This window comes from Nostoc sp. DedQUE02 (assembly GCF_034531035.1).
In the GTDB taxonomy this organism is placed as follows: Bacteria; Cyanobacteriota; Cyanobacteriia; order Cyanobacteriales; family Nostocaceae; genus Nostoc.
In genome coordinates this window covers 1-57,671 of record NZ_JAVRBY020000010.1, presented here as the reverse complement: position 1 = coordinate 57,671, position 57,671 = coordinate 1, and the positions used below count along the sequence as shown (strand labels likewise).

Sequence of the window (57,671 nt, the reverse complement as noted above, 5' to 3'; positions counted from 1 at the left end):
TCTGTAGTTATTAATTTGGTTGAAAATTGATTGTTCTAGAGCAGCAGTGTTGATGCTAAATGCTACCATCTGAAGAGCATTATTTGATACTTGTGAAGATATTGACGTAAAAGTTGAATTAGTTACAGGAGTAGCGATCGCTCCGCTACTTAGAACAATCCACTAAAACCTCTGGATGACTAGCTTTGGTTAAGGGTTTCCAATTCTTCCTGTACCACGCGCAATACCCGTGCAATATATTCTGCACGCCACTGTTCCCGCTCCTTAGTTACTTTGGCATCCGGCTCGTAAGCTTCAATTTCAGTAGTCGACAAAATCCCTTTAACCTCTAGCAACCTTTCAATGGTGTCCAGCCGCTCGTGCAGCACGGACACCTCGCCAGTTAAAGCCATGACGATCGCTAACAATTTATCAGTTTGCGAATTTTCCAAGTAAACAGGTCGTCTACCCTTGGCTATTTTTGTCATTTTAATACCAATTCTCCAAAAATCAGACCACACATACAAAATAAGGAAACCCAGAGAATATCTGACTTCCTCAATTACGAATTACGAACTTGTACTGAGCGTAGCCGAAGTATTACGAATTCTTACTTAGTTGCAGTAACTACAAACCAATTGCCTTGGATACCTGAATTACCTTTTTGAGTTGAACCATTAGTTACTTTTGCTTTCCATGCCCCATTTGGGACAAATTTCTCAAATACCTTATCTGCTGCAAAACCAGCTTCAGTAACTAGTGATATTAGATCCAAATCGCGTACAGCACTCCAGAATGGTTCGTTGTTGTTAGCGGTTTCCCAATCATAAATAAACTGTGTATAAACATCCATGTGGCGATAAAGAGGTGCTTCTACATGGATCATCATGCCACCAGGAGCCAGTAGACGATAAGACTCTTGCATAACTTTACGCACAGATGGCGGGGGAATTTCATGCAGCAAAATATGAGAAACCACTAAATCAAATGATTCATCGGGGAAGTTAGTGTGTTCGGCATTTTGCTGAGAAAAGTGTACCCGTTTGCCCAAGTCTTCTGCTCTTGCATGAGCGTAACGCAGCATAGATGCACCCACATCTATGGCATGGACTTCTGCATCTGGGAAAGCATCTACATAAGGTAATGTACTATTGCCGACAGAGCATCCCATATCGAGGATTTTTCTGGGTCGAAAGTCGGGATACTCTGGCAGGAGATAGTTTTGGACTATAGATAGTCCCATATCATCGTTGAGTGGCCCCAACCAACCTAGTCCATAAACGTAAGCGCCGCGATCGTAGGTTGCACCAGCAGCGACATCATCAGCAGTGAATTCACTATGATATCCTCCGGGCATACAATGAATGTCTACAGCCTTTTGATGAATCGGGATTTGAAAATTTGGGTCGAGGGTTAAAGTACCCAGTTCACCGCCTTTATCCTTAGCACGCTCAATCAATTCTGGTAGTTGTCTGTCAACGTTGGCATTTACAGCATCCCATAACATTTCTTGGTTGATGCGCTTGAGGGCACTAGTCCAGCGATAATAGGGTTCGTGCTGCATTACTTCCCGAATTTCATAACGATTTTGGGGAGGACGCTGATGTTCTTGTTCAAACTTCGGCTTGCCTAGTTTTTCATAAACTACTTTATTACCAGGAGACATATTTCTGAAAATGTGCGTTTTCAGACTTTGCACAAAGTTTTGACGTGCCAACTCGTCGTGAGTGGGTCGCGGTAACATCGAGTGTTGGAATTGTTGAACCATTATTGCTTTTTTCCCAAACTTTTACGTAGATTTAAGCTGGATATAATAATTTGGCTACCGTTTGTACATCCTTGTCACCGCGTCCAGAGCAGTTAATTACAATCCGAGGACTGCCGGTTAGTTGGGGACAGAGGGTTTCGAGGTAGGCGATCGCATGGGCTGTTTCTAATGCTGGGATAATCCCTTCCAATTTCGATAATCGCTGGAATGCCGCCAAAGCTTCGGCATCCGTCACGCTATAGTATTCAGCGCGACCAATATCTTTCATATAACTATGTTCTGGGCCAACACCGGGATAATCTAACCCCGCACTAATTGAGTGTGCCTCAATGATTTGCCCATCTTCATCTTGCAGCAGGTAGCTCATTGCTCCGTGCAATACACCAACTCGTCCTTTTGTCAATGTTGCGGCGTGTTTTTCGGTATTGACACCTTCACCGGCTGCCTCAATCCCAATGAAGCGTACAGAAGATTCATTAATAAACTCATAAAATAGTCCCATCGCATTGGAACCACCACCCACACAAGCCAAGAGAATATCAGGCAATCCACCCCACTTTTGGATTGCTTGGGCGCGAGTTTCTTCGCCGATGATTGCATGGAAATCACGTACCATCATCGGGTAAGGATGAGGCCCTGCTACCGAACCCAGAATGTAGTGAGTTGTTTCTACATTTGTCACCCAATCGCGGATTGCTTCAGAAGTAGCATCCTTCAAAGTTCCGGTTCCCGCCTCCACCGGACGCACTTCTGCCCCCATCAGCCGCATTCTAAACACATTTAAAGCTTGGCGTTCCATGTCCTGAACGCCCATGTAAATTATGCATTCCAGCCCAAAACGAGCGCAAACTGTAGCTGTAGCGACTCCATGTTGTCCAGCACCAGTTTCGGCAATAATCCGTTGCTTACCCATGCGTTTCGCCAACAATACTTGACCAACAGCATTATTGATTTTGTGAGCGCCAGTGTGATTTAAATCTTCACGTTTCAAGTAAATTTGTGGCCCAGTGCGATCGGGTCTAGCATAATGAGCAGTCAGGCGTTCAGCAAAATACAATGGTGTCGCACGTCCTACATAATCTTGTAACAACTGCTGTAGTTCTGCTTGAAAACCAGGGTCATTACGGTATTGCTGGTAAGCTGTTTCTAGTTCAGCAAGCGCAGGCATGAGGGTTTCAGGTACATACTTACCGCCAAAGCGTCCGAAGCGGCCTAACGTATCTGGAACCTGAGCAGTTGAACTTGGAGATAGGGGGGTGGTAGTCACAGGCTGTTTTTAATGACGGGAATGACTTAATTATTATAGAAAAGTCTGAAGCATATCTGGGGAATGGGGAATTGGGAATGGGAGAATAATAGTCCTAAAGACTTAGCTTGGTGAAGCTTTTCTTATTCTCATGCAGAAGATGAGAACGAGAGTAATGGCATTGTCAGTCAAAACAATGGCATTGTCAGCCGAAACAATGGCATTGTCAGCCGAAACAATCGCATTGTCAGTCGAAACAATGGCATTGTCAGTCGAAACAATGGCATTGTCAGTCGAAACAATCGCATTGTCAGTCGAAACAATCGCATTGTCATATCATGTTCGCCAAATTATCCATAATAAAAGAACCCCACCCTGCCAAAGCTGTGCTTTGTCTCCCCTCCCGAAGAGCGGGGAGGGGTTGGGGGTGGGGTTCTTCGGGTTTAATAAGCAATCAGACGGACATGATATCAGTCAAAACAATGGCATTGCAGGTCAAGAAACTTGTGAATACACTGTAGTTTTCTTTCCGCGTCGGGAATGGAATTAGGTTTCGCCCTCTTCTTTTCCAGATGACGCGAAAAGTCAGGAAGAGATTAACCCAAAGCGGACTTTAATTCACTTTCCGCTTGTGCCAATGCATCTGGTAATTTACTTGCATCGCGTCCGCCGGCTTGGGCTAAGTTCGGTCTTCCACCGCCACCCCCGCCGCAAATTTTAGCGATCGCACCCACAAATTTACCAGCTTGCAAACCTTTTTTGTTCACTTCTGGACTAAAAGCTGCAACTATACTCACTTTTCCTTCTTCTGGAACAGAACCGAGTACCACTGCACCGTTACCGATTTTTTGCAACAAGCGTTCGGCTGCGGTTTTCAATGATTCTGGATCGACATCTTCTAATTGGGCGACAATAATTTTAGAATCGCCTACAGTTTGGGCTGTTTGTAGCAAACTGTCAGATTTTGCGATCGCTAGCTGTACCTTTAAGGTTTCTAATTCCTTCTGGCTATTTCTCAGTTCGCTTTGCAGACTTGTGATTCTGTCTGGTAATTCTTCGGGTTTAACTTTAAAGCGATCGCTCAAATCTTTAACTACTTTATCTCGCAGGTTGAGATAATCTAGGATTGCTGGCCCCGAAACAGCTTCAATCCGCCGCACCCCAGAAGCCACGCCAGCTTCCGAGATAATCTTGAAGACACCAATTTCAGCAGTATTACTTACGTGAGTTCCACCGCATAGTTCCATTGATACGCTAGGGAAGTCAATCACGCGCACTTCCTCACCGTATTTTTCGCCGAACATGGCAACAGCACCCCTAGCTTTCGCCTCGGCTATTGGTAATACTTCCACTTTCGCAGCATGAGCCTCAGCAATCCAAGTGTTCACCTGTTCCTCAACTTGTTGGACTTCCTCTGCTGTCAACGCGCGGGGACAGTTGAAGTCGAAGCGCAACCTATCAAAGGAAACCAGGGAACCTGCTTGAGATATGCCATCATCAACAATTTTTTTCAATGCCGCTTGCAATAGGTGCGTTGCGGTATGGTTAGCTTGGGCACGACGGCGACAAGCCGGATCGATTTGAGCGGTGACGCGATCGCCTACGCGCAGTGTACCGCGTTCGATGCGTCCGAAGTGAACAAAGAAATCAGATTCTTTCTTCACGTCTTCTACGCGAACTACGATACCATCACCGGAGATATAACCGCGATCGCCGATTTGTCCCCCAGATTCAGCATAAAATGGCGTTTTGTCAAGGACAATTTGTACTTGTGTCCCTGCTTCTGCTTCTTCTTGAGAAACACCTTCTACCAAAATTGCTTCGACTTTCGCCGTCGCCGTCGGTTGAGTGTAGCCTAAGAATTCGGTGACTTGGATGTGTTCTGCTAGTTTGTCGAGGGAACCTTGTACAGTTAAATCGATGGTTTCATGTGCTGCTTTGGCACGTTCCACCTGCTTTTGCATTTCGGCATCAAATCCCGCGTCATCGACTGTCAGATTATTTTCCTCAGCAACTTCTTGAGTCAGTTCGAGGGGAAATCCGTAGGTATCGTAAAGAGTAAAAGCACTTTCACCGCTAATTTGAGTTTCCCCTTGCTGTTGTACCTCTTGGATGATTTCTTCTAGCAGTTTTTCGCCTCTATCCAAAGTTCTGAGGAAATTAGACTCTTCCCTTTGCAACTCAGCTTTAATTGCTTCTTCCCGTTGGCGCACATTGGGGTAAGCTGATTCGGAAAGAGCGATCGCAGTTTCAGCAACTTGGGTAGTAAATTCGCCAGAAATCCCAATTAATCGCCCATGACGCACCACTCGCCGAATTAACCGCCGCAGCACATAACCGCGTCCGACATTGGAAGCGCGAATTTCATCAGCAATCATGTGGATGACAGCGCGAATATGATCGCCAATTACTTTTAGGGAAGTTTTGGTTTTTTCATCACTGCTGTGATAATCAATGCCAGCAATTTTCCCTGCTGTTTGGATAATTGGGAAAATCAGGTCAGTTTCGTAGTTATTGGGCACTTTTTGGAGAATTTGCGCCATTCTATCCAAACCCATACCAGTGTCGATGTTTTTGTTTTGTAGCGGCGTTAAATTCCCAGAAGCATCCCGGTTATATTGCATAAACACGAGGTTGTAAAACTCGATGAACCGGGAATCGTCTTCTAAATCTATATTTTCGTCACCCCGTTCTGGGTGAAAGTCATAATAAATTTCGGAACAAGGGCCACAAGGGCCAGTCGGGCCGGACACCCAAAAGTTATCGTCTTCGCCCAAACGTTTAATTCTCGCTATCGGCACACCGATTTGATCGCGCCAAATTCCAAAAGCTTCATCATCATCTTTAAAAACGCTGACGACAAGATTTTCAGGGGAGAAGCCAAAGACTTGTGTGGAGATTTCCCAACCCCAAGCGATCGCTTGTTCTTTAAAATAATCACCAAAGCTGAAATTACCCAGCATCTCAAAAAAGGTGTGATGCCGTTTGGTGCGTCCAACATTCTCAATATCGTTGGTGCGGATACACTTTTGCGAAGTCGTAGCCCGTTTAAATTCTGGTGTGCGCTGCCCCAAGAATATTGGCTTAAATGGTAGCATCCCCGCGATCGTCAGCAGCACGGTTGGGTCTTCTGGCACGAGGGAGGCACTTGGGAGAATTTGGTGTTCCCGTTGGGCAAAGAAGTCGAGAAATATGTTGCGAATTTCGTTACCGCTTAGGTACTGGGGATTTGAAGACATAGGTGTTTTTAACTTTAGACTTTAGACTTTCGACTTAGGGGTAGCGGCACTAGGTAAGTGTATTTTCATAAATAGCTTTATATATTCTTGCATTTTGTTTCATATTACTGCCAGCGACTTATGCCACCTGGTGAGCAAAATGCAGTGATTAGGAAGCTTTTACACCATAACCTGACTGTGGCAGGATGCGCGTAGGCGTTTTGATTGTTTAGATTAATCCTTAAGAAATACTTTAAAATTCCCATACAGAGGTAACAAATGGCACTACAACTGAAAGTATCAAATATTGCTTGTGAGGGATGTGCAGAAATAATTACTGAATCTATCCACGTTATGGAACCTGATGCCAAGGTGGATGTCGATGTTAACGCGAAAACTGTCACGGTGGAATCAGCAGCTTCTGAAGAGTCAATCAAACAGGTTATTGTTGCTGCTGGTTATACTGTTGAAGGTTATTAATCGGGTTCTAGCTCTTCACAGAAGTTGAAACTATATCTCAGGGAATGCTGAGAAACAAAGTTTTTTATATTTATTCCGCCTTTTATACGGGCGGAATCGAACTAAATTACCCACATTAGGGGCAGGTTTTAACATCAAGTTTTTTATTTAGCTTTGTTTTCGAGATTTATGATGTTACAGCAAATAAAAAAAGATGTGAATTAAGTAAATAAACAAACACAGATAAAGCGTAGGCAGAGATATTTTCTTTACCCTGCTAACGCTTACTGAAACTTGGGTTAATACTTCACTTAAATTGTGGATTTTTACCCAAAAAATTCTGCATGTATTTGTAGGCGATGTTAGTCCCAAAAAGCTACTGTCCATAGCAGGAAGTAGTTTTACTGTCTATTGTTTTGTATTTTTTTGGCAATTCAACTTCTTATATTGATACTTGAGAAAAGCCTAATTCCTAAAGAAAAAGGCTGAACTAGTTTATGGGAAATTACATTTTTAATTCAAGGATAAAATTATGGATTTTGTAATTCAATGAAAAAAATTTATATTTTCTTTGTTTTTCTACTTAAGAATAAATTTGATGTCCAATGTTAAAGTTATTAGAAACTATTGATTTGGGTAATTTCATCATGGAAATAGCACTTAAGAAACGACAGCAATATATTTTAAAAATCGAAAAAATATTCAGTATTTCTACTGTTTTAAAAATAAACTCTAAAGAAGACATTAGTTGTCAGAAGTGAATGTTTCATAGTCTGTAGTAGTAAATATAAAACCTTAGAAAGCCTTAAAAGGAGATGGTAGTTGGAAAATGAGTGTAGAATAAGTGTTCAAAAACCATAATATTAATAAATAAAATTATGCCTAAGAAATATAATTTTTTAGGCAGAAAAAGCAATTATGTTTACTAGGTTAATCTTAAAATTTAAATAGGATAAAAACTAAAACAATGATTATTTCTATTCTGGTCTTTGGAAAAAATAACTTTATCGCTACACTTCCAGATCAGATTCGTTATGCGACTGCTTTTAGTGTAGAAGTTATAGACAATCTCCATCAGGCAGTGTCGCGAATTAAAATGACGCCTCCCGATATAATATTGGTACAGGCTAGCCTAGATGGCAGTATGGAACTGTGCAATTGGTTGAAAGACCAGACAAAATTATCGTGGATATACTGTATTCTTTTCGAGGATCGTTCCCAGCAGCTTGCTGATCGAAATAAAGGTTGGCATAGGGAATTAGAAATGAGTGCTGCGGCACTAAAGCAAGGAGCCGATGCATATATTTGGCATCTTATTGAAGAAAAATCAGACTATAGCTTGGCAGAGTTGACTGCTAATCATGGACTAATACTTGCTCAATTGACAGTTGGCTTGCGGAAAGCACAAAAATACCGAGATTTGATTCGCACAAATGATATGTTATCTGCGATCGCCTTAGCCGATTCGTTGACAGAATTAAATAATCGTCGTGCTTTAGAATGGGACTTACCCCGGCAAATTCAAAGAGCGAGAACTCAAAAAACTTCCCTGAGTTTGATTATTCTGGATGTAGATCATTTCAAGAAAGTTAACGATACTCATGGGCATTTAGTAGGCGATCGCATTTTGCAAATATTATGTCAGCGTTTGCGCCACAATCTGCGCTGTCAAGATACAGCATTCCGCTATGGTGGCGAAGAATTTGTAATTCTTTTAGCTAACACTACCGATGATGAAACACTATTAGTAGCCCGTCGTCTCAATCGCTTAGTCAGCGACGAACCATTTGCCCTCAACAATAAACTGACAATTAATATCACCATTAGTTTGGGTACAGCCTCTCTACAAGCTGAGGATGACGAAAAAGGAGAGAGTCTGCTGCATCGTGCCGATCAATGTCTGTTACAGGCTAAAAATTCTGGGCGTAATCGGGTGATTAACTCCAGCTACCTATCTCATCATGGCTCACATTTGAAAGTTGTTTCTTCGTGAGAGTGAGTATGCATGCGCCATTGGGTATGAATTAGCTTTTGAAATTAGCCCGAAAATTACGTGAGTTCGACGAACCTCACCCTGCCTTCAACAACCCGAAAACCCACGTAGTAGGACATACTATCACGAGCGTTTCTATCACGAGCCCCTGAGCGGCATTTCCAGACGCTACTAAACCATGAACCACCACGCAGTACCCGAATGTAATTATTATTCTCAGTTATCCAAACACTACCGTCAGATGTAGCTCCTTCATAATTTTTGTGCCACTCATCCTGGCACCATTCCCATAAAGTACCATGCATATCAAGTAAACCAAAAGGGTTGGCTGGAAAATTTCCAACCTCTGTTGTTTGCTCACGATATTCACCCTTTAATCCAAAACTATAAGCATAGTTACCGTTGTAATTCGCTAAATCTGTTGAAATCGTTTCGCCAAAATAAAATGGGGTGGTTGTTCCTGCACGACAGGCATATTCCCATTCTGCTTCAGTAGGTAAACGATAGGTTTTGCCAGTCTTTTTAGATAGTCGAGCGCAAAACTCAATTGCATTATCCCAAGAAACTTGTTCAACAGGTCGATTAGCACCTTTAAAATTAGATGGTTCGGGATTTAAATCAATATTAACCTTGGGTAAGGTAGCAATGGCTTTCCATTGACTCTGAGTTACTGGAAATTTACCCATAAAAAAGGGTTGAATAGTGACGGGATGTTGTGGACTTTCAGAGTCAGATCGTCCTGATTCATTATCTGGGGAACCCATCAAAAACTTTCCGCTTGGAATTGCAACCATGTCCATAACTACGTTATTACCCAGGTTTTCTGTAAAAAACTCGGCGCGTCCACGACTACGGTTAATTTCATAGGTTTTTTTTCCCATACCCAAAAATCCTGCTGATTTGCGGGTTAGGGTAGCGATGTCAAACTCAAAAGCCTGTGTTTGAATATTTGGAAGAGATAATTCCCTTTCTCGTTGTTCTTGTAATTCTGCTTGTTGTCTTTGATATTCGGCTGTTTCTTGCTCTAGGCGTAATTTTTCTGCTTGTTGCTGGCGCTCATATTCTACTTGTTTTGGGTCTAGCACTCGTTGTTCAATTGGTTGTATATCTTCATCTCGAAGATTCAAGATATTTTGTAAGCGTTTTAAACCATTGCGATCTTTGTTACTGAGTGGATATTGTTTTATCTGAGATAAAGCTTGCTTATAATCCTGCAATTTTTGCTGATGCTGGCGATAAGGTTCCAAAACCTCAAACTCAATTGCATCAGCCTCATCAGCAGATAACCTCAAACTATTCCGCAACTTATTGAGATAAATACGAGTGACTCTAGAAATCTCTCCTTCATCCTCATGGGCAATCTTATCAAATTCCTTGCGATATTTCAGGCTAGGGTCATCCTTGGGCGACTTTGCCAGAAAAATCCGATAACCGTCCTTAAAAGGATAAAATTCTGGTGTCATAGCGGGGGATGCTTCTTGCACTTTGCTTTTCGCATACCTATGCAACTCATCTACCGCAATTAAGCCATCCCCGTCTATATCAGCTGCACCTTTCTCAATTCCTTCTACCAGATAGTGAGTGTAAATCGAAAGCTCCAATCCATCGGACTCAAAAGCATATTGTGTGGAAGTGGAAGCAGTGAGAATCGCCCTTCCTTCGCCTCCTAAATGCTGTTGCAAGTCAATAATACCAGTATCTTTGGGAGTCCAACCCTTAGCAAAAGCACCACTAAAGCAGCAATCTAAAATTACTACCAGTCGCCTGGAATTGCTCTGGTTCATCCAACTATGTACATTTGTGGCTGCCACGGCTGAAGTGGGGATTAATTTTCCCTGATTTTTCCGCGTGATGGAAGTCGATAAGTAAAAATCACCACTTTCAACTCTCACACCATGACCAGAAAAGTATAAAAGCAGCAAGTCATCTTTCTGACGATGGGCATACAAGTTATAAATAGCATCTTCCATCTCCTGCCGTTGCGGATTTTTCAGCATCGTGACATCCGCCTCGGCAAAATCACCCATTTCTGGGTTTACCAAAACTCGCCGCATCGCCTCGACATCTTTAACAGCATTTGGTAGCGGTGCTAATCCTAGCTCATATTCACTAATCCCTATTAGCAGTGCGACTTTTGCCATTTAGCTGTTTGACTTATTGTTCAAAAAATCTTGTGCTTTCTGTAGCGCAAATTCAAACTCTTCTCGACCGCTAGCTTCGATGTTGAGTTCTCTGCCGTCAGGGGCTTTCACCCCAATTTTAATTGGTTTGTTGCCGAAGCGATCGCTCAAAAATTTAAACAAACTCTTGATATTAGAAGCTTTAACTTGTGCTTTTAACAATCCCCATACAAAGCCGCTGATACTCTTTGTACCTTTGGGTGCGTTTTCCACTGCAACTAAATCTGCATCTTCTATCCCATCTACTTCTCTTAACTGAGGTAATAAATTTTCTACTTCCGTTTGCAACTCCTCATCGTCTAAACCCAGTTCAGCTAAAGAAATTGTCACCTGGACGTTAGATATTGCTGCCATGATCAATTGCTTAAGTATTTTTTGGGTCTTTTTTAATGATTGTATCGGTTATTTTGGCTAGTTTCGTAAATATTCGGGGGGCGATGCCTACAGCAAAGACTTCACCTGATGCTCATTTTGCACCATAACGCACCTTACAGAACTAAAATATCTGAAGCTGGGGATATGGAATTGCGATCACTATATGCTTTTATATATTCTGATGCTAGTGCGATCGCTGCATAAAATCGACAGGGTAATTTTTGTCGCAATCAAACAACGTCCAGCTTGACTCCAATCTTGCAACTCTAGTGCTTAAATTTATAGCTTGCGGTTTCTCTCCTAAAACTATGCTTTAAAATTTATCTAAATTCATTAAAGCCTTAACTTATGCTTCTTACCGAACTTATACCGCTACTTAAAGAATTATCCCACACTGATAAACTTTTACTAATGCATTTACTGGCAACCGAATTGTTAAAGGAATCAAGTTTAGTCCCATTGGATGCTGAGGACAAAGTAGCTAGTCTTGGCTTATATGATTCTTTTGAAGCTGCTGCTGTTTTAGCGAAGGCATTAGCAGAAGAAAAAGCGGCAACACATGGTTGATAAAGTTAGATTTGCATTTACTGAGGTAAATCTAGAACTTGGTGCCATGAATTTATTTTTAGCGTTTGATGTGTGCTTCTATGGTTCTGAATTAGCGTTTGAAATTAGCTCTAAAATAGTCTGATGGAAATAGTGAAACCCAACATTATATTAGGTTAACGTTGGGTTTGACAGAATTTAACTAGCTTGATTAGGCGGTATTTGTTCAGGTGGCGTTTCTGCTGGGGGAGCGAGTACCGCATCCGGTGCAATTTCTTCTACAGGAATCGGTTGCTTATCCTCAATTTCAAAATCTGGTTGTGCTGCTTCCACCAATTCAGGAGATGGGGGATGTGGGGGAATCGCTTCCGGTACACTCTCGGTTTTTGCTTCGGTGTCAGTAGTAATCTCCTCTGCTGGTGGTTCTGGTATGACAATAGTTTTGTCGATAATCTCAATAGCAGGTTTCTCTGACAGTACAGAGGTAATATCTTCAGGTTTGGGGGTTGTAGGTGTTTTTTTGTTCACAGTCTGTTGCACCTTGTCTTTCGCGCCACTGAAGGTATTACCAAGACCTTTTTGCAACTGTCCCAGCCGTTCCTGAAGGGACAACTTATTCACCTGTTCTTGAATGCCAGTTTTTACTGTCTCAGCACTTGGTACTTGAGTTTGTTGTACCTGCGGGGTCAATTGCCGACGTAATGATAGAGTTTGCCAGCCAAACCAGACCAAAAGAGCCACACTAGCCACATGACCGAGCAACAAACCCCCAGTAATGCGTGGTGCAAACACCCATAAAACTAAGGCGTAGAACAGCCCTACACCACTCCAGATAAAGTCATTCTTGCGGTGGATTTCTGGGAAAAAGAAAGCTGCTATGTAAATGGCTAAACTACCAAGACCGACCACCAAAGCTAGGACATATGCCAGCATTATTTGGTTACTCCTTACTACGTCCTTTAATTATTTCAATTTTGCAAATTTTGCCAGTCAATTGTTGATTTAGATACAATTTAAAATTAATTATCCCTGTTAGTTGTGGATTTTTGTCATTTATTCAAGTCTTAAGGTCTTCTTTAGGAGAGAAGGGAAAATATCGGACTACCCTTAAAGTAAAAGGATCTGCAAGAGTTAGCCAGAAATTTTTTATGACACTACAAAGCTTTGGTGTGATTGGATTAGCCGTTATGGGTGAGAATATCGCTCTAAACGTGGAGCGCAATGGCTTCCCAATTGCAGTTTACAACCGCTCCCGCGAAAAAACGGATGCGTTTATGGCGCAGCGTGCTACAGGACGGAACGTCAAAGCCGCCTTTACCTTGGAAGAATTCGTTGCCTTACTGGAACGTCCCCGCAAAATTCTAGTAATGGTGCAAGCTGGTAAGCCAGTGGATGCGGTAATTGCTCAACTCAAACCCTTGTTAGAGGAAGGCGATATCATTATCGACGGTGGCAACTCTTGGTTTGAAGATACGGAACGACGCACTCAGGAATTAGAACCCGCAGGGCTTCGGTATCTTGGTATGGGTGTCAGTGGCGGTGAAGAAGGAGCGCTAAATGGGCCTTCACTGATGCCTGGAGGTACAACAAGCTCTTACGAGTATCTATCACCAATTTTCAACAAAATTGCTGCCCAAGTCGATGATGGCCCTTGTGTAACCTACATTGGCCCTGGTGGTTCTGGCCATTATGTCAAAATGGTACACAACGGTATTGAGTATGGCGATATGCAGCTAATTGCTGAAGCCTACGACTTGCTGAAAAATGTCGCTGGATTAGACCATAATCAGCTACATGAGGTGTTTGCTGAATGGAACACCACCGATGAACTCGATTCATTTTTGATTGAGATTACGAAGAATATTTTCCCATATATTGACCCAGAAACAAAAAAACCCCTGGTGGATTTGATTGTTGACGCAGCAGGTCAAAAGGGAACTGGACGCTGGACTGTACAAACTGCATTGGAATTGGGAGTTGCTATTCCCACAATTACGGCAGCAGTTAATGCCCGGATTATATCTTCGATTAAAGAGGAACGGGTTGCAGCATCTAAAGCTCTTACAGGCCCCAGTGGCAAGTATGACGGGCAAACCAAGGACTTTATCAATAAAGTACGTGATGCTCTCTATTGCTCAAAAATCTGTTCTTATGCTCAAGGGATGGCGTTGCTATCCACAGCTTCAAAAACATATAACTGGAATTTGGATCTGGGCGAAATGGCGCGGATTTGGAAAGGTGGTTGTATTATTCGCGCTCGCTTTTTGAATAAGATTAAAAAGGCTTTTAGCGAAAATCCAGCTTTGCCTAACTTGCTGTTAGCTCCCGAATTTAAGCAGACAATTCTCGATAGACAAACTGCTTGGCGGGAAGTAATTGCAACAGCAGCAACACTAGGAATTCCAGTCCCCGCATTTAGCGCATCCTTGGATTATTTTGACAGCTATCGCCGCGATCGCCTACCTCAAAACTTGACTCAAGCACAACGCGACTACTTCGGCGCACATACCTACCTGCGTCTTGATAAGCCCGGAACTTTTCACACTGAATGGGTTCCTATTGCTGAAGCTAAGAAGTAAATTTTCACACATCTACACTAGGTTATTGTGAAAAGTTAAAAAGTTTCAGAATACAGTTTTAGAAGTGGCTCTGAGTTTCAGAGCCACTTTTTTTTAACGTAGACACAAAGCGACAAATCGCAGAGGGGCAGAGAACGCAGTTTTCTATTTTTTATTGATTTTAAGGGTTATTATTCCCAAGATATTTGGCTTTTAATTCTTCTAATTCTTCATCTATTTTACTTTTACTAGAAGGCTGAGGTGTGGCGTTTGTTGGCTGTATTTTATTTGGTTGAGGTTTATTACCACCCATAAATTGGGTTTTCATTTCTTCTAATTCTTTCTCAATTTGACTAGGAGATTTTGATACAAAAGCAGGAGAAGAATTTGGTGGCGATTGAGGGGTCGGTTTTGGTGCAATCGCTGGCTTTGATGTTGCTGGTGAGTATTTATTTAAGTCTTTGAGAACTTCTTCTACAGTTTGATAACGCCGAATTGGAATACTTTCTAACATTTTGTTGAGAATGCGGCTCAACTCATTACTGACGGGGGTTTGCAAGTATTGCTGCCATACCCAAGTATCGTTATTCGTATCATAAGAATCGAAGGGCGATCGCACTGTTAATAAATTAATACAAGTTGCACCCAAGCTATAAATATCGCTGGCGAAAATAGCTTTACCTCTCATTTGTTCAGGTGCTACATATTCTGGACTACCAATACTAGTACCAGTTTTATTTAAGGCAGCGCCAGTGGCAGATTTAGCAGCACCAAAATCTACTAGTACTAGTTTGCGATCGCTCTCGCGTAAAATAATATTTTCTGGCTTAATATCGCGGTGAATTACGTGTTTGGCGTGACAAAATTGTAAAACTGATAATAAATCGTTTAATAGTTGCCAAATTTCTATTTCACTAAAAGCACCTCTGTGTGCCAATTCCTGAGCTAAGTTTTGCCCGTCGATAAATTCTTGTACAAGATACTGCCGAGCTTCTTGGGTAAAATATGCCAGTAGTTCGGGAATTTGGGGATGTTTACCCAATTCATCTAACTGCACCGCTTCTTGGTTAAATAACTCTACGGCTTTGGCAAGAGTGTTAGTGCCTTGAGATTGAGGATAAAATTGCTTAATTACGCAGCGTGGTTTTGAGGGTTTATCCTCATCCACAGCTAAGAAAGTTTTGCCAAAACCACCTTGTCCGATTGGTTTGATAGCACGATAACGTTCTTTGAGGAGTAATTTTGCACCGCAAGTCACGCAAAAATTGACATGATTGGGATTTTCCGGCTTGGGACAATGAGGGTTAAGGCAGTAGCTCATACAGGCGATCGCTCTTATATCTCTTTATTTTCTCCTGTCCCAGGCAAAAGGGTGTAATCAACAGATTTTGGATTTTAAATTTTGGATTTTGGAGTTGTGTAAAATCTAAAATTGGCTCAGTCAAGAGCGATCGCACTGCTAACTACCCTATACCTTCCATAACTGGATGGAAGTAGAAGGCGAACCCCAAGACTGTATAAGCAGCTAATAACAAAGTTCCTTCCAGCCAATTGGACTTACCATCGGAACTAATACTGTTGGCAATCAACACTGACACAACTACAGCGACTAATTCAAAGGGTTTGAAATCTAAATCCATTGGTTGCCCCAATACCCGCCCTGCTATAACTAACACGGGTGCAACAAATAAGGCAATCTGCATACTCGATCCCACAGCTACCGAAAGGGAAAGATCCATCTTATCTTTCATCGCCACGGTGACTGCTGTGGCGTGTTCAGCCGCATTACCAACGATGGGAACCAATATCACCCCTGTAAACAGTGCCGTTAAACCTAGCTGAGATGTGGCTATTTCCAGAGAATCGACCAACATTTCTGACTCAAGTGCCACTAGTAAGGTACATACTAGCAAGACACCAACCCACAACATCATATTTGGTTTCGCGTGAGGAGTTTCCTCTTCTTCTGTCTCCGCTACACCCACATCATAAAGATAGGAGTGGGTTTTCATCGAAAATAGCAGTGTTAGGGCGTAAACCAGAATTAACACCACAGCAACAGCAATAGAAAGATTTTGCAGTGTTTGTTCGTTAATTCCTTGAGAAGTATAATTCATCGCCGTCGGCATCAAAATGGCAATCACCGCCAAATTCATTGAAGCAGCATTCACCCGCGCCACAATTGGCTGAAATGTCTGTTCTTTGTAACGCAGTCCTCCCAAAAGCATGGAAAAACCCATTACCAGTAGTAAGTTGCTAATAATCGATCCCGTGATACTAGCTTTCACTACATCTATCAACCCAGCGTTCAGCGCTACTAGGGCGATGATTAGTTCTGTAGCATTGCCAAAAGTGGCATTTAATAAGCCCCCCAATGATGGCCCGACTACCACGGCAATTTCTTCTGTGGCTGTACCCATCCAAGCCGCTAAGGGCAGAATTGCTAATCCAGCTGTAATGAAAACTATCAATTCTCCCCACTCCAGAAAGTGGGCTGCTACAGAAACCGGGATAAACAGTAGTAAAACGAAAAGAATAATGTTTTTGGTTGACATTTGTTGTCTTAAGTTGAGGGTATCATTCACAGCGAGCAATCCTAAGTTTTAAATTTGGAATGTTGAATTAACAATCACTTTCATTCAGCACTCCCATAGGATACTCTCAACCGCCTGTAGACCAATTCAGAGATTGTACTGTTTTCCGCTCACATCTGCGGCTATTATGTAAAATAAGATTGCGTTTTAATGAGTTTTCGTAATCTTTTGTTGCAAAAGTATGAATTTGAGCCAGAATATTACATCAAAAATGGGGTTTAATATATTAAAAGACAATTAAATTTTTGATTGGCGCTTAAGAAGAGAAAACCCCTAACTAAGGCTTTGTTCAATGGCTAATTACTTTAAGCCTTCAAGGAAAGGGCTGTGCGATAACGCAGATTTCCGACTAAAATAAAACTGCCTTGTCAAAAATTTGGTTGGATTCCATAGTTGTTGTTTATACCGGATTTTGTGTAAAAACTATTGGAGTAAAGTTTACACAAAATTATTGTCGGTGCAACTGCAAGTTTTTTGTTTTGGATAAATATACATGACTTCTGCTGACCAAATGCCAGCTAGCTCTGGCTCAACGTTAACATTACATTCAGATCCCAATAACACCAAAGAAACCGATCCCCTGAGAAAGGCTAATGGTGTTTATGTGACGGTGCATGGTCATTTTTACCAGCCACCAAGGGAAAACCCTTATCTGGACGCAATTGAACGCCAACCGAGCGCTGCACCTTTCCATGATTGGAATGAGCGGATTCATTGGGAATGCTATCGTCCAAACGCCTTTGCCAGAGTCTTAAATGACCAAGGCGAAGTGGTGGGGATCGTCAATAATTACGAGTATTTCAGTTTTAATATTGGCCCAACGCTGATGTCGTGGCTAGAACGCTACGATGTGGAAGTTTATCAGCGTATTTTAGAGGCGGATGCCAAGAGTAGCCAACGCTTGCATGGTCACGGTAATGCGATCGCGCAAGTATACAATCACATCATCATGCCTCTGGCGAACGAGCGCGACAAATATACCCAAATTCGCTGGGGTAAAGAAGACTTCCGCTCCCGCTTTGGCCGCGATCCCGAAGGGATGTGGTTAGCAGAAACTGCTGTAGACTATGCAACCCTAGAGGCTCTTGTGGCTGAGGGTATTCGCTTCATTGTCCTTGCACCTTCTCAAGCACTGCGTTGCCGTCCTCTCCCGACTCCAGATCATCCCCATCCTCAATGGATCGAGGTCGGCGGTAGTCAGATTGATTCTACCCGTCCCTACCGTTGCTATTTGAAGCCCACACTAGACACTTCATCTTCACCTCTGAGTGCGATAGGCTACGCCTCGGCGGAGGCGATCGCCACTAGCCCTAACGATAGGAGTACAGAAGAATTACCCTACATTGATATCTTCTTTTACGACGGCCCGATATCGCGGGACATGGGTTTTAGTGATGTCGTTTATAATTCGAGTCACTTTGCCGGACGTATTGGTTCAGCAGTGCGTGGGGATCATCGTCCGGCACAGTTGATTTCGGTGGCGACGGATGGGGAAACCTTCGGACACCACAAAAAGGGAACAGAGAAAACTTTAGCCTACGCCTTTACTAAAGAGTTTCCTCAACAGGGTTGGACGGTGACAAACTTTGCTCACTACCTGAGCTTAAATTCTCCCAGTTGGGAAGTGGAATTAAAGTCAGTCACAGCCTGGAGTTGCGCCCACGGTGTCGGCAGATGGGAGGATGACTGTGGTTGCGGTGGGGAAGGCAGTGTTTGGCATCAGAAATGGCGTCGTCCACTGCGGGATGCCCTAAATTGGCTGCGGGATCAGCTAACTGAAGTGTATGCAGAACATGGTAGACAGTTATTTCGCGATCCCTGGCTAGCACGAGATGAATATATCCAAGTAATCCGCGATCGCTCTGCTACCAATGTCAACCGTTTCTTAGCCCGTCATCAAACCCACAAACTAACCGCAGCCGAACAAGTAGACGCTTTACGCTTGCTGGAAATGCAGCGTCATGCTTTGTTGATGTTCACTAGTTGCGGTTGGTTTTTTGAAGAAATTTCCCGTCCAGAGGGGACACAAATTCTGCGCTACGCCGCCCGTGCTTTGGAATTGGCAGGGGAAGTGGCCGGCGTGCAGCTGGAAAAGGGCTTTGTCAAACGTCTTGGTTTCGCCCCCAGTAATGTGGATCAGTTCAAACATGGTGCAGAAATTTATCGGCAACTCGTGTTAACTGCCCAACTTGGCTTTAAGCAAGTAGCAGCCCATTACGCCATTACTTCCCTGTTTAACAATCAGAAACCAGCAGAGACGCACAATTCTTTGTCTAGAAAAGATGCTGCTGACAAACAGTCTCAGCGTTACCACAAAAAGGTTTATTGCTACGCAGCCAATGAGCTAGATTATCAACTGCAACGAATGGGATCGCTAACTCTGGCTGTGGGAAATTTAAAGCTGGTATCAGAGATTACTTGGGAAAGTGAGCATTTGGTATTTGCAGTTCTGCATTTGGGAGGGTGGGATTTCCACTGCGGCATTCAACAATTTACTGGGCGACGTAACTACAGCCAATTAAAAGAAAAGCTGTTTGGGGCACTAAAACAAGCTAGTGCGGCTCATACTATCTTGGCGATGACGCAGCTATTTGCAGAAGAAGCTTTCAACTTACAGAATCTATTTGCTGAAGAACGCCACCGAATTATGCGGCTACTTAGTGAGGAAACACTGACACGTTTAGGACAGTTGTATACCCAAGCCTACCGTGATAATTATGGTGTATTGATGGCGTTTCATCGAGATGAAATAGCAGTACCGCAAGAATTACAGGTAGCAGCAGATATTGCTTTAGGGCATCGCTGTCTGATGACATTGCGATCGCTAGAGCAAGAGATTGCCGATCCCCAAAAGAGTTGGAATCACATCTTAGAATTGGAGGCGATCGCGACTGAAGCAAAACATCTGCGTTGTCGGCTGAATATTCCCGACGGTAAGCAAATGTTAGAACAGTTAATTGCGCGATCGCTCTGGCAATTATTGCACGATGCCAATGATAGTTTTAATGCAGATATCCAACTGTTGGAGAGATTGATTGATGTCGGGGATCAACTAAATATTCATATTTCCCTACAGCGATCGCAGGAACTATATTTTAGTTGTCTGCAAAGTCAGATAGCACCAGTGTGTATTACTAGCGTTGGTAATGAAGGAGATAATCAGTGTCTTCAGTTGCTCAAGTTGGGTAAAAAGTTAGCCGTTGATGTTAGCTCGATCTCAAATCAGTTGAAATAGATGTAGGGGCGCACAGCAGTGCGCCCTTAAAAATGTACGAATAATTTTGGTATTAGTTTTGAGAGTTTGTAGTCAGGACTTTAGTACTTAAAAAACAAGAACTAAAATCTTGACTATGAACTTGTGGTGTTGCTGAATCGAGGTATGAATTTGGATGTAGAGACTAGCAATTGCAACGTCTCTACAAGGATTTTGAAATAACGCAAAATTATTTTTCATACCGCAATCAGCAACGCCGAACTTGTAAACAAACAATAGACCTCTTGCAAAAGTAATTTTTGCTCTCTTGTGGGAAAAGGGGAAAGGTTATGGTTCGGCAAGCTCACCAACCTGGGAAAAGGTTTTTATTGTTCCTTTCCCCTTTCCCCCTTACCCTTTTACCGACTTATGCAAGAAGTCTAATGGTTATCGACTTTGAACTATGGACTCTTGAGTAGAGTTTTCAAGTTCTGAAAATTCTACTTGGGCAGGTTTCCAGCCTCCCGCCCAAGCAAGGCATAAATGACGGAAGCGATCGCCCCGCACCTCAAAATTTGGGTACTGATCGAAACTCGCACAAGCCGGAGATAGCAACACCACAGGCGCTTGATACTGCTTGGCTAATTCTGCCGACTTAGGAACTGCCCTTTCCATAGTTTCCACAATATGGTATGAATGATACCCCGCCTCTCGCAGACGTTTGGCAAATGCGGGTGCAGCAGAGCCAATCAATAACACAGCAGCAGCTTTGGTTTGAATTTGTGCTAGCCAAGCAGTATCATCACCTGCTTTGGCTTCTCCACCCGCAATTAAAATTGCTGGACTGTTAACAGATGCTAAACCTACTTCAGCCGCATCATAATTGGTGGCTTTGCTGTCGTTAATGAAATCAATACCTTCCCATGTGCAGATATGCTCCAAACGATGGGCAACACCAGGAAATTCCTGAACTGCACGCGCGATCGCCTCCCGATTAATTCCCGCTAATCTTGCTGTTGCTACTGCCATCAACAGATTTTGCTGGTTATGTTCTCCCACCATTCGCAAACTAGATACTTTCACAATTGGTTCTGGTGCCGAGGTTGCAGTCAATTTTTCCACAACCCAGCCGTCTTCAATATAAAAGCCTTTTTCGCTAATCAGGAAATCTCTTCCTCTGACACTTGTCCAATAGGCATCAGGCCAAGCACTTAAACCTAACTGGCTCAAGTAGGCATCATCGCCATTGAATACTTGCAACTCCGACTGATGTAATAACTTGGCTTTGATGTTGTAATAGTTCTCTAAAGTCTTATGGCGACTGAGATGATCAGGTGTGAAAGTCGTCCAAACACCGATCCGGGGAGCAAGAGAACTCGAAGATTCTATTTGATAGCTGCTAACTTCCGCAATCACCCAATCAATACAATTTTGGATCGCAGTTCCTTCACCTCTGCTCCCCTGCCCCTCGGTCACTGAGCGACTTGCCCTGAGCGGAGCCGAAGGGAGCCGAAGTGCTGCCTGCCTGCCCCTCTGAGATAGGGCGACTTCACAAGCGGCGTAGCCAATATTACCGCAGGCGGGTGCATTTAATTCTGCTGCTTGGAAAATGGCAGCAATTAAAGCTGTGGTAGTAGTTTTGCCGTTAGTGCCGGTAATTCCTACCCAAGGTAGCGATTGCAAATTTCGCCAAGCAAGTTCCATTTCCCCAATAGTTTCTATACCTAATTGGCGTGCCTTGATTAATACCGGAATATCCCAAGGCACGCCAGGACTAACAACTATTAATTGCGGTAAATTATCACCATTCAATTCTAGGGATTGGCCTAGTTTAACGGTTATTTGCTCGGCAGCGAGTTCTTGTTGTTGTTGTAGGAGGGTTTCGGAGGTGTTGCTATCACTTAGCTCTACCTCCCAACCTTCCAGTTTCAACAATCTCGCCGCAGCAACACCGGACTTTCCCAATCCAATAACATGAGCTTTGGACATAGATTGCAGCAGAGTCCCTGGTTAAGCACTCCCTATAGTAGCCTTTCTTGGTAAAAATTACACAACTTTTTGTTGACCTACGCTACAGATTTTTGACGATCGCACCGAAGTCAGCTAAAACACGGGCATGATTGCGAACTAATCCCAGCAGATGTAACCGATTACGCTTGATTTCTGGATCGGAGTCCATAACTAAAACGCTATCCGGGCCATCAAAGAAGTTACTAACTGCCGGAGCAATTTTTGCTAATGCTGCTACTAATAGTTGATAATTTCGGGTCTGCTGTGCTGCTTGAGTTTGTGGTACTGATTCGATTAGTGCATTATACAAAGCTTCTTCAGAGGGCTTTTGGAATAATTCTTGACGAACTACGGTTGTCGGTTCTAGCTGTTTTGTATCCAAATCACCTTGGGCGGCTAATCGTGTAGAACGGTTAACGGTTTCGTAGATGTTATCTAAGGTACTGTCGTTGCGGATTTTTTGTAAGTATGAGGCGCGATCGCGGACATCCAATAAATCTTTTAACGTCCGTTCTGTGTATTCTGGGTCATTTTCTCCCAAAACTGCATTTACTAAATCGTAATCAATCTGTTTTTCTTCTTGTAATAAAGTGCGGATGCGTTGTAAGAAAAACTCTTGTAACGCTGTGGTTAATAATGCCTGGTCTTTATGATATTTTGCTGCAAAGTCCGTGGCTATTTGTGCCAATAAATTATCTAAATTTATCGGTAAATTATAACGCCAAGCAATTTTAACTACAGCATTAGCCGCACGACGTAAGGCGAAGGGATCGGATGAACCGGAAGGAATTAAACCTAATCCAAAGATACTCACCAAAGTATCTAATCTATCTGCCAAACCGACTATTTGACCCGTCAGCGTTTCCGGGAACCTATCACCCGATCCTATTGGCAAATAATGTTGATAAATTGCCTTTGCTACTTCCGCATCTTCACCACTAGCCAAAGCATATTTTTCTCCCATAATGCCTTGCAATTCGGGGAATTCATAGACCATTTGTGTCACCAAATCTGCTTTACATAATAAAGCAGCACGTTGGATTCTTTGGCTTTGATCTTCTGCTAATTCTAATTGACTGCTAATTTGCTCGGCAATTTGAACTATTCTATCTACCTTGGCACGCACCGAACCCAATTCTTCTTGGAAAGTGACTTTTTCCAATTGCGGTAAAAAGCTATCTATTGGTTTAGTTAAGTCAGCTTCGTAGAAAAATCTGCCATCAGCTAATCTGGCACGAATTACCCTTTCATTTCCGACAGCAATAATATCTGATTTATTGGGATCGCCGTTAGAAATGGTAATGAAATTGGGCAATAATTCTTGCTCAAAACTCCCTGGTTTGAATACAGGAAAATAACGTTGATGAGTAACCATCACTTCCGTAATTACCTCAGTTGGTAATTCCAAAAATTCTGGTTCAAATTTACCAACAACTGCGGAAGGATATTCTACAAGGTTGGTTACTTCCGCTAACAAGTCTGGGTAAAATACTGTATAGCCGCCTAAATTATCTGCTACTGCCTTTACTTGCTCTTTAATCAGATTTACCCGTTCTTCTGGGTCAACGGTGACATAGGCAGACTTGAGGGCGGTAACATAATCAGTAGCCTGGGCAATTGTCACAGGTTCAGGATGCAAAACCCGATGACCTTGGGAAATGCGATCGCTCTGAATCGTTTTAGAACCATTCACTAATTCTAAAGGCAATACCGTCTCATCTAACAAAGCTACCAGCCAACGAATCGGTCGGGAAAACCTCGCATCCCCATTTCCCCAACGCATCAACCGCTTACCTTCTAAACCCCAAATCCACTGGGGAACAAGTTCTGTCAAAATTTCCGCCACAGGACGACCGGGAATTCTTTTTTGCACAAAGACAAATTCCCCTTTGTCAGTGGGGCGAACAGACAGCGCCTCCAGTTCCACACCTTGCTTTTTGGCAAAGCCTGCTGCTGCTGCTGTCGGCTGACCATCTTTAAAAGCGGCTTGGGCAGGAGGCCCTTTAATTTCTTCTTCTCGGTCTGGTTGCTGCGATGGTAGACCTGTAATCAATACCGCCAGCCGTCGGGGAGTACCGTAAACCTGGACACTTTCGCCCTTGAGACTGTTTGCTTCCAGGCTTTGGGGAATGCGTTCCTGCCATTGCACTAAAGCATCACTGAGAAAACTTGCAGGTAGTTCTTCTGTACCAACTTCTAATAGAAACCCAGGCATATAACACTGTTTTCAACTTTGCGTAGCTCAACTTTATCAGTTATTCTCAAGCGATCGCTCGTCATTTTTAGCTGAATCGGTCATCGAAGAGGATAAGTGTTGCAAGAGTGCCTATTGCCTATTCCCTGTCTAAGCCACGCTGCGCGAGTAGAAATCAAAGCGGATTCCTGTCAGGCTTGCCAAATTTACTGAATCTCTATTCTACCCCTACTAGTTCAGCGAACTGGTGGGGCTATCATTTAACCTCATTGGTTCGTCATCAACACTTTTATAAACCTCAGTGCTAAGTGCAATTAATTTTACTTTTTACTCAGCAAATTACCCAAAAAAAGTGTGATATTCCTCCATGAATACAATACTGATGACTTGGTTAAAAATACTTCTTGTGCCAGTTTAAAAGGCGGAATGCGGGTTATATACATAACCGTGAATATAATGTTACACTTCCTCAAGTATAAATTTAGGCATTAGTTTAAAAACAACCAGACTAACTATTGTCATAATTACCAGAAATTAAAGCCTATATCTATAAGAATCTGACCTGTTTACACAGGGCAATGTTTTGATTTGTAATTTTTTTATTATGCAGTACAAAATTTTTATTTTAAAAACTACCAAAAAAGTTATTCAACAATGTTTAAGTAAGTGGGCGTGAATAGTTAAAGGTTTGTAGTAAACGGCTCTAGCTTTTAAAACAGGGTTTTAGCCGCGTATTACAGCCAATTTAATTAATTTTAACTTGCAAAACATATAGTTCGATTTATTCTTGCCAACTTACTTAACACGATTTTAATCAAGCAATCTTATTAAGTTAGATTAAGTATAAAAATAGCTGCCCCTACTAGCTATTAAGAAATAAATCCGATCATCTCAGGCTGTCTCCACAAAATTCACAAATAGCTCATGCACATTCTGGTTTATTCCTACAACTATCATCCAGAGCCAATTGGAATTGCTCCGTTAATGACTGAATTGGCAGAAGGACTAGTAAAGCGAGGTCATGAAGTGCGAGTGATTACGGGAATGCCCAACTATCCTCAGCGCGAAATTTACGATGGCTATCGGGGTAAGTGGTATCTTACTGAACACAAAAATGGCGTGACAATTGCGCGAAGTTACCTGCGAATTAAGTCTAAACCTAACCTTATAGATCGGCTGTTACTAGAATTGAGTTTTGTTTTCACGAGCTTACCCCAAGCCTTTAAAGGCGGACGGCCAGATGTGATTATTTTAACAGTCCCACCTCTTTTTGGTACATTACCAGCAACAATATTTGGTTGGTTATACAACTGCCCAGTAGTTCTGAATGTCCAGGATATCTTACCAGAAGCTGCCGTGCGTATCGGGCTATTAAAAAACAAGTGGATGATCCGAACTCTGACAGCTCTAGAGAAATTTGCATATCGGACTGCACACACTATCAGTGTCATCACCGATGGGTTTCGTGAAAATTTGGTGAATAAAGGAGTACCTGTTAATAAAATCGTTTGTATTCCCAATTGGGTGAATTTAAATTTCATCCGCCCCTTACCGAAAGAAAACAACTCCTGGATATCTAGCCATCATCTAGATGGTAAATTTGTAGTACTTTATTCGGGCAACATTGCTCTAACACAAGGTTTAGAAACAGTAATAGAAGCAGCAGTTTGTTTGCGTAATATCAAAGATATTGTCTTTGTGATCGTTGGCGAATCAAAAGCATTGCAAAGATTGCAGGAATATTGTCTATTAAATGGAGCAGATAATGTTTTGCTGCTTCCATTACAGCCGCGAGAAAAACTACCCGAAATGCTAGCAGCATCCGATGTGGGACTAATTGTGCAAAAGCGCAATGTAATTTCCTTCAATATGCCTTCAAAAATACCACTGCTGTTGGCGAGTGGTCGCCCAATTGTGGGTTCAGTTCCCGCCACAGGTACTGCTGCTAGAGCAATTCAAGTCAGTGGTGGTGGGATAATTGTTGAGCCAGAATCGCCCCATGCAATGGCCATTGCGGTACATGATTTATATGCTAATCCCGCTCTAGGGGCGAGACTCGGTAACGCAGGAAGACGGTTTGCTGAAGAAAACTACTCCTTTGAACAAGCACTCGATCGGTATGAGTGGCTCTTTTCTCATATTGTTGCTAACCGAAAATTATCTGTGGGAATCCTGCCGAAATTAGATTCTAAGAATTCAGTTGTGGATGGTTGAAGGGGATTAGGCAAAACAGTTCTTCTTTTTCAAGTAAGGAAATAAGATTGCTCACTCATCACTCCTAAAGGATATTTGAGATTACTGATTTGGCTACACATACAAAACCCTAATTAGGATAAATTAAATCACCCATTCGGGTGAGTTATAAATCAACCGATCGGGTGAACTAACTGTAGGAAGTTAAGACCGCTAAAAAATAGGATTCTAGAAAACACTGATTAATTGCACCTCGTTCTTGGTGAGGATAACTCGATGAGACTCGCAACCTTGATTAATAAAGCTGAATTAATCAGCGTAGGCGTAGCCCGCCACTGGGGTACACCTATGGAGAAGCAAGTTACGCGCAGCGTATCGTAGGCAAGCCTCTCCAAGAGTTGGGATCGCTCCATACTCTTTTCTTCCTTAAGACCAGTATTCACTACGACTTAAGAACGATAAACTCATCTGTAACTTATGCCAATCTCGTCTACTATGTGGTTATAATGCAAGCAAGTGCTTGCAAACACTTAGAGTAAACTTAGTATCAAGAACTGCAAAAATTCCTGCACCATTGATCGAGGTGATAACTAAGGTGTTTGTAACGGCAGGTTTGATTGAAGCTACAACGCGATAAATTGCTCGTGTTGCTGCGGTCACTAAGGTAACTTTATTTTGTCATTTCTAGAACAAAGAGCAACTACTAACTGCTCTGATTACCGAAGCGATCGCTTTACAGTCTCAAGCCGTAGCCCATTGCAACGAGTGAATTCAAAACCCATACATTGACCTCAAAATTATGTAAGGTTTTGCAATCAGATGATGGAGGAGTATCAAGGACTGATTCAGACATTTATTTAGAGAAGCGAAGCGACATCCCCAGTCCGCCCGTCTGATCTGATACGAAACTGACAAATCCTTGCACAAGCAGATGATTGTGTACTTGCAAAAAAGTCACAGGTGTGTTGCTAGTATTCTGACCACATTAGGTTACAGTCGGATGAATTGATTTGTACATGGTATCGGCGCTTTGCCATTAAAGGAGGTAGGAGGTTCTGTTGATTGGTTGCAACAAGATGAACCGTGCTTTTTATCAGAGACAAGCGACTGAGTTTTTATTGATTAAGACAGTTTTATAAATTACAGGTTAAAAAATAGTTGGAGTTAAGTAATGTACAAATTAACCATAATGTGATGAACAATATTAGTTCGTTTTAGGTGGTAGACAACGTTAGCGATCGCCCAAATACCCAAATGAATACATATTTGTTATCAACATTAAGAAAAAAGGGCTAAAAAACTATTTAAACCAATGCTTTTTTAGCGAAAAGCAGATTGCCCAAGTCTAAATCCACAAGACAAGAAACCGAATATGTCCCATTCTGAGTTCCCTGATTCTCCCCTGCCTGTTGAAATAGAACAGTCTGCTGTTAATAATGCTAGTCAAGAGTCGCAACCATTGTTAGAGCGATCGCCAAAGCCACCTCAAAAGCGGCGTTGGCCCCTGATTTTGGGAATTGTCTTATTAATTGCAGGTGTTGGTATTGGTTGGCGCTGGTGGCAAACTAGCCGTGCTAGCGATGCACCACCAGGTGGAGCTGCTCCTGCTCAACCTATGGCAATTCCCGTCAAGCTAGCAACTGTGCAAACTGAAACTGTGCAGGACAGTTCGGAGTTTATTGGCTCCTTAGAGGCTCCACGTTCGGTAATCATCAAGCCACAGGTTGAAGGAAGAATTACCAATATTTTCATTCAAGAGGGCAACCGTGTTCAACAGGGGCAAGTTATTATTAGCCTGGAAAGTGATAATGTCCAAGCGCAATTATTACAAGCAAAAGCTGGACTAGCACAAGCTCAAGCACGTCTTGCTGAATTGGAAGCGGGTACACGACAAGAAGAAATCGCCCAAGCTAGAGCGCAGTTAACCCAAGCTCAAGCTCGTCTTCGAGATGCCCAATCAGGATCGCAACCACAAGAAATTGCTCAAGCTGAGGCTCAAATACAATCAGCTAAATCTGATGTGGAATTAGCACAATCACGAGCCAAGCGCTACGCACAATTGAGAAAAGAGGGCGCAGTTTCTCAAGATACTTTAGAAGGATATGTCAAAGAACAGCAAAGTGCTGAAGCTGCCCTTGTTGTAGCCCAAAAACGCCTAGACCAACTCCGTCAAAGTAGAACTTCTAGTGTCAATGAGCTAGCTGGAGCCTTAGAACAACAGAAGCAAAACTTAAGACAACTAGAAAATGGTTCCCGTCCAGAAGAAATTGCCCAAGCGCGATCGCAAGTAAGTCAAGCAGCTGCCCAAGTCCAAGCAGCCCAAGTCCAACTGCAATACACAAAAGTCCTTGCACCTTTCACTGGCATTGTTGGTGACATTCCCACAAAGGTAGGAGATTATGTGGAAAAAGCAGATCAACTCACTACATTGACTAGAAATGACTCTTTAGAACTGAATATTTCCGTTCCCCTAGAACAAGCCAAAAAGCTGCGTTTGGGATTACCAGTACAAATGCTAGATGTCCAAGGCAAAACCATAGCAAGGGGTAAGGTGAGTTTTATCTCCCCAAATGCTAGTTCCGATTCGCAGACAGTTTTGATAAAAGCCAATTTTGGTAATTCGAGAAATCGACTGCTTAATCTTCAATCAGTGCAAACCAGAATCATCTGGAACGAACGTCCAGGAATTTTAATTCCAGTCACAGCAGTATCTCGGCTGGGTGGAGAAACTTTTGTATTTGTGGCTCAAGCACCAGCAGAAAGGAAAGCTGAAGCGCCAACAGAAAAAAAAGCTGAAGCGCCAGCAGACAAGAAAGCTGGAGCGCCATCTTTAGTTGCTCAACAAAAACCTGTGAAATTGGGAGCTATTGAGGGGAATAATTATCAAGTTATTGAAGGACTAAAAGCTGGAGACAAAATTGTTGTTTCTGGTATTCTCAACCTAACTAATGGCGCTCCCATCACTCCAGCACCGGAAGAACCTGCTAATCAGAAGTCTTAGTTGAAGGTCACAGCAGGCGGGTAGGGGAAGCAGGGGAGAAATCAATTCAAAATTCAAAATTCAAAATTCAAAATTCAAAATGACGCTCGCGGACTCGCTCTAAGCGTTCGCGCAGCGTCTCGTAGAGAAGCTATGCCGTTGGCGCACTTGTACTGAGCGACTTGTGCCGAGCAAAGTCGAGGTAAGCCGAAGTAGCCTCTCGCAGAGAAGGCTTTACGCTGCGCTAACAAAATTCAAACATTTTAGAACTTCTGCCTCTTGCCCCATGCCTCTCAAGAGTGCTGAGTAATGAGTACTGAGTGCTGAGTGCTGAGTGCTGAGTGGGAAATCTCATTTCTTTACTCAGCACTGGGAACTCGGAACTCGGAACTGTTTTGCCCAATGCCCAATGCCAAATACCCAATTTTTTAAACTATGTTTGTTGACTTCTTTATCAAGCGACCAATTTTTGCATCGGTCTGCGCGATCATCATCCTTTTAATAGGATTAATTAGTATTCCCTCACTGCCGATCGCTAGGTTCCCAGAAATTAGTCCCACCCAAATCAGTGTAACTTCCAACTATAGCGGAGCTAGTGCCGAAGTCGTTGAAAGTGGAGTGACAAATATCTTAGAAAGGCAAATCAACGGGGTTGAGGGACTAAGATATCTCACTTCTAGCAGCAGTAACGATGGTACTAGTACCATTACAGCCACCTTCGATTCATCGCGTGATAAAGATATTGCAGCTGTGGATGTGCAAAATCGTGTTTCTGTTGCCCAGCCACAACTACCAGAGAGTGTACAACGCACAGGGGTAAAGGTCTCAAAAGAGTCTAGCAACATTCTCTTAGCAATTGGTTTATTCTCTGAAAATAAAGAGTATGACAATATATTCTTAAGTAACTATGCCGACCTCTACTTAGCAGATGCTTTAAAAAGAGTCAAAGGCGTGAGCAACGCCCAAGTTTTTGGCGAACGCCGCTACGCAATGCGTTTGTGGTTAGATCCGAGTCGCCTTGCCAGTAGGGGACTAACGACTAAGGATGTAGCAAATGCCCTATCCGAACAAAACTTGCAAGTCGGTGCAGGGAGAATTGGGCAAGAACCAGCTCCTGAAGGACAAAGATATCAACTGGATGTGCGTGCTGTCAGTCGATTAGCAGAACCATCAGAATTTGAAGAAATTGTCCTTAAAACTCAAGATGATGGCACATTAGTTAAGCTCAAAGATGTCGGGAGAGCGGAACTGGGCGCAGAAAACTATAGTTCATTTCTGCGATTTCGGGGCAATGATGCTGTAGGTTTAGGGATTTATCAGGTTCCTGGCAGTAATGCTTTAGATGTAGCTAAGGGAGTCAAAGCTGAACTGGCGCGATTGGCACCGAGTTTTCCCCCAGGAATGAAATATCAAGTAGCTTTTGACACAACATCCTTTGTAGAAGAGTCCTTGGCAGAAGTGGTCAAGACTCTGATTGAAGCGGTGGTGCTGGTTGTAATTGTAATTTTTGTGTTCTTGCAGGATTGGCGAACCACTTTAATTCCCGCACTTACCATTCCACTTTCCTTAATTGGGACGTTTGCCTTTGTCAAAGTTTTTAACTTTTCCATCAATAGTTTGACTTTATTTGGTCTAACTTTAGCATCGGGGATGGTCGTAGACGATGCGATCGTTGTAGTGGAGCAAATCAGCCGTTTTATTCAGGATAAAGGTATAAATCCTCGCCGTGCCGCAAGTGAATCAATGGCGGAACTGTTTGGCGCGGTTATTGCCACTTCATTAGTATTGATGGCGGTGTTTGTGCCAGTAGCGTTCTTTCCGGGAACCACAGGCGCACTTTATCGGCAATTTGCCCTGACGATCGCTTTTTCCATTGCGATTTCGACATTTCTGGCTTTGACTTTAACACCTTCTTTATGTGCGCTACTGCTGCGTCAAGGACAAAAACCTTCAGGCTGGCTGGGTTGGATTTTTGGCCAGATTAATCGGTTCTTGGAATGGGTAAGGTCAAGTTATGAGCGATCGCTTACCTGGATGGTACGATTCAAAAGCATTGTGATTGGACTCTTTATTGTTTCCTTGGGAATGACTGCTTGGCTGTACACCACAGTACCGACAGCCTTTTTACCCGATGAAGACGAAGGCTACTTCATCACAATTATCCAAGGCCCCCAAGGCGTATCGCTGCAATATACCAGCGATGTGATTGCACAGGTAGAAAAAGAAATTCTGCAAATTCCAGAAGTTCTAGGGACTTTTGCGATCGGAGGATTTGGTTTTAGTGGTAATACAGCTAACAGTGGCATCATATTTACAACTTTAAAATCTTGGGACGAGCGCTCAAAACCGGATCAATCAGTACAGGCGATTATTGGTAGCTTGCAAGGGAAGTTGTTGGCAATTCCAGAAGCCAGGGTTTTTCCTGTGAATCCGCCACCAATTCAGGGTTTAGGCAACTTTGGCGGCTTCGTCTTTCAACTACAAGACCGCAGAGGTAACGGTGGCTTAGAAAATCTAGTACAGTCAATGGGTAAATTACTAGGTCGTGCCAATCAAACACCTGGATTACAAGCTGTATTTAGTACTTTTGCCGCAGATACACCACAATTGCTTGTGGAAGTAGACCGCAATAAAGCCAAAGCATTGCAAGTTTCTATAGATGATGTCTTCAGTACTTTACAAACTGCTTTGGGATCGCAATATGTGAATGATTTTAATCTCCAACAGCGCAATTATCGCGTGTATATCCAGGCAGATCAACAGTTTCGTTCCAACCCAAAAGATATTGGTAAACTCTACATTCGTTCTCAAAAAAATCAAATGATTCCTTTGAGTAACTTAGTCAAAGTTACTTCGACTGTGGGAGCGCAAACGATAAATCACTACAATCTATTCCGCTCAATTGAAATTAATGGTTCCGCCGCTCCTGGCTCTAGTTCTGGAGATGCAATTAAAGCAATGGAACAAGTTGCTAAAGAAGTTTTACCAGCAGGTTATGGCTACGAATGGTCAGGGACTGCATTAGAAGAAATAGATTCTGGTGGTTTAGCACCCCTGATTTTTGGATTAGGAATAATCTTTGTGTTTTTAGTACTAGCCGCTCAATACGAGAACTACGTTGACCCCTTTATCATTCTGTTGTCAGTTCCTTTAGCTATCTTTGGAGCGCTCATAGCTCAATCAATGCGGGGTTTTGCTAATGATGTTTACTGTCAAATTGGACTGGTAATGTTGATCGGTTTAGCTAGTAAGAATGCGATTTTGATTGTGGAATTTGCTAATCAATTGCGAGAGCAAGGGCTTTCGATTACTAAAGCAGTAATTGAGGCTTCACAAGAGCGGTTACGCCCAATTTTGATGACTGCTTTTTCTACGCTTTTGGGGATTTTCCCCTTGGCTACTGCCACAGGTGCTGGTGCAGGAAGTCGGCAATCTTTGGGAACAGCAGTATTTGGTGGAATGTTAATTGCGACTTTTTTGAGTTTGTTTGTAGTGCCAATTTTGTATATTGTGATTAAGACAATAACAGAGCGATTTATCAAACCAAATCGGCATCAAGAACTACAAACAGAAGTAGTGTCATTAAATGGTAACACTGCTGTATATTCAAAAAAAGCTGAGGATTAAGTATCTCTCGTTAGACAATTTACCTCTAACTGTTATTAAACCAGGTTTATTTCTAGCAAGGATACCAACCATCAGCTTCTAGTTGTTTGATATAGCACAAGCCTTGGTGGTTAGAACATTACCTGTTGATGAAACTTAGACACAAAAAGACTTTTCAACCAGTCCCCAGCGATGCACTGAGTTTCGACACAACGACAAGCTCAGTGCACCGCTACGCGGTAATTGAGCGACTTGCACTGAGTTTCGACTACGCTCAACTACCGCGCAGTCGTTGTGAGTCGAGATTCAACTACCGCGCAGTCGAAGTGTCCCCAGTCCCTTGCTATAACTTCGCGTTTTCATGCTACTACTTATCTGTACAATTGAAATTTCTGTTACAAATAGAGTACCTGACTAAGAAAGCAAAGTAAATGCAATTCTGTTGGTCATTTTGTCATGGATTTTAGTATTGCTACCCAACACATCAACCAATGGGGCGATTTCCGGGATTGACTGCATGAATATATTCACTACCCGATCGCGGTCTTCCTCGTTTATAATAAGCTTCTTCTGGTTTACCCCATCCTAGCTGCAAAATCATTTCCAAAAAGCTAGAATTTTCCCACTTGCACAAACTTGCCCACTCTGTTCTTTGAACAATCCTTTCTACATCAGATGTGACAATTTTTTGGTGTTGTTTACTATTATTAAAACTCAAATATAAATCCATCCCCATAGTGACTTCATACCAAAATTCTACGATGGAATTTTTAGCGGCTTTTAATATCTCTAAGTCACTATTGAGGGCAATTAACTCAGTATCTATTTCGGGATAGTGCAAGTTTTTTTCTTTAACTGTCACTTCCCGCCAAATAATACCGGAAACTCGATTTTCCTTTTGATACTCGTGAATTGCAGCTTTGAAATCTTGATAGGCAGTGAACTGTTGCAACCCATCAGTGCTGATAAACTGGTCAATTACAGGATTGCCAGAGATTTTTATTTCTAACTTTAAGCGTTTTCCTTTGAGGCAAGCTTGGCGTTCGGCTGCCAAAATTTGAATTAGTTCCTGAGTGGTGTAAACCTTTGACATCAGAATACACTCTAGTTAATTATTGGGCATTGATTACGGACTATGGACTATGGATTAATTTCCTCAATTGTGAACACAGATATTTCAATATTATGCTTTGATATCGGCGGCAATGTAGTAACAGATATCACTAAAAATTAGGGCAGACCAAATTGGTCTACCCCATAAGTTACTTAGCTAACTCACTACTAAACTCATTAAAGGCTCGCCGTTTTAGCTGTGCTGTTTCCGTGCGTGGTACTAAATCAAAGATTTTGCGAAATTCATCGTCTATCTCTTCAAAGGCTACTTGGCCCTTCTTATTCAAAACTACCTCACCTGATTTATTAAACACCACGACTTGAGGAACACTCCCAGAATAGTAATATCCTGGTTCTGTAGGATCATAAGTCTGTTTAGGCGGGATAGCATCTACATTAATCGGCATAATCTCTGCTACCCGACCATAAAATTCCTGTACCCGTGAAATAGAAATGGCATATCTTTTGGAATCGCTGCTGTCATCCAAATAAAAGGCCAAAAATATGGGTTTATGTTCTGCTAAAGTCTGTGCGAGTGTCTGTCTGGGAGGAACCAATGAACCATTGCCAGCATAAACGACAAAGATGTTGCCATCATATAAATCATTATTAAGACCAGCAGATGCAGGTTGCATACTTATAATGAAAAGACTTACAAGCAACAACAAGCATTTGGACAACCACCTTCGCCAGCCAGTAATTTGTTTATGTAAAAAAAGAAACTTTGTGCTATTCATCAAAAGGAACCTTGCAAGCTACTACTTGTTGTGAGTTTGTGCTGAATTTGGCCAACTGGGCTAGATATGTAATTACGCCCACGCACTATTTTTTAAGATAACGCCCCTACTGAGATTATCTCTCGCAAGTGGCTGGTATCGCTACGCAGAAGTCAAAACAGAGGTAAAGTAGCGCAACAATCCAAAATCTCAAATTGCGAATACTGGCTTTTTCAGCCAGGATTCGCTAAACTCACAAGATTAAATTTGCACTTTTAATTAGCAACCGCCAGAAGACTAGGGTACAGATGTGGGAAACAAAATACAATTCATAGATAGGCTGCGATTGGGTTTTGCGGTGTCAGTGGCGAAAAGTGTGACGTTTATTGTGCGATCGCTCCGTCTGGGTGCTGCTAGTGTATTACCAGGCTCGATTGCTCGTCGCATTGAACCCCGACTCTTACAATTATTGAGTCAGCAAGTTAAAAACGGGGTGATTTTAATTGCTGGTACTAACGGCAAAACTACTACAGCGCTACTTTTATGCACAATCCTAGAACGCAAGGGCTTTCGCGTCACTCATAATTCTACAGGTGCAAATCTGGAAAATGGCTTGATGACAGCGCTGTTAGAAAGCACCAACTTACTAGGTACGCTAAATACTGATTACGCCATTTTGGAAGTTGATGAAAATATTGTACCAAGAGTATTAGCGCCACTCCAGCCGCGAATCATTCTCTGTTTAAACTTGTTCCGCGACCAACTTGATAGGTACGGCGAAGTAGATACCATTAGTAAGCGTTGGACAAAAGTTATTTCTACCCTACCAGTAGAAACGGTGGTAATTCCTAATGCTGATGACCCAACATTATCTAACCTTGGTCAGCAGTTACCCCAACGGGTGTTATTCTTTGGCTTGAATGAACCAGAACATTATTTAGAAGCAATTCCTCATGCCGTTGATTCTATTTATTGTCCCAAATGTGGACATTCTTTAGATTACAAAGGTGTTTATTTGTCTCATTTGGGAGATTTTACTTGTCCTAAGTGTGGTTTTAGTAAAAGTAAACCGACTCTGGAAAGTAGTGAATGGTCGCAAATTCTAGTTGGTTTGTACAACAAATATAACACTTTGGCGGCTGCAACTGCGGCTATTGAGTTAGGAGTTGATGAAGCAGCAATCAGAGATACTATTAACAACTTCCAAGCTGCTTTTGGTCGGGCTGAAGATTTAGTAATTAACGGTAAACGAGTGCGAATATTGTTATCAAAAAATCCTGTGGGAACGAATGAAACCATTCGCGTAGTTACTCAAAGCACAGATAAAACCACACTGCTGGTACTAAACGATCGCACGCCCGATGGTACTGATGTATCCTGGATTTGGGACGTGGACACCGAGAAATTAGTCGAACGCGGCGGGACTTTAGTAGTAAGTGGCGATCGCGTCTATGATATGGCACTACGTCTACGTTACAGCCAAAAGCACCCTGAGAGTAACTTAAATTTAATTGTCGAAGAAGATTTACGACAAGCGATCGCTACTGCATTAGAGCATACACCAGAGAATGAAACTCTGCATATTCTACCTACCTACTCAGCCATGCTAGAAGTACGAGAAGTTCTGACTGGGCGGAAAATTCTTTAAATTTGTCATTTGTCATTTGTCATTGGTCATTTGCGATCGTCTCATTACCTAAATTTATGAGTTCTCAAAATTTTGAATTAACAATTGGTTGGTTATACCCGACGCTGATGAGTACCTATGGCGATCGCGGTAATGTAATTACTATAGAACGTCGCGCCGAGTGGCGGGGATACGATGTTAAAGTATTACCCTTAGATCAAAATTCCACAGCCGCAGATATTAAAACTGTAGATGTAATCGTGGGTGGTGGCGCACAAGATCGTCAGCAAGAAATAGTCATGCGTGATTTGCAAGGTGCGAAAGCTGATGCAATGCGCGAGAAAATCGAAAATGGAACACCAGGAGTATTTACTTGTGGTTCCCCCCAATTACTGGGACATTATTATGAACCAGGATTAGGACAACGAATTGATGGTTTGGGAATACTCGATTTAGTTTCCGTGCATCCTGGTGAAAATACTAAGCGCTGTATTGGCAACTTGGTAATTGAAGTGACAGCATCACGTCTCGCGCAAGATTTAAAAGAGATGACGGGTAGCACACCATATTTGGTAGGCTTTGAAAATCACGGCGGACGTACCAAGCTGGGAAAAGTGGAAGCTTTGGGGCGAGTGGTATACGGTTTGGGAAATAATGGTGAAGATGGGACAGAAGGAGCATTTTATCAGAATGCGATCGCTACTTATTCCCACGGCCCTTTGTTACCGAAAAATCCCTTTGTCGCCGATTGGTTAATTCAAACAGCATTGCGGCTAAAGTATCAGCAAGAAATTACCTTAAAACCTTTTGACGATAGCCTCGCTGCACAAGCACGAGAAGCGATGTTTAAGCGGTTGAAAGTCAATTTACCAAATGCTGCTGCGGCGAAAGTTTAGCCTCAGTTCGCTGATTAAGCCTCTCCCCGTGTCGGGGAGAGGTTTGGAGAGGGGTCAAATTTGACATAAAGAGGGCAAAGTATGACTCAAGCCTTAGCCAAACAAGTAACATTTGATGAATTTATCGCCTGGTATCCCGAATCTTCAGACAGGCATTATGAACTACATGATGGGGTAATTGTTGAAATGCCTAAGCCAAGAGGGAAGCACTCAGAGATAGCTGGGTTTATCAATGGTTCTTTGTTTATTGAAATCACTCGTTTGTCCATTCCTTGCTTTATCCCGAAAGAATGCGTCATCAAGTCAGTTAACACTGATTCAGGTTATGAACCAGATGTCATCGTTCTTGATAGACAAGCTGTTATGAATGAATCTCGCTGGAAAAAAGAATCTGTCATTACGCGGGGTAGTTCCGTCAAGTTGATTGTAGAAGTTGTTTCAACCAACTGGAGTGATGATTATGCTTTGAAGCTAGAAGATTACGAGTCTTTGGGTATTCCTGAATATTGGATTGTAGACTATTTAGGTTTAGGCGGTAGGCGGTTTATTGGCAATCCTAAACAACCAACTATCTCGATTTACCAATTAATTGAAGGTGAGTATCAAGTTAGGCAATTTCGGGGAAATGACCGCATTCAGTCGCCAGCATTCCCAGAGTTGAATTTAACTGCTGAACAGATTTTTCGGGCTGGAGAAGTCGCGTAATTTAGGTGGCTAAGGTTTAAATTTTTATCTGATTTTAAAGCGAGAGGAAAGCATGACTCAAACCTTACGCAAACTAGTAACATTTGATGAATTTATAGCTTGGTATCCAGAAAACTCACAACAACGCTATGAACTGCATGACGGAGTAATTGTTGAAATGACTCCTACCACAGGCGAACATGAACAAATTGTTGGATTTTTAGTTGGGGAAATAGTTACAGAATACAAACGTTTAAAACTACCTTATTTCATCCCTAAAACAGCATTCATTAAACCGAATCAGAGCGAAGCAGCTTACTCACCAGATGTACTGTTGTTAAATAACTCTAATTTAGTAAATGAACCTCTGTGGAAAAAAGAATCTACTGTAAGCCAAGCAGCATCAATTCCTTTAGTAATTGAAGTAGTAAGTACCAACTGGCGAGACGACTATTTTACCAAAGCAGGTAAATACGAAGAGGTCGGAATACCTGAATATTGGATTGTAGATTATCTAGGTTTAGGCGGTAGGCGGTTTATTGGCAATCCGAAACAACCAACTATCTCGATTTACCAATTAATTGAAGGTGAGTATCAGGTTAGGCAATTTCGGGGAAGCGATCGCATTCACTCGCCAGCGTTCCCAGAGTTGAATTTAACTGCTGAAAAGATTTTTCAGGCTGGAGAAGTCGCGTAAAAAACGGCCAAAGAAGTAAAAGAGTCATTAAAATTCATCCACGAGTATCGAAGACTCGTTTACAAGGCAATCTAACCTGTAGCCTTTGTTAAGATTAGTGCAAAATATTATTGGTTGCGAGATTGTCCAGCGAATCAGGGGCATTACATATAATTTTAGTTGACAGGTGAATCTCAGTATGACAAACACGCCTCAACGTTTCCTTGAAAAAATCCGAGAAGCGAAAGAGAAACAGCTTAAAGAATTAGATTTAAGCAATGATTGGGATACTGATAGTAAGGAAAAATTAACAGAGATTCCTGCTGAGGTGTTTGAACTGGAATGGTTGGAGGTTTTGAATTTAAGCCGCAACCGATTAACAAAGTTGCCAGAAGCGATTACCCACCTGCAACAACTCACATCCCTGGATTTAAGTTGCAACCAATTAACGACGCTGCCAGAACCCATCACCCGCCTGCAACAACTCACCTCCTTGAATTTAAAGGGCAACCGATTAAGGACGCTGCCAAAAGCTATCACCCACCTACAACAACTCACTTCCCTGGATTTAAGTGGGAATGAATTAACATCAATTCCAGAGCAGATTACTCATTTAAAAATATTAACAAAACTGGATTTTGGATTTAATAAATTAACTATTATTCCAGATTTTATTATACGGTTAAAAAATATAAAGGTTCTTAATATAACTGGTTATGGATTAACTACATTGCCAGAATGGATTATCGGTATTAAAGGATTAATCTCATTAGACTTAAGCGGTAATAAATTATCATATCTACCAGATTCTTTTGCTCAACTTAAAAAATTGAAGTCTTTAGATTTGAGTAATAATAATTTTGATAGAATACCTAGTGCTATTTTTAAATTAAGCTCTTTGGAAGAATTAAACCTGGAAAATTATTCTTCTTATAGTATAGGAAGAAAAGATATAGAGTATGTAAGTGAAAATAATATACAAGAAATATCTTCGAGAATATTGGAATTAAAAAAATTGGAAGTTTTAACTTTATTTAACAATAATATAGAAAATTTACCGCCAGAAATTATAGGAAATAACAACTTTGAGGGTGTTGATGTTGAAAAAATAAAAAATTACTTTAGACAGTTAGCAGAGGCGGGGGAAGATTATCTGTGTGAAGCAAAGTTACTAATCGTCGGCGAAGGAGGAGTAGGAAAGACAACACTGGCAAAGAAGATTGAAGACCAAAATTATCAACTCCGAGAGGAAGATACTACGAAGGGAATTGAGGTCATCCAGTGGGATTTCCCAATGGAAAATGGGCGAGAATTTCGAGTCAACATCTGGGACTTTGGGGGGCAAGAGATTTACCATGCTACTCACCAGTTTTTCCTCACCAAGCGTTCCCTCTATGCTTTGGTAGCAGATACCCGCAAGGAAGACACAGATTTTTATTACTGGCTGAATGTAGTAGAACTGTTGAGCGATAACAGTCCGCTGCTAATCATCAAAAATGAGAAGCAAAACCGCCATCGGGAGATTAATGAACTCGAGTTAAGGGGGCAGTTTACCAACTTGAAAGAAACTCTACCAACAAACCTTGCTACAAATAGAGGTTTGGAACAAGTTTTACAACAAATCAAGCATTACGTTAAAAACCTGCCCCATATTGGCAGTCCTCTCCCAAAAACCTGGGTCAGAGTCCGGGAAGCTTTAGAGAGTGACTCACGCAATTACATCGGCTTGGACGAATACCTGAACATCTGCCAACAAAATGGGTTCACCCAAAGAAATGATAAGTTGCAGTTGAGCAGCTATCTGCACGATTTGGGAGTATGCTTGCACTTCCAGGAAGACGCACTTTTGAACAAAACCGTCATCCTCAAACCCAAGTGGGGAACTGATGCAGTCTACAAGGTGCTGGATAATGAAAAAATAATTCATAACCTGGGCAGTTTCACCCGGTTTGACTTGGCAAACATTTGGTGTGAAGACGAATATACCACAATGCATGATGAACTTTTACGCTTGATGATCAATTTCCATCTGTGCTACGAAATTCCTAGAAGCCAAGGAAAGTATATTGCCCCACAACTGCTATCTGCGAATCAACTCCCTTATGACTGGGATGAAACCAATAACCTGATTCTGCGTTACACCTATGAATTCATGCCCAAGGGTATCATCACCCAGTTCATAGTTGCCATGCATGAGTTGATGAATGAACAACAATGTGTTTGGAAAAGCGGCGTTGTTCTTAGCAAAGACCAAACGAAGGCAGAGGTGATTGAATATTACGGCAAGCGGGAGATTAAGATTCGAGTTTCAGGTCGTCACAAAAGAGATTTGATGACCATAGTTACACATGAACTCGATAAAATTCATGACTCGTACCAGCGACTGAAGTACAACAAGTTAATCCCCTGTAATTGCCACACCTGCAAAGATAGCCAAGATCCACATTTTTATAAACTTGAAAATTTAAGAAATCGCCTTGTTAAACAAAAATATGATGTTGAATGTGATATTAGCTTTGAAAAAGCGAATGTTTTAAGCTTAATTGATGATGTAATAGAAAGGGGAAAAGATAAGTTGTTTGTAGGGTCGTTAAGGGTTGAACCAAATCCTCATCAATCTCCGCAAAGACCATCTAATATATATATCAACATAAATCAACTTCAAGAACAACAAAATCAAGTTCGTCAAAAGGAAAATAATTCAATGTCAACAGTAAATCAATACGGTTCTGGGGATAACGTTGGTGGCGATAAAGTCATGCGTGATAAAATCGGGACTCAAATCAACAACTCGCAAAACTTGGCACAAGCTGTAAAAGATATTAAAGAACTTTTAGATCAACTGTCACAAGAATATTCTAGTACTGCAATGGTTGGCGTCAAAGCAGTAGAGCAAATAGAACAGAAGCCAAAATTGAAAGCTCGAATTATCAATGCCCTGAAAGAAGCAGGATCAGAAGCTCTAGAAAAAGCAGTTGATCATCCTGCTGTTAGCATTGTCATAGCAGCTACCAAGGGCTTCATAGATGGTTGAAGATATATTAATTTAATCAAACTGAAAAGTAAAATTCACTGCCTAAATACTAGTAAATTTATGTTTTCATTCAGAGTCACAAGCGATCGCACCACCACAACATATTACTGTTCTTCACCTTTTTCCTGAAGGAGCGATCGCCAATCTGCGATCGCCTTTTCCGTCCACAGCCAATTTTTAGCTAATTTATCTACCTGGAAATTTCCTCGATCGGACTTGAGAACCAATTGTCGCAACTTGATCGCTTCATTCAGATATTGTGTTTGCTTACCATTAGGTTGACTAAGTGCAGATTTATACAGTCCAAGAGCTAAACCAGCATAAGAAGTTAAAGCATCTTGAGGCACTACCGTTTTTGTGGATGTTGAATTTGTGTTCTGTTCTTTGAGAGCTAAATTCAAAGCCTTGAACCAAGAATCATTGGCTCGATTCAGATTGCCCTCTGTGTAGTAGGCAAATCCCAAAGCGTTATTATACAAAAGCGATTCGGGTTTAGCTTTGGCAGCAGTTTCCCAATAACGGCGGGCATCATCGACACTATAGTTATTGTCTCCAGTTTGGATAGACTGCCACGCCAATCGTCCCTTGTAAAAGTTCACAGATGGATCGTCAGCTTGTTTATTGGGAATTAGTTTCAGGGCAGTTTCAGCCGCAGCCAGTGCGCCCCGATTGAGTAGTTCTTCTACAGCCAACAACCCACCTTGCAAGTCACCTTGGCTCAGTTTTTCCGTAGCGGTGGCGGTGACAATCCCAGTCGCTGCTACTTCTAAATCGATGTTCGGCTGCTTTTGAATCGGTCGAGAATCAGGTAGAGACTGGGCGGGAATTTCTGGTATTTTAGGTAGATTTGCTTGGGGTCGATTTTGCCACCACCAATTGAAACCGATCGCTGCGATCGCACTGATCCCCACAGCACCCACAATCGGCCACAGTTTGCGGCGACGGGTACGATTTCTTGGCGGGGGTGGTTGCGATTGCGAAAAATTAGAATTTTGCCAATTTTCTTCCAGGTTTCCAGGAGTTGCAGGTGGCGGTGGTGGAACTTCTCCCCATAAATCGGCTTCTTGTTCGGGGGAAGTCATTTCCTCTGAAACGTGGCTTTGGTGAAGACTATTTTCGCGAATTTGTTGATCCGGTTCAGTTGGAGCTTTTTGGTTATCTAGCTGACGAAACAAATCCGAAACTATGGCAGAATCTTCTTCATAGCTTGGGTCATCATATTCAATTTCATCAACCAGATCGCCCCAAGTATCTTCACCCAGCCAATCCAACCCAGAATCACGCGCCAAACCAGAAGGAATCATGTCTTCCATTCCTAAAGGCATCTCGCTATCATCAGCCATGCCAGGGTACATCGTGGAAGTTACCCCTAAAGGCGAACTATACTGATTGAGCGGCTCTGTACTTGCCGATACCTCAGTTTCCTGATTCAGAAAACCGTCAAATTCTGGCTGAAGATATAAAATCGGTAATGCCCAGTACATCTGGTGAGAACCATAAGCAGAAATTAATCCTTGACGCACCCGACTTACACACAAATCTACTGGATATCCCTGACTTAAGTTGCGATAAAACAATTGTGTGAGCGTCAACGCCACTTCATCAGGAATCCGTTCTGACATCGCCAAAACGCTTCTAATTCCGCGCTTCACCAGACTTTCTGCTAAGTTTCGTTCGCCAGTATCTCCAGAGGGATTGGACGCTGCTGTGTATGCACCCAAGCAGGAATTAAACACTGCCATTTGGATATTATTGTTGACGAGCAAACCTGCCAAATCGTCCCCAGTCAAGATTTCCGTTAAGCCAGTTCTGCGACTAACAAGATAAATTTCTCCGCCATTTGCGCCTAAGTTACTATGACCAGAATAGTGTAGAACGTGGTATCTGCCTTGTTCTAGGGCTTGCGTCAGTTCTTCCCGTCCTGGTTGGTCTAATACAGTCAGTTCAATTTCGGGGAAACTATTGCGACCTTCACCAGGTCGTGACGTTTGACGCTGGAGTTCCGCTTGCAGTTTAATTGATTCTTGTTTCTGTAAGTCAAGACGGACTTGATCTGAAGGGGAAGCAATTACCATCAATACTTTGACACCACCTTGTTCTAGTGGCGTGGGCATATTTTGCGTAGGCGTAGCCCCCCGCAGGGATCGCAAAGGAGAAGCCCCCAAAATTCCACTTTGGAAGCGAGAAAAAGCCACATAAGGCCCAGTAGCCAGAGGGCGATCGCCTGCGTGCATCACTTCCCAAGGTAAACGAGCTAATCTAGTGTCTTTTAGCCCCAAGCGTAACCGTAGTACTTGCTGATGGTTCTGGGCAATACCTTGGGCAGTAATCCAACTATCTCTGAGAGTGCCTTGAAATAGGGCGTTATAAAATTGTTGACCTAACGCCACCAAATTCACAGAGTTTCTGGCGATATCACTTTCATGCCCGCCAGAGGTAAATGGATCTCCTTGTAACACCGAATTCAACGGGTCATTCATCAAATGCCCAGCAGCCATCAACCAATCAGCTATGGGCCAAGTCACCAATTCTTCTGCCAATGGTACCCCAGGCGCGACTTGTTCCGTCCGCACCAAGTAGTCATTTTGCCCTACTGGGGTTACGGAAATATGGAATTCCTGGGTCACAACTTCTCCTGTCCGCCTCCTAAATCTGGTTTGAAACGCGAAAGTTTCAAGTCGATTTTTCGCTCTCTCTGATAATTTAGATGCATCACGCCCCTGAATGTTTCTGATTCGGTGCTGTTTCGGTTTTCCCTGCCTTTACAACTTTATCCGGATCGGATTACCTGGGTCTAGAACACTTAATTGGTAGATGCACCTTGATCTTCAACTCCCCTAGTTGGCTAACACCCACTGGGGGTTTTTTTGTTTTTGGCAAACAATAGCAACTTCTGACGCAGATATTCTCTACCAGAAAATAGTGCTTAATCCTAGAATACTTGATTAATAGATGGATGTCCCTTGATCTTTCACTCCCCTAATTCAGTTAATATCCACTTTTGTTTTTTTGACACACCACAACAATCAATTTTCTAATAAATTTATCCGGAGTATGGCGGTTAAACCTAGAACATTTAATTGGTAGATGCACCCTGATAACTAGCTCCCCTGGTTGGCTAACGCCCACTGGGGGTTTTTTTATGAAAATTGAGTCCTATTTATTGATTAACCCTGAAACACCCATTTTGTCAGGTAGCGTATCGGTCTTTTTATTGGTAGGTCTTTCCTGATAACTAACCCCTCTGAAATTTTTCTCTGAACAATAAATAATAACAACTGCAACGTCTGCTGATTTGTCCGGTAGCGACCCATTTACTTTAGAAAAGATAGTTGGTAGATGCACCCTGATAACTCACTCCCCTGGTTGGTTAACACCCACTGGGGGTTTTTTCTAGTTGCGTAGATGTAACCCGCGTCGTAGACATCGCCATCAATCCTGATTTAGTTCATTTTCTCCGGAAGGTACTGGCTGCCCCTAGAAAACATTATTGGTAGATGCACCCTGATAAATCACTCCCCTAGTAGGTTAACACCGACTGGGGTTTTTTTATTTAAATAAAATAACTGACCCTGAGAACTTACTCCACTGGTTGGCTAACACTCATTGGGTTTTTTCTAGTTGCGTAGATGTAACCCACATCGTAGACATCGCCATCAATTTTGATTTAGCTCATTTCTCCCAGAGATACTGGCTGCCCCTAAAAAATTATTCGTAGATGCACCGCGATCGCTCACTCTCCTAGTAGGGTAGCACCAACTGGGTTTTTTTATTTAAAAAAATAACTGACCTTTGTACAAATTTATCCGGAGTATGGTGTTCAACCTGAGAACATTTAATTGGTAGATGCACCCTGATAACTAACTCCCCTGGTTGGCTAACGCTCACTGGGGGTTTTTTTACCGTAAACGTATAGTAGTTTGTCTTTAGCACGCCCTAGTATAACCTGCCTACATAACTAGAATGCACCCTACTCTTGTTACTACTGGTGGTATTTGAGTATCCTCTTGTTGCGAGGATAGAACATAAGCTGCTCACTCAATTCCTGAATCGCTTTCTTTTTATTGTGAGCTAAAGATGCCACTCCAAAATGATTGCTATGATATTTAATCATATTTCTTTATTTTTTTTCTATATTTTGACTCTGACGGAAAACGAGACGCAGAGCTAATAATTTTAGATATGGGGATCAGTCGGTAGTCGTTAGGAACTTTTAAATCCCCTGAAACGATTGTATTACTTGAGCCACAGTGAGTAAGAATAACCGAAAAGTATTTTTAGTAACATCAAAGCCTGAAAAACCTAACCCACCGATCTAGCCTTACCTACCTATGAGCAAATGGGGCTTTCCAAGCCTCTCCCCACAGGAGGAGTTTGGCAAGGGGTTTATAGTTAAATCCCGTTTATTTCAGCCAATTCTTCATAGAGACGCGTTAGCGCCGCAAGAAATTAGCGTAGCGTGTAAAACCCAGTCCAATTTTGCGTCTCTACAAGTCAAAAATCAGTGCCAAAAATCTTTAACCCAAGGTGTTGGTTTCTAGTATACCTTGCGACTTTTCAAACATCCTCAGAGGTTTTTAACGAGATAAAGCTTTTTGGCTTACTGGCTTTTACTTTCAGTTGACACGCATGAACATTATTGGATGTCAATAAATTGTGTTGCTATTTAGAATTTTTGATCTGGCTGGGATTAGCCGGTATTTCTCTAGTAAAAAAGCGGTCTAAAATTTCTGATTTTTGTTCTGAACTGAAATTGTCGTAACAATTTTCAAACTTCTCAACTAGTGCAAATTTTCTCAAGGTCTCTAAATTAGAATCTGGTTTTTCAGTTAAAGATTTTTGCCTGTTCTGGAGAGAAGTAAGCATTTCTACTGTATTGTTATTCTTCCGATGCACAAGCTGCATCAATAAATCTATTGCTACAGTTGGCAAAACGCGGTAGGTATAATTCACAAAAAAATCAAAAGTCATATTGCCTAGACGGATACGATCGCCATCTTTGAGCTTGATCGGCTTAACAGCGCGATCGCCATTCACAAACGAGCCATTGGTACTGTTGAAATCAATTAAGTAAAAGCCTTGCTCATCAATATGTTGAATAGCAGCGTGGCGACGAGACAGATGATTGTCAGCAATATAAATACCACTGTTGCGATTACGACCTATCGTCCATATCTGCTGCGGCTGTCGTAAACTTTGAGTCTGATTGTCGCACAAGTTAGTCATCAAATAAACAGCAGCACTATCCACTACACCATGTACGTAACATGCTTTCACTCTCGTCAACGACGGCTGAGATAGGTTTTCTAGCTGAAGAATTTCATCTAGAAGGCCACTGTGGTGTTCATACAACTTGACAAATACTTGATATAAAGTTAATCGCCGTTCTATTTCTGTTTGTGCAAAGTCAGTCATTATACGTAAACCTTGTACTACCTGATTTTGGTTGTGAATATTCTGCTTCAGCTTATAATCAGGGGTAAATAATTGATTTTTCGCTTTCCGCCACCATTTAAAAACTTGAGTGGCTTAAGAGCGTTCTATTTTACACTTATTAGATGCGAGATTGCCTGTTTTGTCTAGCTATAAAAAGCATGAAAATATCTTTAAGAAAGTATTATGATGCTTTATTGTTTATTGTAAATAATCATTTGTTATTTGTAACAGATAGAAATTATAAAGATTTTATTAAGAATTACTAATTATCTGCGTATTTTTGCTGTTTCACTCGATCTTTCTTAACATTTGCGAGAGTGATAGCTATCGCTCAATCCAAAAATTATACCTATTTGGTCAATTATGAAGAAATCTGAGTTTATAATCTGCGATGATTTTCCAAGCGAGCAAGAAACAAAATTGCAATCTGCCGTAATTAAATGAAAGCTCGTAAGAAATGGCTCTAGCTTTTGATAATCTTATATAGAGAGAGAGAAATCGCTCACTACAAACAAAAGTTTTATCTTACATTTAATTACGTCTATAAAAATCTGTGCAGAAGTGACAGAAAGATCCCCGGCTTCTTCAAGAAGCCGAGGATCTGAGCTTTTCGGTGGAGAGCAAATCAAATATAGCAATCCGATTTGATTTCTAAACTTATTTGTGTAGGAGGCAATAGGCAATAGGCAAGAAGGCTCCTTGAGTTGTACTGAATTTTTTCAGAAATCAAATATGAGTCCTATAGGATTGTTATACCTACTTAATGCAATACGCTTGGGTTAAGCCAGAAAAATAAATTTGCGTAGGTTGGGTTGAAGAACGAAACCCAACATTTTCGGGCATTTGTTGGGTAACACTAAAGTTCAACCCAACTTACAATTATCCTCAACCCAAGCGTATTGCTACTTAATGGATCGTTAAAAAAGTAAGGAGGCTATTTTACTAATCTAAATAATCGGTTTCAATAAAAAGGACTGAGCCGTAAAGATAGTCTAAAATCTAATATCCAAAATTAAGTCACCCCAGCTAAAAATCACGCCAATTGGCTCAACTGTGGCTACTACAAGTAAGTGGCTCGCAATTTTAAATCAAATCACAACAAACCTCGTTTCCCATTGGGGCGCACGGTCATCCAATTTGTTTTTGCTAGTGCTAGCTGGTCATCAGAAATTTTGGCACTGGTGAGATTAGCACCACACAGATTAGCTCCTCGGAGATTAGCATTGCTGAGATAAGCATTGCTGAGGTCTGCGCCTCGCAGGTCTGCACCTTCTAAATCAGCATGGTTAAAGTATGCTTTGCTCAAATTAGCATCCTTAAGATTTGCTCGAGTCAGACTGGCTCTGCCAAAGTCACTATTGTGAAGATTAGCTCCCTGGAGATTGGTTTTTTGCAATTGAGCGGAATGAAAATTTGTTTGAGATAAATCAGCACCTTGCAAATTCAGCAAATTTAAATTGTGTAAGGCAAAATCCCGTCTTCCTTTCAGATAGGCTGTTAATAAACCTTGGGTATCTAACTTCCGCTCAACTTTAGAATTTTGAACTTGTGAACCATTGCTGTTGCTACTGAAAGCCGTTGATTTGGCCATCCCAGAACCCTGGTGTAATCCTCCAGCTTCAGCTGCCTTGGCTCGTCTAGCACGAATCGCTGCCGCTACCTGTGCCACTCCAGTACTGGTAGCAGCAGGGTTGTTACATAAAACAGCAGAATTTTCCAGGTGGTTATGTGTTCGCTCTTTAGATCCGTTATCAGATTTAATCAGCAAACCCTTTGCTAAACTATCTAAGTATGGTTCTATTTCTAATGCTCTGAGAACTTCTGCTGCTGACTGATAGCGATTACGTACAGACACCTCTAACATTTTTCGTAATACATTGCCCAAGTGATCGCTCACTTGCACAAGCTGTTCCCACATCATCTCGCCAGTGTTGGGATTGTAATCTAAATCTTTAGGAGTTTTGCTAGTTAGTAAATAGATACATGTCACGCCCAGTGCATAAATATCACTGGCGTAGACTGGACGCATAGCCATTTGCTCTGGAGGTGCAAAACCAGGAGTACCAATAGCATACGCAGTTAATGCTGTCTGTCCTGATGGGCCACTCGCACCTTGGCTAATTTGGTTTTTGACAGCACCAAAGTCGATAAGTACCATTCTGGCATCTTGAGTGCGGCGGATTAAGTTGGCTGGCTTGATATCACGGTGAATCACCTTTTGATCGTGGATATATTGCAACAGTGGCAAAATCTCGCTCAAAAATTGCTTGACTCCGGTTTCGGTCAAGATGCCGTTGAGTTTGACCTCCTCTTGCAAGGTATCACCACTGATGTATTCTTGAACCAAGTAGAATTGCTCGTGGTCTTCAAAATAATCTAACAATCTTGGTACTTGGGGGTGATTGCCAATCTTACCTAGAGTTTTGGCTTCTCGCTCAAAGAGTTCTCTGGCCATCTGTAAAACGTGTGGGGCGCTTCCTGATGGGCGTAATTGTTTGATTACGCAACTCGGTTCTCCTGGTAAGCCTTGATCGTTGGCTAAGAAGGTTGCTCCAAAGCCACCCTGACCTAATGGTTTGATCACTTGATAGCGATCGCGCAACAGTAGTTGCGAGCCACAAGACTGACACCTTTGGCTATATACCAAATTTTCTGGATTGGGACAGGTAGGATTTAAGCAGTAGCTCATGCACTCTCAACTCACTGCACGAATAATCACGGGGAGTGTTATACTCCCTTTCAATTATTTAGACATTAATCAACTCTTGCCAGGTAATTTTTGCTGGAAATCCTTTGAAGAGTTTCTAAAGTTTAGCTGAGATTACGTAAAGCCATCGCTAAAACAAGATAATTTATTATACTTACATTGGCAAATACTGCTTTTGCCACTTTATACCAATTGGTAATATCTAATAACGCTCTCTTAAGGCTTGCGATGTGTAGCGTGCTGCTATCCCGGCTCGTTAAGGTAATTCAGAATTGAGAGAGTCAGGTTTAATCTGCGTTTTTGGATGATTGGATCTGTAGTCTTATTTTGGAGAATTGGTATTTAAAGTTATTGGAGGGCAGTGCCCAACGCCAGTTACCATACTTGGGGAGACCCCAAGACCGCACTGGCTACCCTACAGAAAATCGCTGTAGGATTTTGGATGCCCAAATTTGGAGGCAATTTAGAATCATCTCCATTAGTTGTTAAGAGACTATTAGCTGGCTTTCATGTTCACACTAATCAGCTGTTCGATAAGTGCAAAAACATCGCTGCGGCTGAGTTTCTCTTTACCATTAGCAAGGGCGTCAAGAGTGCCGTTAGCCAATGTTAAGGGGATTTGACAAAAATCTAAGGCGGGGCCCGTAGGAAGGTCTTTAGTATAAGCTTCTGCCAAGGCTAGATTGCGTCGGGCATACTCTTGCATATTTTCTGCATTCCAACCTTCTGGGAAGAATTCTACCCCACGCCCCAAATCTTCAGTATGATTACGCAGGATATTAACTGCTTGTAAACCCCGACCAAACCCAATCGCCTGGGTACGGTTCGTCTGTGTTCCATCATACCAAGTCCATAAGTCTGAAAGTAACAATCCCACTGCACCTGCAACTCCAAAGGTATAGCGATCCAAATCAGATTCTGTGTAAATTTTCCAGTTTTTTTCTGCCCAATAAGCCATCCGGTCTGCCATTGCAGCTGTGGCATCCCAAATTCGAGGTGCAATGGTGTCTGGTGCTAGCAGTAACCATTCTCTAATCCTCAAAGTGACTTCTTCTAATGAATTCTCATACCCACTAAATCCTGCAAAGAAAGCATCTACCGCGAAGCCATCAACTCCTGCCTGTAATGTCAGGCTAATTGTTCTTAACAGCTTCGCTTTAGTAAGATTATCTAATTCGGGATGATCTTCAATTTCATCAATAGCACGCATACACAAATATGCTGATGCTACTGCTTCTTGCAATCCTGGCGGTAAAACACTAATTGGGATATAAAAAGTTCGGCTAGTTTCTTTGAGGATTTGCAATGCATCTCTACGTAAATTCATGTTATCACTCCCCACTTGATTTTTGCACCACATGAAGTTTGCAGTTTTTTGATGATACTGGATATAGTTTTGACTAAACCTTAAAAACTATAGACTATAAGATACGCTAGTATTTCATCTAAAAATTGAGAGTTTTTGGTGTTGCAATTAACAAAACCTCAAATTGATCAAAGTTTAGTCTAGTATAGAGGTTTTTGGTTGCAAAAGTGTTTGAGGTGTCGTTTGATATAGCTTTCATAAAGTTTTAGGATAGATATAAAGAATTATGGTAATATTTGGTTGGATTTGAGAAAATTTTTCTATAAGCAAACATCCATTTTAGCGATTTGAAAGTGCTTGAAGTCTGCGTTAATCTGACTAACAAATTGTAATTATTGTATATATAAAGACAATTCAGGAAAAGCTGACAATGGATAACAGTATTTCTACGCAGTTTTGGCTGCGTACAGAGGTTTGCTGAAGAGTTAGGGTTAGTTAAATTGGATAACATATAAGGCTGCGATGCCTGAGTTGGGCTATGCCGAATCGGTGAGAGTGGGAACCGCCTTGCTATTCAAAGTGACATAGAGTGACCATAACTCAGAACAAGAAGTTCCCGTATATTTACGAGATTGACAATAAAAAAGTGGGCTGTTTGCCCACTCAACAAAATATTTCTGAATATTTGACCTCTGAACGATCTCAAGCTATGGAAATTCAAGTAGTTGTTTGGAGTCAGGCTAAAGTTATGACTTTTATTTTTACTTGCTTTCCACTGATGTCAGTCCATTAATCGCTGGGCCGTTGATTACTTTTCCCTGGGTATCGAAGCGCGAACCGTGACACGGGCAATCCCAAGTCTTTTCTGAGGAATTCCAAGCGACAATACAGTTGAGGTGAGTACAGATTGCAGAATGTTCGTACAATATACCGTTTTCATCTCGGTAAGCTGCGACTTTTGTCAAACCACGTAACACTACTGCACCTGTACCAGGAGTAATTTTTTCGACGGAATCAACATCCCCTGGTTTCACCCAATCTAAATATTGGGCAGCAACGTTGAGATTTTCGGAGATAAAGTCACCTATTCCCCCAATTCTCACACGCGATGGGTCATAAAGCTCTGTCCAGGTATTTTTGCGTCCTAAAATCAAGTCAGTTAAGAGTATCCCCGCGATCGTGCCGTGGGTCATTCCTATGCCTGTGTCACCAGTAACGATGTAAACGTTTTCTTCATCAAAGGGGTTTTTGCCAATGTAGGCAATACCATCATCAGAATTCATTACCTGACCTGACCAACGGAATGAAACTTCCTGTGCCATCGGGAAACGTTCTCGCGTCCACGTTTGGAGTTTGGCATATCGTGAGGAGGCATCGTCAGCTTGCCCAGTTTTGTGGTCTTCACCGCCAACAATTAATAGATCGTGTTGTTCGTCAATGCTTTGTAATCTTACGTAGTGATAAGGGTCGAGGGTATCCCAGTAAAGGGCTTTGGAAACAGAACCGCGAGGTACTTTTGCACCGATAACAAAGGTGATGTATGGAGCCTGCTTGAAGTGCATGGTAGCCAAGTTACTGATGGGTGAGTTAGTCGCTACTACCACAGCATCAGCCGTTACGACTTTACCACTGCTTGTTTCAATACGAGCGGGTAAACCACCTTTGATTTTTTCTACGTGCGTACCTGTATAAATTCTACCGCCACGGCGTTGAATGGCTTCTGCAAGTCCAGTTAGATACTTCAGGGGGTCAAATTGCCCTTGTTGGGGAAAACGCAGACAGACTCCTGTATCAAAGCCAGTCAGAGGCGCTTTTTTTACCATTTGGACATCAGTGAGTCCAACCCGGTGTGCTGCTTCTAATTCGTGCTGAATCTCATCTAATGATTTGAGGTCTGGCGGGAAGAGATAGCCGTCAAGTCGCTCAAAGTCGCAGTTGATATTTTCTTGGGTAGCGATCGCCTCTATAGTATTAATTGCTGTTGTATGACTTTGAGCAATCAGTTTTGCGCCCTCTTTACCGTGCATTTGCTCTAGTTCGTAGTAACGATAAGCCAGCACGTTCGATATGTGTGCCGTTGTTCTTGCCGTTTGACCGCCACCAATGGGGCCATCATCTAGGACGACTACTGATTTACCTGCGCGGGTTAACATGTAGGCAGTTGACATCCCCGCGATTCCAGCCCCGATAACGCACACATCTGCATGAGTATTTTCGGTAAGCACAGGTTGCTCTGGAACTTCTGCCGTTGTCATCCAAATAGAAATAGTTTTACCAGAGTCGTTTTGCATATTTTTTTAGAGTCTTAAGCCTAACTTAATTCTGCTGGAAAGAAGGTTATGAAGGTAAGAGTAATGAGAAACTAGAAGGAAAAATATCAAAAATTTTCCCTTCTATGATTGTGCCTTTATATGTCTTTCAACCTTGCCATAACCAAGCTAAGATATGTATTCCAGCTTGTTATTGTATAAGCCTAGACTATTAATTGTAAATAACGTATCTGCATCATGATAGACATCGAAATCTGCTTAATAGTGGATGCAATTGCTAAATATTTGTACTTTAGAAATAAATTTCGGCGTATTTTGTAAAACCTTTTACCTTGTAACTGCCATAATTTACTAGAAATAAAAGTAATATTCTAATTTTTGAAGGTAATTTCCGTTAATACAATATATTTTGATATTTTGAAATAATATTTTACAAAATCTTTCGTTAGATAGATGTACACTATTGCCAAGATGAAATCAAAAATATATTTGTGTTGGCTATGGAGAGTTTATAAATGCCAGAGCCTGGTAAATTAGGATCTGTAATTAACTGTTTATTAATACTGACATTGTTAGCCTCTTGCAGTGGGAAAACTTCTGTAGAAGATATAAAAAAAGAAACACAAAATATATCTTCTTGGGTAGCAACAGCAAATATGGTTGGTGATGCTTGGATACGCAATGTTGTACCAAATAAATATGCTGAACAAACATTGAAAAAAGCCACAGAAGAACTGCGAAAAGAAAAAGATGAAATAGACAAAATAAAGTTATCTAAAGATGTAACGGAGCATGATAAATCACTACTATTAGCTGAAGTAATACGGTTAACAAATAAAACAGAAGAAATATCCCAGGCTGTAGTACAAAGAAATCGTTTAGAAGTACGGCAAAAACTCGGAGAATTAGCAGCAGAAGAACGATCGCTAAACAAGCTAAAGAAAAGTAGCAGGGCAAACCAATGAATAAAATTTTGGAAATCGCGCTTGGTATTGTTACCAGTATTGGTGGGTTTCTGGATGTAGGCGCGATCGCTACTGCTGCGGAAGCTGGATCTATTTACAGCTTCCAACTAATCTGGGCGATTATCTTAGGGACAATTTGTGTAATCTTTCTGGTGGAAATGTCTGGACGATTAGCAGCCGTTAGCAAACATACATTAGCTGCGGCTGTGCGAGAACGATTTGGGTTCAACTTTTATATTATTCCACTAGTTGCAGAAATTGTCGTTGATTTTCTGGTTTTAGCAGCCGAAATTGGTGGTGTTTGTATCGCCCTGCAATTAGTAACAGGTGTTAGTTTTCAGTGGTTTGCTTTACCCGTGGCTTTTGCAATTTGGTTGCTACTTTGGAAAGGGACATTTGGATTAATTGAAAACGGGATTTCTTTTTTTGGATTAATTACACTAGCATTTGTTGTTGCTACTTTTAAGCTGCATCCATCTTTAACTAAAATTGGTGCTGGTTTCTTGCCAACTCTGCCACAACAAGACATCGCACATTACTTGTATCTCGCTGTTGGGATCTTGGGTGCATTGATTAGCCCATACTTGTTTTATTTCTACTCATCTGGTGCAGTAGAAGATAAGTGGGATGAAGGGTATATCGGTGTGAATCGCGCTGTCGCTGGTTTGGGGATGGGCTTTGGTAGTATCGTATCGGTGGGAGTGTTGATTGTGGCAGCACTGGTACTCAATCCCAAAGGTATCCAGGTGGATAGCTATGAACAGGCGGCGCTGATGTTGACAGAACCTTTTGGTTACTGGGGTTTTGTGTTATTTGCAGCATCTTTAGGGATTGCTTGCTTTGGTGCTGCATTGGAGGTAAGCCTCGACACAGCGTATATTGTGGCTCAAGCTTTTGGTTGGAATTGGGGCGAAAATCTGAAACCAAAAGATGCTGCACGTTTTAGTTTAGTCTACACCGTGTTTGTTTTTCTCGCCTCATTACTGATGGTATTTGGTATCGATCCATTGCAATTGACTTTGTTTTCAATGGCGATTACAGCAGTGATTTTGCCGCCTGTAATTATACCTTTTTTGGTTTTGATGAATGATGAATTATATGTTGGCAAGTATCGTAATGGGTGGATTAGTAACAGTGTTGTCATTTTTACGATCGCGCTGACATTTGTGTTAGCGATCGTTGCGATTCCATTAGAAATTATTGGAGGGTAAGAAATGGATCTGATCAGAGATGTTCTTGATAATCAATTAGTTGACCGTAATCAACGCAAAATGGGTAAAGTTGATGGCATTGTGATGGAGTTGCGCGATTGCGAACCACCACGACTTGCTTATATTGAAGTAGGAGTGACAAGCCTTAGTAAACGGCTAAATCCCCGTTTGGCACGTTTAATAGCAGCAATTACAAGTAAATGGGGCGCTAAACAAAGTGAACCGTTTCGGATTCCCTGGTCAAAAGTGCGGGATGTTGGTATTGATGTTGATGTGGATGTTGAAGCAGAAGCAACACCAGCTTTAGGGTATGAAAAATGGCTGCGCGATCGCATCATCGCACGAATTCCAGGAGGGGGATAATGACAACTCGTGAAATTCATCTAGAATTACTGCTGGGTAAACCAGTACTAGACTCAACTGGTAAAGCCGTCGGACGCATTGAAGAAGTACGCGCCGAACAACAAGGCGAAGAATGGATTGTTAAGGAATATCTTATCGGTTATGCTGCGGTGTTAGAACGGCTATCTGCCTGGACAATTGGGTTAGGAATCTTGCATCTACTGGGGGCGCACAAAATCCACGGTGGTTATACAGTACCTTGGGACAAGCTAGATTTGACCGACCCTGACAAGCCGTGTTTGCGTTGCAGTCTAGATGCATTAAAGTCATTAAACGAGCAGCCACAGGATATATAAGACATCTCCGAAAAAGATTTAGATACCACAAATTTGCACCCAGACTTGGCGTTGCTGATTGCGTTATTTCAAAATCCTTGTAGAGACGTTGCAATTGCTAGTCTCTACATCCAAATTCATACCTCGATTCAGGAACACCTTTATTTTTTGGACGTTGCAGAGAAAGCGGGATGATTTGACAACTTCTAAACCATTTCGGCTACGCGGGAATCGAGCGACTTGCACTGAGTTTCGACACTTCGACTACGCTCAGTGCATCGCTACGCGGAAATCGAGCGTTCGCGTAGCGTCTCGTAGAGAAGTCGAGATTCAACTACCGCGCAGTCGAAGTGAGTCGAGATTCAATGACCAACGCTCAGTGACCACCTGCCGCCTGCCTCTCCCAATTCATCCCACTGTTCTGCAATGCCATTTTTGGAAGTCTCTGGGAATGCGATCGCCATTTGTTCAATCTGTAAAATAAAGTAAAGAATAGCTGTACCAAATGCACCTATGGAAATCCATAAAATCCAAGCTGAACTGAAGAACCCAGATTTTCAATATCGCTTGAAGGCGATCGCTGCCCTCAAAGATTATGAATCAGAAGTTGCAGTTCCTCTGCTCACAAGTAAACTTCATGACTCAGAATTTCTGGTGCGTTCTTTTGTCGCAAGGGGTTTGGGTAATCAACAATCAGCCGAATCTTTTGCGGCTTTGATGCAAATTATGAAATTTGATGATACCCCCAACGTGCGAGCAGAGGCGGCAAATTCTTTATCGCTATTTGGCAGAGTCGCAGTTTCTCATCTAGTTCTGGCATTTTATCAGGATGATCACTGGCTAGTTCGGCGGAGTATTTTGGCTGCGATCGCTGAAATGGATTGTCCTGAAGAACTATTTGATGTCTGCATTCAGGGTTTAAAAGATGAAGATTTCACAGTTCAAGAATCTTCTGTTGATGCACTCGGCTTACTAGCTAATTCTAACCAACATACTGCCGCATTATCCCAAATACTAACGTTAGTGAATGTTGAATCTTGGCGGATGCGCGTGCGAGTTAGCTATGCTCTCAAACGATTTGAAGAACCGGAAGCAAAGGCAGCCCTGAACCAACTCCGACAGGATGAGGATCACCGAGTTGTGGGAGCTGCTTTAGAAGACTTGTTGCCACATTGAAGGAGGCAGGATAGCGTAGCGTAAAGCCTTCTCTGCGAGAGGCAACGCCTTCGGCATGGCTTCTCTACGAGACGCTGCGCGAACG

Annotated in this window: 38 protein-coding genes (1 of these 38 running past the window's edge); 19 read left to right on the top strand and 19 right to left on the bottom strand. The window is 42.1% G+C overall.

The window, feature by feature from the left end; genetic code table 11:
• The 4 genes from RMX98_RS11475 to trpB all read right to left on the bottom strand — a co-directional run.
• Nucleotides 1-69 carry the 5' portion of a CAP domain-containing protein gene (locus RMX98_RS11475; protein WP_322679016.1) on the bottom strand. 330 nt of this gene lie to the left of the window's left edge, so 69 of the gene's 399 nt are visible here — the first part of the coding sequence; the start codon lies at nt 67-69; its stop codon lies off the left edge, out of view.
• A gap of 110 nt (nt 70-179) precedes the next feature.
• Nucleotides 180-467 (bottom strand): hypothetical protein, encoded by a 288-nt coding sequence (locus RMX98_RS11470; RefSeq protein WP_322679015.1) that lies wholly within the window; start codon nt 465-467, stop codon nt 180-182.
• A 122-nt stretch (nt 468-589) separates the two neighbouring features.
• Nucleotides 590-1,747, bottom strand: coding sequence for a class I SAM-dependent methyltransferase (locus tag RMX98_RS11465; protein ID WP_322679014.1), 1,158 nt, complete (start codon nt 1,745-1,747; stop codon nt 590-592).
• Nucleotides 1,748-1,778: 31 nt separating this feature from the next.
• Nucleotides 1,779-3,014 carry a tryptophan synthase subunit beta gene (gene trpB, locus RMX98_RS11460; protein WP_322679013.1) on the bottom strand — a complete coding sequence of 412 codons (1,236 nt, stop codon included), beginning with the start codon at nt 3,012-3,014 and terminating at the stop codon, nt 1,779-1,781.
• Between the two features lie 139 nt (nt 3,015-3,153).
• Between trpB and RMX98_RS11455 the strand changes: the two genes are divergently transcribed.
• Nucleotides 3,154-3,543, top strand: a complete 390-nt coding sequence (locus RMX98_RS11455; RefSeq protein ID WP_409880722.1) for a hypothetical protein — start codon at nt 3,154-3,156, stop codon at nt 3,541-3,543.
• A gap of 46 nt (nt 3,544-3,589) precedes the next feature.
• On the opposite strand, the gene alaS is transcribed toward RMX98_RS11455, so the two are convergent.
• Nucleotides 3,590-6,232, bottom strand: coding sequence for an alanine--tRNA ligase (alaS, locus tag RMX98_RS11450; protein ID WP_322679011.1), 2,643 nt, complete (start codon nt 6,230-6,232; stop codon nt 3,590-3,592).
• 258 nt (nt 6,233-6,490) lie between these two features.
• On the opposite strand from alaS, the gene RMX98_RS11445 reads away from it, so the two are divergent.
• Nucleotides 6,491-6,691, top strand: coding sequence for a heavy-metal-associated domain-containing protein (locus RMX98_RS11445; RefSeq protein ID WP_322679010.1), 201 nt, complete (start codon nt 6,491-6,493; stop codon nt 6,689-6,691).
• 946 nt (nt 6,692-7,637) lie between these two features.
• Nucleotides 7,638-8,663 carry a diguanylate cyclase gene (locus RMX98_RS11440; protein WP_322679009.1) on the top strand — a complete coding sequence of 342 codons (1,026 nt, stop codon included), beginning with the start codon at nt 7,638-7,640 and terminating at the stop codon, nt 8,661-8,663.
• Between the two features lie 56 nt (nt 8,664-8,719).
• Here the strand turns inward: RMX98_RS11440 and RMX98_RS11435 are convergent, their stop codons facing one another.
• Together RMX98_RS11435 and RMX98_RS11430 are read right to left on the bottom strand one after the other, a co-directional pair.
• The gene (locus RMX98_RS11435; protein ID WP_322679008.1) at nt 8,720-10,804 is read right to left on the bottom strand and encodes a caspase, EACC1-associated type; all 2,085 of its coding nucleotides are present in this window, start codon (nt 10,802-10,804) and stop codon (nt 8,720-8,722) included.
• On the bottom strand, nt 10,805-11,197 hold the full coding sequence (locus tag RMX98_RS11430) for a sugar ABC transporter permease (protein WP_322679007.1): 393 nt from the start codon (nt 11,195-11,197) through the stop codon (nt 10,805-10,807). It abuts the gene before it with no gap.
• 369 nt (nt 11,198-11,566) lie between these two features.
• On the opposite strand from RMX98_RS11430, the gene RMX98_RS11425 reads away from it, so the two are divergent.
• Nucleotides 11,567-11,785: a hypothetical protein gene (locus RMX98_RS11425; protein WP_322679006.1), complete on the top strand. Its 219-nt coding sequence runs from the start codon at nt 11,567-11,569 to the stop codon at nt 11,783-11,785.
• Nucleotides 11,786-11,962: 177 nt separating this feature from the next.
• On the opposite strand, the gene RMX98_RS11420 is transcribed toward RMX98_RS11425, so the two are convergent.
• Nucleotides 11,963-12,697 (bottom strand): Ycf66 family protein, encoded by a 735-nt coding sequence (locus tag RMX98_RS11420; protein ID WP_322679005.1) that lies wholly within the window; start codon nt 12,695-12,697, stop codon nt 11,963-11,965.
• A gap of 215 nt (nt 12,698-12,912) precedes the next feature.
• On the opposite strand from RMX98_RS11420, the gene gndA reads away from it, so the two are divergent.
• On the top strand, nt 12,913-14,343 hold the full coding sequence (gndA, locus tag RMX98_RS11415; RefSeq protein WP_322679004.1) for an NADP-dependent phosphogluconate dehydrogenase: 1,431 nt from the start codon (nt 12,913-12,915) through the stop codon (nt 14,341-14,343).
• 160 nt (nt 14,344-14,503) lie between these two features.
• Here the strand turns inward: gndA and RMX98_RS11410 are convergent, their stop codons facing one another.
• Both RMX98_RS11410 and cax read right to left on the bottom strand, forming a co-directional pair.
• Nucleotides 14,504-15,643: a protein kinase domain-containing protein gene (locus RMX98_RS11410; RefSeq protein ID WP_322679003.1), complete on the bottom strand. Its 1,140-nt coding sequence runs from the start codon at nt 15,641-15,643 to the stop codon at nt 14,504-14,506.
• A 142-nt stretch (nt 15,644-15,785) separates the two neighbouring features.
• Complete coding sequence (gene cax, locus RMX98_RS11405; RefSeq protein WP_322679002.1) at nt 15,786-16,877, bottom strand: calcium/proton exchanger; 1,092 nt, start codon at nt 16,875-16,877, stop codon at nt 15,786-15,788.
• A gap of 532 nt (nt 16,878-17,409) precedes the next feature.
• On the opposite strand from cax, the gene RMX98_RS11400 reads away from it, so the two are divergent.
• Nucleotides 17,410-20,151: a DUF3536 domain-containing protein gene (locus RMX98_RS11400; protein ID WP_322679001.1), complete on the top strand. Its 2,742-nt coding sequence runs from the start codon at nt 17,410-17,412 to the stop codon at nt 20,149-20,151.
• A 405-nt stretch (nt 20,152-20,556) separates the two neighbouring features.
• Here RMX98_RS11400 and murD read toward each other — a convergent pair whose 3' ends face one another.
• Nucleotides 20,557-22,098: a UDP-N-acetylmuramoyl-L-alanine--D-glutamate ligase gene (gene murD / locus RMX98_RS11395; RefSeq protein ID WP_322679000.1), complete on the bottom strand. Its 1,542-nt coding sequence runs from the start codon at nt 22,096-22,098 to the stop codon at nt 20,557-20,559.
• An 82-nt stretch (nt 22,099-22,180) separates the two neighbouring features.
• A complete protein-coding gene (gene glyS, locus RMX98_RS11390) occupies nt 22,181-24,334 on the bottom strand; it encodes a glycine--tRNA ligase subunit beta (protein ID WP_322678999.1) in 2,154 nt (717 codons plus the stop codon).
• A gap of 903 nt (nt 24,335-25,237) precedes the next feature.
• Between glyS and RMX98_RS11385 the strand changes: the two genes are divergently transcribed.
• From RMX98_RS11385 to RMX98_RS11375, 3 genes are all read left to right on the top strand, one after another.
• Nucleotides 25,238-26,527 (top strand): glycosyltransferase family 4 protein, encoded by a 1,290-nt coding sequence (locus tag RMX98_RS11385; protein WP_322678998.1) that lies wholly within the window; start codon nt 25,238-25,240, stop codon nt 26,525-26,527.
• Nucleotides 26,528-27,878: 1,351 nt separating this feature from the next.
• Nucleotides 27,879-29,507: an efflux RND transporter periplasmic adaptor subunit gene (locus RMX98_RS11380; RefSeq protein ID WP_322678997.1), complete on the top strand. Its 1,629-nt coding sequence runs from the start codon at nt 27,879-27,881 to the stop codon at nt 29,505-29,507.
• Between the two features lie 414 nt (nt 29,508-29,921).
• Complete coding sequence (locus RMX98_RS11375) at nt 29,922-33,113, top strand: efflux RND transporter permease subunit (protein WP_322678996.1); 3,192 nt, start codon at nt 29,922-29,924, stop codon at nt 33,111-33,113.
• A gap of 463 nt (nt 33,114-33,576) precedes the next feature.
• On the opposite strand, the gene RMX98_RS11370 is transcribed toward RMX98_RS11375, so the two are convergent.
• Both RMX98_RS11370 and RMX98_RS11365 read right to left on the bottom strand, forming a co-directional pair.
• The gene (locus RMX98_RS11370) at nt 33,577-34,185 is read right to left on the bottom strand and encodes a hypothetical protein (RefSeq protein WP_322678995.1); all 609 of its coding nucleotides are present in this window, start codon (nt 34,183-34,185) and stop codon (nt 33,577-33,579) included.
• A 169-nt stretch (nt 34,186-34,354) separates the two neighbouring features.
• The gene (locus RMX98_RS11365) at nt 34,355-34,942 is read right to left on the bottom strand and encodes a thylakoid membrane photosystem I accumulation factor (protein ID WP_322678994.1); all 588 of its coding nucleotides are present in this window, start codon (nt 34,940-34,942) and stop codon (nt 34,355-34,357) included.
• A 289-nt stretch (nt 34,943-35,231) separates the two neighbouring features.
• Here RMX98_RS11365 and RMX98_RS11360 point away from each other — a divergent pair, with 289 nt between their 5' ends.
• The 5 genes from RMX98_RS11360 (at nt 35,232) to RMX98_RS11340 (ending at nt 41,838) form a co-directional block, all read left to right on the top strand.
• Nucleotides 35,232-36,569, top strand: coding sequence for a Mur ligase family protein (locus tag RMX98_RS11360; protein ID WP_322678993.1), 1,338 nt, complete (start codon nt 35,232-35,234; stop codon nt 36,567-36,569).
• A 56-nt stretch (nt 36,570-36,625) separates the two neighbouring features.
• Entirely contained in the window at nt 36,626-37,444 is an 819-nt protein-coding gene (locus RMX98_RS11355; protein WP_322678992.1) for a type 1 glutamine amidotransferase, read from the top strand.
• An 81-nt stretch (nt 37,445-37,525) separates the two neighbouring features.
• Entirely contained in the window at nt 37,526-38,149 is a 624-nt protein-coding gene (locus tag RMX98_RS11350) for a Uma2 family endonuclease (protein ID WP_322678991.1), read from the top strand.
• A 52-nt stretch (nt 38,150-38,201) separates the two neighbouring features.
• Nucleotides 38,202-38,825 (top strand): Uma2 family endonuclease, encoded by a 624-nt coding sequence (locus tag RMX98_RS11345; protein WP_322678990.1) that lies wholly within the window; start codon nt 38,202-38,204, stop codon nt 38,823-38,825.
• A 178-nt stretch (nt 38,826-39,003) separates the two neighbouring features.
• Complete coding sequence (locus RMX98_RS11340) at nt 39,004-41,838, top strand: COR domain-containing protein (protein WP_322678989.1); 2,835 nt, start codon at nt 39,004-39,006, stop codon at nt 41,836-41,838.
• Between the two features lie 104 nt (nt 41,839-41,942).
• Here the strand turns inward: RMX98_RS11340 and hetF are convergent, their stop codons facing one another.
• The 5 genes from hetF to RMX98_RS11315 all read right to left on the bottom strand — a co-directional run bounded on the left by hetF (nt 41,943) and on the right by RMX98_RS11315 (nt 53,578).
• Nucleotides 41,943-44,465 carry a cell division protein HetF gene (gene hetF, locus RMX98_RS11335; protein WP_322678988.1) on the bottom strand — a complete coding sequence of 841 codons (2,523 nt, stop codon included), beginning with the start codon at nt 44,463-44,465 and terminating at the stop codon, nt 41,943-41,945.
• 2,035 nt (nt 44,466-46,500) lie between these two features.
• The gene (locus RMX98_RS11330; protein ID WP_322678987.1) at nt 46,501-47,253 is read right to left on the bottom strand and encodes an FHA domain-containing protein; all 753 of its coding nucleotides are present in this window, start codon (nt 47,251-47,253) and stop codon (nt 46,501-46,503) included.
• Between the two features lie 1,114 nt (nt 47,254-48,367).
• On the bottom strand, nt 48,368-49,963 hold the full coding sequence (locus tag RMX98_RS11325) for a serine/threonine-protein kinase (protein WP_322678986.1): 1,596 nt from the start codon (nt 49,961-49,963) through the stop codon (nt 48,368-48,370).
• Nucleotides 49,964-50,477: 514 nt separating this feature from the next.
• Nucleotides 50,478-51,308, bottom strand: coding sequence for a phytoene/squalene synthase family protein (locus RMX98_RS11320; protein ID WP_322678985.1), 831 nt, complete (start codon nt 51,306-51,308; stop codon nt 50,478-50,480).
• Between the two features lie 740 nt (nt 51,309-52,048).
• Nucleotides 52,049-53,578, bottom strand: a complete 1,530-nt coding sequence (locus RMX98_RS11315) for an FAD-dependent oxidoreductase (protein WP_322678984.1) — start codon at nt 53,576-53,578, stop codon at nt 52,049-52,051.
• 494 nt (nt 53,579-54,072) lie between these two features.
• Between RMX98_RS11315 and RMX98_RS11310 the strand changes: the two genes are divergently transcribed.
• The 5 genes from RMX98_RS11310 (at nt 54,073) to RMX98_RS11290 (ending at nt 57,586) form a co-directional block, all read left to right on the top strand.
• A complete protein-coding gene (locus tag RMX98_RS11310; RefSeq protein ID WP_322678983.1) occupies nt 54,073-54,522 on the top strand; it encodes a hypothetical protein in 450 nt (149 codons plus the stop codon).
• Entirely contained in the window at nt 54,519-55,733 is a 1,215-nt protein-coding gene (locus tag RMX98_RS11305; RefSeq protein ID WP_322678982.1) for an NRAMP family divalent metal transporter, read from the top strand. Before RMX98_RS11310 ends, RMX98_RS11305 begins: the two co-directional genes overlap by 4 nt.
• 3 nt (nt 55,734-55,736) lie before the next feature.
• Nucleotides 55,737-56,096: a hypothetical protein gene (locus tag RMX98_RS11300; protein ID WP_322678981.1), complete on the top strand. Its 360-nt coding sequence runs from the start codon at nt 55,737-55,739 to the stop codon at nt 56,094-56,096.
• Nucleotides 56,096-56,431, top strand: a complete 336-nt coding sequence (locus RMX98_RS11295) for a hypothetical protein (RefSeq protein WP_322678980.1) — start codon at nt 56,096-56,098, stop codon at nt 56,429-56,431. Before RMX98_RS11300 ends, RMX98_RS11295 begins: the two co-directional genes overlap by 1 nt.
• Before the next feature lie 492 nt (nt 56,432-56,923).
• Nucleotides 56,924-57,586, top strand: coding sequence for a HEAT repeat domain-containing protein (locus tag RMX98_RS11290; RefSeq protein WP_322678412.1), 663 nt, complete (start codon nt 56,924-56,926; stop codon nt 57,584-57,586).
• Nucleotides 57,587-57,671: the final 85 nt, after the last annotated feature.

Excerpts from the sequence above, each read along its gene's own strand:
- RMX98_RS11375 (WP_322678996.1), top strand. The coding sequence starts at position 29,922 with ATGTTTGTTGACTTCTTTATCAAGCGACCAATTTTTGCATCGGTCTGC.
- RMX98_RS11315 (WP_322678984.1), bottom strand. The coding sequence starts at position 53,578 with ATGCAAAACGACTCTGGTAAAACTATTTCTATTTGGATGACAACGGCA.
- RMX98_RS11370 (WP_322678995.1), bottom strand. The coding sequence starts at position 34,185 with ATGTCAAAGGTTTACACCACTCAGGAACTAATTCAAATTTTGGCAGCC.
- RMX98_RS11290 (WP_322678412.1), top strand. The coding sequence starts at position 56,924 with ATGGAAATCCATAAAATCCAAGCTGAACTGAAGAACCCAGATTTTCAA.
- RMX98_RS11310 (WP_322678983.1), top strand. The coding sequence starts at position 54,073 with ATGCCAGAGCCTGGTAAATTAGGATCTGTAATTAACTGTTTATTAATA.
- RMX98_RS11345 (WP_322678990.1), top strand. The coding sequence starts at position 38,202 with ATGACTCAAACCTTACGCAAACTAGTAACATTTGATGAATTTATAGCT.
- glyS (WP_322678999.1), bottom strand. The coding sequence starts at position 24,334 with ATGCCTGGGTTTCTATTAGAAGTTGGTACAGAAGAACTACCTGCAAGT.
- murD (WP_322679000.1), bottom strand. The coding sequence starts at position 22,098 with ATGTCCAAAGCTCATGTTATTGGATTGGGAAAGTCCGGTGTTGCTGCG.
- cax (WP_322679002.1), bottom strand. The coding sequence starts at position 16,877 with ATGTCAACCAAAAACATTATTCTTTTCGTTTTACTACTGTTTATCCCG.
- RMX98_RS11330 (WP_322678987.1), bottom strand. The coding sequence starts at position 47,253 with ATGACTGACTTTGCACAAACAGAAATAGAACGGCGATTAACTTTATAT.
- RMX98_RS11325 (WP_322678986.1), bottom strand. The coding sequence starts at position 49,963 with ATGAGCTACTGCTTAAATCCTACCTGTCCCAATCCAGAAAATTTGGTA.
- RMX98_RS11445 (WP_322679010.1), top strand. The coding sequence starts at position 6,491 with ATGGCACTACAACTGAAAGTATCAAATATTGCTTGTGAGGGATGTGCA.
- RMX98_RS11295 (WP_322678980.1), top strand. The coding sequence starts at position 56,096 with ATGACAACTCGTGAAATTCATCTAGAATTACTGCTGGGTAAACCAGTA.
- RMX98_RS11350 (WP_322678991.1), top strand. The coding sequence starts at position 37,526 with ATGACTCAAGCCTTAGCCAAACAAGTAACATTTGATGAATTTATCGCC.
- RMX98_RS11440 (WP_322679009.1), top strand. The coding sequence starts at position 7,638 with ATGATTATTTCTATTCTGGTCTTTGGAAAAAATAACTTTATCGCTACA.
- RMX98_RS11425 (WP_322679006.1), top strand. The coding sequence starts at position 11,567 with ATGCTTCTTACCGAACTTATACCGCTACTTAAAGAATTATCCCACACT.
- RMX98_RS11385 (WP_322678998.1), top strand. The coding sequence starts at position 25,238 with ATGCACATTCTGGTTTATTCCTACAACTATCATCCAGAGCCAATTGGA.
- RMX98_RS11320 (WP_322678985.1), bottom strand. The coding sequence starts at position 51,308 with ATGAATTTACGTAGAGATGCATTGCAAATCCTCAAAGAAACTAGCCGA.
- RMX98_RS11380 (WP_322678997.1), top strand. The coding sequence starts at position 27,879 with ATGTCCCATTCTGAGTTCCCTGATTCTCCCCTGCCTGTTGAAATAGAA.
- RMX98_RS11300 (WP_322678981.1), top strand. The coding sequence starts at position 55,737 with ATGGATCTGATCAGAGATGTTCTTGATAATCAATTAGTTGACCGTAAT.
- RMX98_RS11420 (WP_322679005.1), bottom strand. The coding sequence starts at position 12,697 with ATGCTGGCATATGTCCTAGCTTTGGTGGTCGGTCTTGGTAGTTTAGCC.
- RMX98_RS11365 (WP_322678994.1), bottom strand. The coding sequence starts at position 34,942 with ATGAATAGCACAAAGTTTCTTTTTTTACATAAACAAATTACTGGCTGG.
- RMX98_RS11340 (WP_322678989.1), top strand. The coding sequence starts at position 39,004 with ATGACAAACACGCCTCAACGTTTCCTTGAAAAAATCCGAGAAGCGAAA.
- RMX98_RS11430 (WP_322679007.1), bottom strand. The coding sequence starts at position 11,197 with ATGGCAGCAATATCTAACGTCCAGGTGACAATTTCTTTAGCTGAACTG.
- alaS (WP_322679011.1), bottom strand. The coding sequence starts at position 6,232 with ATGTCTTCAAATCCCCAGTACCTAAGCGGTAACGAAATTCGCAACATA.
- RMX98_RS11470 (WP_322679015.1), bottom strand. The coding sequence starts at position 467 with ATGACAAAAATAGCCAAGGGTAGACGACCTGTTTACTTGGAAAATTCG.
- RMX98_RS11355 (WP_322678992.1), top strand. The coding sequence starts at position 36,626 with ATGAGTTCTCAAAATTTTGAATTAACAATTGGTTGGTTATACCCGACG.
- RMX98_RS11400 (WP_322679001.1), top strand. The coding sequence starts at position 17,410 with ATGACTTCTGCTGACCAAATGCCAGCTAGCTCTGGCTCAACGTTAACA.
- gndA (WP_322679004.1), top strand. The coding sequence starts at position 12,913 with ATGACACTACAAAGCTTTGGTGTGATTGGATTAGCCGTTATGGGTGAG.
- RMX98_RS11410 (WP_322679003.1), bottom strand. The coding sequence starts at position 15,643 with ATGAGCTACTGCCTTAACCCTCATTGTCCCAAGCCGGAAAATCCCAAT.
- RMX98_RS11435 (WP_322679008.1), bottom strand. The coding sequence starts at position 10,804 with ATGGCAAAAGTCGCACTGCTAATAGGGATTAGTGAATATGAGCTAGGA.
- RMX98_RS11455 (WP_409880722.1), top strand. The coding sequence starts at position 3,154 with ATGAGAACGAGAGTAATGGCATTGTCAGTCAAAACAATGGCATTGTCA.
- RMX98_RS11465 (WP_322679014.1), bottom strand. The coding sequence starts at position 1,747 with ATGGTTCAACAATTCCAACACTCGATGTTACCGCGACCCACTCACGAC.
- RMX98_RS11305 (WP_322678982.1), top strand. The coding sequence starts at position 54,519 with ATGAATAAAATTTTGGAAATCGCGCTTGGTATTGTTACCAGTATTGGT.